The sequence below is a fragment of the Lentzea aerocolonigenes genome (genome assembly GCF_000974445.1).
GTDB classification, from domain to species: Bacteria; Actinomycetota; Actinomycetes; order Mycobacteriales; family Pseudonocardiaceae; genus Lentzea; species Lentzea aerocolonigenes.
Genome location: NZ_BBOJ01000013.1, coordinates 113754 through 169999, shown reverse-complemented (window position 1 = coordinate 169999; position 56246 = coordinate 113754). Strand labels below are relative to the sequence as shown.

The 56246-nt window shown below is 68.7% G+C and carries 57 protein-coding genes, 2 tRNA genes and 1 riboswitch (2 of these 60 cut by a window edge); of the genes, 42 read left to right on the top strand and 17 right to left on the bottom strand.

Annotated features, from left to right (window positions below; all coding sequences use genetic code 11):
• On the top strand, positions 1–338 hold the 3' portion of the coding sequence (locus tag AOM45_RS24985; protein WP_156093847.1) for a hypothetical protein. 250 nt of this gene lie to the left of the window's left edge; the window shows 338 of its 588 coding nt (coding positions 251–588); its start codon lies off the left edge, out of view; the stop codon is at positions 336–338.
• A 3-nt stretch (positions 339–341) separates the two neighbouring features.
• Here the strand turns inward: AOM45_RS24985 and AOM45_RS24980 are convergent, their stop codons facing one another.
• Entirely contained in the window at positions 342–851 is a 510-nt protein-coding gene (locus tag AOM45_RS24980; protein ID WP_030467911.1) for a hypothetical protein, read from the bottom strand.
• Positions 852–877: 26 nt separating this feature from the next.
• Positions 878–1013: riboswitch (cobalamin riboswitch) on the top strand.
• Between the two features lie 35 nt (positions 1014–1048).
• Between AOM45_RS24980 and AOM45_RS24975 the strand changes: the two genes are divergently transcribed.
• From AOM45_RS24975 to AOM45_RS24950, 6 genes are all read left to right on the top strand, one after another.
• A complete protein-coding gene (locus AOM45_RS24975) occupies positions 1049–2071 on the top strand; it encodes a FecCD family ABC transporter permease (protein ID WP_030467912.1) in 1023 nt (340 codons plus the stop codon).
• Entirely contained in the window at positions 2071–2811 is a 741-nt protein-coding gene (locus AOM45_RS24970; RefSeq protein ID WP_030467913.1) for an ABC transporter ATP-binding protein, read from the top strand. Before AOM45_RS24975 ends, AOM45_RS24970 begins: the two co-directional genes overlap by 1 nt.
• Positions 2808–3788, top strand: coding sequence for an ABC transporter substrate-binding protein (locus AOM45_RS24965; protein WP_030467914.1), 981 nt, complete (start codon positions 2808–2810; stop codon positions 3786–3788). Before AOM45_RS24970 ends, AOM45_RS24965 begins: the two co-directional genes overlap by 4 nt.
• Positions 3789–4090: 302 nt before the next feature.
• Positions 4091–5683 (top strand): citramalate synthase, encoded by a 1593-nt coding sequence (gene cimA, locus AOM45_RS24960; protein WP_030467915.1) that lies wholly within the window; start codon positions 4091–4093, stop codon positions 5681–5683.
• A gap of 9 nt (positions 5684–5692) precedes the next feature.
• Positions 5693–6451, top strand: a complete 759-nt coding sequence (locus AOM45_RS24955; protein ID WP_030467916.1) for a fumarylacetoacetate hydrolase family protein — start codon at positions 5693–5695, stop codon at positions 6449–6451.
• Positions 6452–6518: 67 nt separating this feature from the next.
• Positions 6519–7178, top strand: a complete 660-nt coding sequence (locus tag AOM45_RS24950) for a response regulator transcription factor (protein ID WP_051783465.1) — start codon at positions 6519–6521, stop codon at positions 7176–7178.
• Positions 7179–7183: 5 nt separating this feature from the next.
• Here the strand turns inward: AOM45_RS24950 and AOM45_RS24945 are convergent, their stop codons facing one another.
• On the bottom strand, positions 7184–8440 hold the full coding sequence (locus AOM45_RS24945; RefSeq protein WP_030467918.1) for an FAD-dependent oxidoreductase: 1257 nt from the start codon (positions 8438–8440) through the stop codon (positions 7184–7186).
• 382 nt (positions 8441–8822) lie between these two features.
• Here AOM45_RS24945 and AOM45_RS24940 point away from each other — a divergent pair, with 382 nt between their 5' ends.
• The 3 genes from AOM45_RS24940 (at position 8823) to AOM45_RS24930 (ending at position 9997) form a co-directional block, all read left to right on the top strand.
• A complete protein-coding gene (locus AOM45_RS24940) occupies positions 8823–9560 on the top strand; it encodes an HAD family hydrolase (RefSeq protein WP_236703820.1) in 738 nt (245 codons plus the stop codon).
• Positions 9561–9723: 163 nt separating this feature from the next.
• Positions 9724–9795, top strand: a tRNA-Gln gene (locus AOM45_RS24935).
• A 129-nt stretch (positions 9796–9924) separates the two neighbouring features.
• Positions 9925–9997 (top strand) — tRNA-Glu (locus AOM45_RS24930).
• A gap of 680 nt (positions 9998–10677) precedes the next feature.
• Here AOM45_RS24930 and AOM45_RS24925 read toward each other — a convergent pair.
• Positions 10678–11379 carry an IclR family transcriptional regulator gene (locus tag AOM45_RS24925; RefSeq protein ID WP_051783466.1) on the bottom strand — a complete coding sequence of 234 codons (702 nt, stop codon included), beginning with the start codon at positions 11377–11379 and terminating at the stop codon, positions 10678–10680.
• A 73-nt stretch (positions 11380–11452) separates the two neighbouring features.
• On the opposite strand from AOM45_RS24925, the gene leuC reads away from it, so the two are divergent.
• The 3 genes from leuC to AOM45_RS24910 all read left to right on the top strand — a co-directional run bounded on the left by leuC (position 11453) and on the right by AOM45_RS24910 (position 14303).
• On the top strand, positions 11453–12859 hold the full coding sequence (leuC, locus tag AOM45_RS24920; RefSeq protein WP_030467921.1) for a 3-isopropylmalate dehydratase large subunit: 1407 nt from the start codon (positions 11453–11455) through the stop codon (positions 12857–12859).
• A gap of 2 nt (positions 12860–12861) precedes the next feature.
• Entirely contained in the window at positions 12862–13464 is a 603-nt protein-coding gene (gene leuD, locus AOM45_RS24915) for a 3-isopropylmalate dehydratase small subunit (protein ID WP_030467922.1), read from the top strand.
• 185 nt (positions 13465–13649) lie between these two features.
• Positions 13650–14303: an HU family DNA-binding protein gene (locus AOM45_RS24910; protein ID WP_030467923.1), complete on the top strand. Its 654-nt coding sequence runs from the start codon at positions 13650–13652 to the stop codon at positions 14301–14303.
• 633 nt (positions 14304–14936) lie between these two features.
• On the opposite strand, the gene AOM45_RS24905 is transcribed toward AOM45_RS24910, so the two are convergent.
• Genes AOM45_RS24905 through AOM45_RS24895 form a run of 3 tightly spaced genes read right to left on the bottom strand, consistent with a single transcriptional unit; the run spans position 14937 to position 18384 of the window.
• Positions 14937–15854 (bottom strand): NUDIX hydrolase, encoded by a 918-nt coding sequence (locus tag AOM45_RS24905; protein WP_030467924.1) that lies wholly within the window; start codon positions 15852–15854, stop codon positions 14937–14939.
• The gene (locus AOM45_RS24900) at positions 15854–18145 is read right to left on the bottom strand and encodes an RNA degradosome polyphosphate kinase (protein ID WP_030467925.1); all 2292 of its coding nucleotides are present in this window, start codon (positions 18143–18145) and stop codon (positions 15854–15856) included. The genes AOM45_RS24905 and AOM45_RS24900 overlap by 1 nt, the downstream gene beginning before the upstream one ends.
• Before the next feature lie 59 nt (positions 18146–18204).
• The gene (locus tag AOM45_RS24895) at positions 18205–18384 is read right to left on the bottom strand and encodes a hypothetical protein (protein ID WP_211262998.1); all 180 of its coding nucleotides are present in this window, start codon (positions 18382–18384) and stop codon (positions 18205–18207) included.
• 169 nt (positions 18385–18553) lie between these two features.
• Here AOM45_RS24895 and AOM45_RS24890 point away from each other — a divergent pair, with 169 nt between their 5' ends.
• Complete coding sequence (locus AOM45_RS24890; RefSeq protein WP_051783468.1) at positions 18554–19990, top strand: LVIVD repeat-containing protein; 1437 nt, start codon at positions 18554–18556, stop codon at positions 19988–19990.
• Here the strand turns inward: AOM45_RS24890 and AOM45_RS24885 are convergent.
• From AOM45_RS24885 to cofC, 3 genes are all read right to left on the bottom strand, one after another.
• Positions 19912–21090 carry an acyltransferase family protein gene (locus AOM45_RS24885; RefSeq protein WP_063757037.1) on the bottom strand — a complete coding sequence of 393 codons (1179 nt, stop codon included), beginning with the start codon at positions 21088–21090 and terminating at the stop codon, positions 19912–19914. The genes AOM45_RS24890 and AOM45_RS24885 overlap by 79 nt on opposite strands.
• A gap of 138 nt (positions 21091–21228) precedes the next feature.
• Positions 21229–22194: a hypothetical protein gene (locus tag AOM45_RS24880; RefSeq protein WP_030467929.1), complete on the bottom strand. Its 966-nt coding sequence runs from the start codon at positions 22192–22194 to the stop codon at positions 21229–21231.
• A gap of 53 nt (positions 22195–22247) precedes the next feature.
• Positions 22248–22871 carry a 2-phospho-L-lactate guanylyltransferase gene (gene cofC, locus AOM45_RS24875; protein WP_030467930.1) on the bottom strand — a complete coding sequence of 208 codons (624 nt, stop codon included), beginning with the start codon at positions 22869–22871 and terminating at the stop codon, positions 22248–22250.
• 28 nt (positions 22872–22899) lie between these two features.
• Here cofC and AOM45_RS24870 point away from each other — a divergent pair, with 28 nt between their 5' ends.
• The 4 genes from AOM45_RS24870 to AOM45_RS24855 all read left to right on the top strand — a co-directional run bounded on the left by AOM45_RS24870 (position 22900) and on the right by AOM45_RS24855 (position 26308).
• Positions 22900–23655, top strand: a complete 756-nt coding sequence (locus tag AOM45_RS24870) for a lysophospholipid acyltransferase family protein (protein ID WP_051783470.1) — start codon at positions 22900–22902, stop codon at positions 23653–23655.
• Positions 23656–23659: 4 nt separating this feature from the next.
• Positions 23660–24670 carry an NAD(P)H-dependent glycerol-3-phosphate dehydrogenase gene (locus AOM45_RS24865; protein WP_030467932.1) on the top strand — a complete coding sequence of 337 codons (1011 nt, stop codon included), beginning with the start codon at positions 23660–23662 and terminating at the stop codon, positions 24668–24670.
• Entirely contained in the window at positions 24667–25731 is a 1065-nt protein-coding gene (locus tag AOM45_RS24860; protein WP_030467933.1) for a cystathionine gamma-lyase, read from the top strand. Before AOM45_RS24865 ends, AOM45_RS24860 begins: the two co-directional genes overlap by 4 nt.
• Before the next feature lie 118 nt (positions 25732–25849).
• Positions 25850–26308: a cysteine dioxygenase gene (locus AOM45_RS24855; protein WP_030467934.1), complete on the top strand. Its 459-nt coding sequence runs from the start codon at positions 25850–25852 to the stop codon at positions 26306–26308.
• Here AOM45_RS24855 and AOM45_RS24850 read toward each other — a convergent pair.
• On the bottom strand, positions 26289–26933 hold the full coding sequence (locus tag AOM45_RS24850) for a pyridoxamine 5'-phosphate oxidase family protein (protein WP_030467935.1): 645 nt from the start codon (positions 26931–26933) through the stop codon (positions 26289–26291). The two genes, AOM45_RS24855 and AOM45_RS24850, sit on opposite strands and share 20 nt — an antisense overlap.
• Positions 26934–27000: 67 nt before the next feature.
• On the opposite strand from AOM45_RS24850, the gene pdxR reads away from it, so the two are divergent.
• Together pdxR and AOM45_RS24840 are read left to right on the top strand one after the other, a co-directional pair.
• A complete protein-coding gene (pdxR, locus tag AOM45_RS24845) occupies positions 27001–28371 on the top strand; it encodes a MocR-like pyridoxine biosynthesis transcription factor PdxR (protein ID WP_030467936.1) in 1371 nt (456 codons plus the stop codon).
• A 56-nt stretch (positions 28372–28427) separates the two neighbouring features.
• Positions 28428–29477 carry a D-alanine--D-alanine ligase family protein gene (locus AOM45_RS24840; RefSeq protein WP_030467937.1) on the top strand — a complete coding sequence of 350 codons (1050 nt, stop codon included), beginning with the start codon at positions 28428–28430 and terminating at the stop codon, positions 29475–29477.
• Between the two features lie 77 nt (positions 29478–29554).
• Here AOM45_RS24840 and AOM45_RS24835 read toward each other — a convergent pair whose 3' ends face one another.
• Both AOM45_RS24835 and AOM45_RS24830 read right to left on the bottom strand, forming a co-directional pair.
• Positions 29555–30118, bottom strand: a complete 564-nt coding sequence (locus tag AOM45_RS24835) for a DUF3515 domain-containing protein (protein WP_051783472.1) — start codon at positions 30116–30118, stop codon at positions 29555–29557.
• A gap of 126 nt (positions 30119–30244) precedes the next feature.
• Complete coding sequence (locus AOM45_RS24830) at positions 30245–30478, bottom strand: Lrp/AsnC ligand binding domain-containing protein (protein ID WP_030467939.1); 234 nt, start codon at positions 30476–30478, stop codon at positions 30245–30247.
• Between the two features lie 97 nt (positions 30479–30575).
• Between AOM45_RS24830 and AOM45_RS24825 the strand changes: the two genes are divergently transcribed.
• The 5 genes from AOM45_RS24825 to AOM45_RS24805 are packed head-to-tail and all read left to right on the top strand — an operon-like array spanning position 30576 to position 34479.
• Positions 30576–31544, top strand: a complete 969-nt coding sequence (locus tag AOM45_RS24825; protein WP_030467940.1) for a thiamine-phosphate kinase — start codon at positions 30576–30578, stop codon at positions 31542–31544.
• Between the two features lie 11 nt (positions 31545–31555).
• The gene (locus tag AOM45_RS24820) at positions 31556–32011 is read left to right on the top strand and encodes a GNAT family N-acetyltransferase (RefSeq protein WP_030467941.1); all 456 of its coding nucleotides are present in this window, start codon (positions 31556–31558) and stop codon (positions 32009–32011) included.
• A gap of 10 nt (positions 32012–32021) precedes the next feature.
• A complete protein-coding gene (locus AOM45_RS24815) occupies positions 32022–32543 on the top strand; it encodes a gamma carbonic anhydrase family protein (RefSeq protein ID WP_030467942.1) in 522 nt (173 codons plus the stop codon).
• A gap of 16 nt (positions 32544–32559) precedes the next feature.
• Entirely contained in the window at positions 32560–33234 is a 675-nt protein-coding gene (locus tag AOM45_RS24810; protein WP_030467943.1) for a uracil-DNA glycosylase, read from the top strand.
• Between the two features lie 45 nt (positions 33235–33279).
• Positions 33280–34479 (top strand): MFS transporter, encoded by a 1200-nt coding sequence (locus AOM45_RS24805; protein WP_030467944.1) that lies wholly within the window; start codon positions 33280–33282, stop codon positions 34477–34479.
• A 13-nt stretch (positions 34480–34492) separates the two neighbouring features.
• Here AOM45_RS24805 and rpmB read toward each other — a convergent pair whose 3' ends face one another.
• The gene (rpmB, locus tag AOM45_RS24800; protein ID WP_030467945.1) at positions 34493–34684 is read right to left on the bottom strand and encodes a 50S ribosomal protein L28; all 192 of its coding nucleotides are present in this window, start codon (positions 34682–34684) and stop codon (positions 34493–34495) included.
• A gap of 148 nt (positions 34685–34832) precedes the next feature.
• Here rpmB and AOM45_RS24795 point away from each other — a divergent pair, with 148 nt between their 5' ends.
• The 3 genes from AOM45_RS24795 (at position 34833) to AOM45_RS24785 (ending at position 40141) form a co-directional block, all read left to right on the top strand.
• On the top strand, positions 34833–36443 hold the full coding sequence (locus AOM45_RS24795) for a DAK2 domain-containing protein (protein WP_030467946.1): 1611 nt from the start codon (positions 34833–34835) through the stop codon (positions 36441–36443).
• A gap of 14 nt (positions 36444–36457) precedes the next feature.
• On the top strand, positions 36458–38614 hold the full coding sequence (gene recG, locus AOM45_RS24790; protein ID WP_030467947.1) for an ATP-dependent DNA helicase RecG: 2157 nt from the start codon (positions 36458–36460) through the stop codon (positions 38612–38614).
• Between the two features lie 393 nt (positions 38615–39007).
• Positions 39008–40141, top strand: a complete 1134-nt coding sequence (locus AOM45_RS24785) for a sialidase family protein (protein ID WP_030467948.1) — start codon at positions 39008–39010, stop codon at positions 40139–40141.
• 2 nt (positions 40142–40143) lie between these two features.
• Here AOM45_RS24785 and AOM45_RS24780 read toward each other — a convergent pair whose 3' ends face one another.
• Positions 40144–41370, bottom strand: coding sequence for a coiled-coil domain-containing protein (locus tag AOM45_RS24780; RefSeq protein WP_081902154.1), 1227 nt, complete (start codon positions 41368–41370; stop codon positions 40144–40146).
• A 317-nt stretch (positions 41371–41687) separates the two neighbouring features.
• Between AOM45_RS24780 and AOM45_RS24775 the strand changes: the two genes are divergently transcribed.
• The 3 genes from AOM45_RS24775 to AOM45_RS24765 all read left to right on the top strand — a co-directional run bounded on the left by AOM45_RS24775 (position 41688) and on the right by AOM45_RS24765 (position 47453).
• Positions 41688–45065 (top strand): pyruvate carboxylase, encoded by a 3378-nt coding sequence (locus AOM45_RS24775; RefSeq protein WP_030467950.1) that lies wholly within the window; start codon positions 41688–41690, stop codon positions 45063–45065.
• Positions 45066–45186: 121 nt separating this feature from the next.
• Complete coding sequence (locus AOM45_RS24770) at positions 45187–46260, top strand: MBL fold metallo-hydrolase (protein WP_030467951.1); 1074 nt, start codon at positions 45187–45189, stop codon at positions 46258–46260.
• 509 nt (positions 46261–46769) lie between these two features.
• Positions 46770–47453: an SDR family NAD(P)-dependent oxidoreductase gene (locus tag AOM45_RS24765; protein WP_030467952.1), complete on the top strand. Its 684-nt coding sequence runs from the start codon at positions 46770–46772 to the stop codon at positions 47451–47453.
• On the opposite strand, the gene AOM45_RS49800 is transcribed toward AOM45_RS24765, so the two are convergent.
• Positions 47425–47850: a hypothetical protein gene (locus AOM45_RS49800; RefSeq protein WP_081902172.1), complete on the bottom strand. Its 426-nt coding sequence runs from the start codon at positions 47848–47850 to the stop codon at positions 47425–47427. The genes AOM45_RS24765 and AOM45_RS49800 overlap by 29 nt on opposite strands.
• Before the next feature lie 31 nt (positions 47851–47881).
• Here AOM45_RS49800 and rsmD point away from each other — a divergent pair, with 31 nt between their 5' ends.
• On the top strand, positions 47882–48436 hold the full coding sequence (gene rsmD, locus AOM45_RS24760) for a 16S rRNA (guanine(966)-N(2))-methyltransferase RsmD (RefSeq protein ID WP_030467953.1): 555 nt from the start codon (positions 47882–47884) through the stop codon (positions 48434–48436).
• 53 nt (positions 48437–48489) lie between these two features.
• On the top strand, positions 48490–48972 hold the full coding sequence (gene coaD / locus AOM45_RS24755) for a pantetheine-phosphate adenylyltransferase (RefSeq protein ID WP_030467954.1): 483 nt from the start codon (positions 48490–48492) through the stop codon (positions 48970–48972).
• On the opposite strand, the gene AOM45_RS24750 is transcribed toward coaD, so the two are convergent.
• Positions 48969–49409, bottom strand: a complete 441-nt coding sequence (locus AOM45_RS24750) for a GNAT family N-acetyltransferase (RefSeq protein WP_030467955.1) — start codon at positions 49407–49409, stop codon at positions 48969–48971. The two genes, coaD and AOM45_RS24750, sit on opposite strands and share 4 nt — an antisense overlap.
• Before the next feature lie 100 nt (positions 49410–49509).
• On the opposite strand from AOM45_RS24750, the gene AOM45_RS24745 reads away from it, so the two are divergent.
• From AOM45_RS24745 to mutM, 6 genes are all read left to right on the top strand, one after another.
• Positions 49510–50226: a DivIVA domain-containing protein gene (locus tag AOM45_RS24745; protein WP_030467956.1), complete on the top strand. Its 717-nt coding sequence runs from the start codon at positions 49510–49512 to the stop codon at positions 50224–50226.
• A gap of 137 nt (positions 50227–50363) precedes the next feature.
• Positions 50364–50945: a YceD family protein gene (locus AOM45_RS24740; protein WP_030467957.1), complete on the top strand. Its 582-nt coding sequence runs from the start codon at positions 50364–50366 to the stop codon at positions 50943–50945.
• Between the two features lie 2 nt (positions 50946–50947).
• The gene (gene rpmF / locus AOM45_RS49795; RefSeq protein ID WP_030467958.1) at positions 50948–51130 is read left to right on the top strand and encodes a 50S ribosomal protein L32; all 183 of its coding nucleotides are present in this window, start codon (positions 50948–50950) and stop codon (positions 51128–51130) included.
• 16 nt (positions 51131–51146) lie between these two features.
• The gene (gene rnc, locus AOM45_RS24735) at positions 51147–51950 is read left to right on the top strand and encodes a ribonuclease III (protein WP_030467959.1); all 804 of its coding nucleotides are present in this window, start codon (positions 51147–51149) and stop codon (positions 51948–51950) included.
• 8 nt (positions 51951–51958) lie between these two features.
• Positions 51959–52159 carry a hypothetical protein gene (locus AOM45_RS24730; RefSeq protein ID WP_030467960.1) on the top strand — a complete coding sequence of 67 codons (201 nt, stop codon included), beginning with the start codon at positions 51959–51961 and terminating at the stop codon, positions 52157–52159.
• A 1-nt stretch (position 52160) separates the two neighbouring features.
• On the top strand, positions 52161–53018 hold the full coding sequence (mutM, locus tag AOM45_RS24725; RefSeq protein WP_030467961.1) for a bifunctional DNA-formamidopyrimidine glycosylase/DNA-(apurinic or apyrimidinic site) lyase: 858 nt from the start codon (positions 52161–52163) through the stop codon (positions 53016–53018).
• Positions 53019–53099: 81 nt separating this feature from the next.
• Here the strand turns inward: mutM and AOM45_RS24720 are convergent, their stop codons facing one another.
• Complete coding sequence (locus AOM45_RS24720) at positions 53100–54053, bottom strand: hypothetical protein (protein ID WP_156093848.1); 954 nt, start codon at positions 54051–54053, stop codon at positions 53100–53102.
• 188 nt (positions 54054–54241) lie between these two features.
• On the opposite strand from AOM45_RS24720, the gene AOM45_RS24715 reads away from it, so the two are divergent.
• The 3 genes in view from AOM45_RS24715 to AOM45_RS24705 are tightly spaced (each overlapping or abutting the next) and all read left to right on the top strand, a layout consistent with a single transcriptional unit that may run on beyond the window.
• Positions 54242–54892, top strand: a complete 651-nt coding sequence (locus tag AOM45_RS24715; protein ID WP_156093849.1) for a hypothetical protein — start codon at positions 54242–54244, stop codon at positions 54890–54892.
• Positions 54889–55986 carry a hypothetical protein gene (locus AOM45_RS24710; RefSeq protein WP_030467964.1) on the top strand — a complete coding sequence of 366 codons (1098 nt, stop codon included), beginning with the start codon at positions 54889–54891 and terminating at the stop codon, positions 55984–55986. The genes AOM45_RS24715 and AOM45_RS24710 overlap by 4 nt, the downstream gene beginning before the upstream one ends.
• Positions 55983–56246, top strand: partial view of an OmpA family protein gene (locus tag AOM45_RS24705; RefSeq protein WP_051783475.1) — the 5' portion only. 909 nt of this gene lie beyond the right edge of the window; only the first 264 of its 1173 coding nucleotides appear in the window; the start codon lies at positions 55983–55985; its stop codon lies beyond the right edge, outside the window. Before AOM45_RS24710 ends, AOM45_RS24705 begins: the two co-directional genes overlap by 4 nt.

Sequence of the window (56246 nt, the reverse complement as noted above, 5' to 3'; positions counted from 1 at the left end):
TCGGCCGCAAGATGTCCACCGGTGAGTCCGTGTTCGACGCCCTGCTCAAGATCCGTGCCGAGCTGGAGGACGGGGAGCAGCACGATCCGCCGTGGAAGGTCCTGGTCAAGGGCTCGCGGCGGGACGTGTGGCACGTCGGCCACAAGGTGTCCGTCTTCCCCGGCGACCGGGCGGAGGTCCTCGTCCCCGGCGAGAAGGCGACCGAGTCCGTCGACGTGCTCGCGATGCTCGATCAGGACGACACACCGAAGTTCGGCCGCGTCGAGCACCAGATGGCGAACTGCATGGAGTACTTCCGTCGCCTCGAGCCGGAGTTCGGTGCGGGAGGTGTCCTCTGACGGTCAGGCCAGCCAGAGGACGAAGGAGACCAGCAGCAGCCAGTGCTGGCCGGCGACCGCCGCGGCACGCCACCCCGGTGCGGCCAGGCGCGCGATCCAGAGGCTGAACGGCACGAACAGCAGTCCCACCACGAAGTAGACGATCGGCAGCAGCCAGAGACCGTCGTAGCTGCGGGCCGCCGTGATGAAGAACGTACCCATCAGACCGACCAGGAACATGCCGAGGTAGAACGCCGCGTTGCGGTGCCAGAAGAACACCGGCAGCGGCGCCACCGCGATCGCCCAGCCGGTCAGCGCCTGCGGCAGCACCTGGCACGACACCGGCGTGCAGTAGGCCTGGCGCAGTGCGCCGGCGATCTGCTCCTGCAGGATGAAGCCGGCCAGGATGCCGAGGAGGAGCACGGCGAACGCGATGAGGGCGATGGTGTTGTCGTCCGCCTGAGACACCTTCGCCGTGCCGTACTCGTTCCGCAGTCGCTCACGCCGCTGCCGTCTTCGGTCGCCCAGGTCCACGTCTGTCAGACGCGTCTCCGCCCGATTTCGTGGAGTGGCTCGTGGGTTAGGGTGAGTTCGTCGTGCACGGGGGAAGTCCGGTCGAAGTCCGGCGCTGACCCGCAACGGTAGGTCCCCTCACCGGGGGCGAGCCCGAATACCCGCACACGGCTGAAGAGAACCTCCGACTCCTGCCGTGGACTGCGGGAAGGGACCAAGTGATCGGGAAGATCAGCGCGCTCGTCGGCGTGCTCGCCGTCAGCGTCGTCGCGGGCGTCTCGCTCGGACCTGTCTCCGTGCCGTTCGGCCTCACCCTGGAACTGCTGCACGCGGCCGTCACCGGCGGCACGATCCCGGCGGACCTCGCCGGGCAGTACCACATCGTCTGGGACATCCGGCTGCCCCGCGTGCTGCTCGCCGCGGTGGTCGGCGCCGGGCTGAGCGCGGTCGGCGTCGCGATCCAGGCGATGGTCCGCAACGCCCTCGCGGACCCGTACGTCCTCGGCATCTCGTCCGGTGCGAGTGTCGGTGCGACGGCGGTGGCGACGCTCGGTGTCCTCCAGGGGCTCGGTGTCTACGCGCTCTCGACCGGAGCGTTCCTGACCGGACTCGGTGCCACGGCGCTGGTCTACCTCACCGCGCGCACGGGCGGCGGGCTCACACCGTTGCGGCTCGTGCTGACTGGAACCGCGCTCGCGTACGGGTTCTCCGCCGTGGCGATGCTGCTGGTGTTCCAGGCACCGCACGGCGAAGCGGCCCGCAGCGCCATGTTCTGGTTGCTCGGCAGTCTCGGCGGAGCGAACTGGCAGTCGTTGCCCGTCGCCACGGTCGTGACCGCGGCCGGGATCGTCTACCTGATGTCCAAGGCGCGGCAGCTCAACGCGCTGGCGATGGGCGACGAGACCGCGACCACGCTCGGCGTGGCGGTCAACCGGTTCCGCACGCACCTGTTCGTCGTCACCGCGGGCATCACCGGCGTGCTGGTGGCCGTCAGCGGGGCCGTCGGGTTCGTCGGGCTGATGCTGCCGCACCTGACGCGCATGGTCGTCGGCGCCGACCACCGCAGGGTCCTGCCGCTCGCGCCTCTCGCCGGAGCGAGCTTCCTGGTGTGGGTGGACGTCGCCGCCAGGATGCTCGCGGCGCCGGAGGAGCTGCCGCTCGGCGTCATCACGGCCGCGATCGGTGTGCCGTGCTTCATCTTCCTCATGCGCCGCAGGGCCTACGTGTTCGGAGGACGCTGATGCGCGTCGAGGTCGACCAGGTCGCGATCCGCGGCATCGTCGAGGACATCACGCTGCACGCCGACAACGAGGTCGTCGGCATCGTCGGCCCGAACGGCAGCGGCAAGTCGACCACGTTGCGCTGCGTCTACCGCGCGCTCAAGCCGGACGCGGGCGCCGTGCTGATCGACGGCGAGAACGTCCACAAGCGACACGACCTCGCCCGCGACCTCGCCGCGCTCACGCAGGAGTCGCAGGTCGAGTTCGACTTCACGGTCAGCGAGGTCGTGGAGATGGGCAGGCTGCCGCACGACCGCGATCCCGCCCGCGACCGTCGGGTGGTGGCGGACGCACTGGCCACAGTGGACGTCGAGCACCTCGCGGAGCGCAGCTTCCTCAGCCTGTCCGGCGGCGAGCGCCAGCGCGTGCTCATCGCCAGGGCGATCGCCCAGGAGCCGAAGGTCCTCGTGCTGGACGAGCCGACGAACCACCTCGACATCCGCCACCAGCTCGACGTGCTGTCCCTCGCCCGCGGCCTGGGCGTCACGGTGCTGACCGTCCTGCACGACCTGAACCTGGCCGCGTCATTCTGCGACCGGCTGCACGTCCTCGACGAGGGGCGTCTCGTGGCGGGCGGCACCCCGGAGGAAGTCCTGGTGCCCGAGCTGATCGCCAAGGTCTTCCACGTCACCGCACACGTCGTCACGCACCCCACCACAGGAGTTCCACAGCTCCTGTTCGACCAGGAGGTCACCCCTTGAGAACCGCACTCGTCACAGCCGCCCTGCTGCTCGTCTCCGGCTGTGGCGCCACGGTCGCGCAGGACGCCTCGAAGACCGACCCGGTCACCGTCACGAACTGCGGCCAGCAGGTCACGTTCGACCACGTTCCGTCCAAAGTGGTCACGAACGACACCGGCATCACCGAGCTGATGTTCGCGCTGGGCCTCTCCGACCGCATGGCCGGGTACGTCGTGAACGGCGACAACACCGCCGACCTCCGGACCTCGCCGTGGAAGACCGACTTCGGCAGCACCCGCAAGCTCGCCGACAAGATCTCCAAGGAGGTCGTGCAGGGCGCCAACGCCGACCTCGTGTTCGCCGGCTGGAACTACGGTTTCAGCGAGAGCACCGGTTTCACGCCGGACGCGTTGAAGCAGCTCGGAATCGGCACGTACCAGCTCACCGAGGCGTGCCGCAACGGCGTCGGCAAGCAGCGCGGCATCATGCCCGCCCTGGACGCGTTGTACACGGATCTCCGCAATCTCGGGAAGATCTTCCGCGTCGAGGCGAAGGCGGAGGAGCTCATCAAGGGCTACCAGCAGCAGATCGACAACGCGGCCAAGCTCATGGAGGGCAAGCCGCGCCCGAAGGTGTTCCTCTACGACAGCGGTCAGGACCAGCCCTTCACGTCCGGGAAGAACGCGGCCCCGCAGGACGTGATCGGCAAGGCCGGTGGCGACAACGTCTTCGGCGACCTCAACGACAGCTGGACCACGGTCAACTGGGAGGCCGTCGTGCAGCGCGACCCCGACGTGGTGCTGATCGTCGACTACGCGGACGGCGACTTCAACACACCTGAGCAGAAGCAGAAGTTCCTGGAGGGCTTCGCGCCGCTCGCGAACTCCCCGGCGATCAGGAACAAGCGCTTCTACGCCCTGCCGTACGCCGCGCTGGTCGAGTCGCCGCGCAACCCGGCGTCGATCGAGGCCTTCGCGAAGTACCTGGCTTCCGCGTGACCTCGGCACCCTGTCCACGGTCCTGGCCATCGGCGAGTCCGCACACCACGGCGGCGACGCCCGGCGTCCGACCAGTACTGCCAGGCGTGCGGCAGTACTCAGCGTAACCACATAGTGGGAGATTTCCTCCCGGCGCTTGGTACGTCGTGCTGAGCTGTGGCAGCATCCGCTACATGGCTCAGCACCTCGCCATCATTATCGACGAGCGCGTCGGGTAGTTGCCGCCCCTGGCACCCGACGCGCAGACCTCTCGCATCCCGCGGGGGGTCTTTTTGTTTGTCCGGATGAGGAGATGACCCGCGATGGCCGGCCCTACCGACGAGTTCCACGTCTACGACACGACGTTGCGCGACGGCGCACAACGTGAGGGCATTTCGTACTCTGTCACGGACAAGCTCGCGGTCGCGCGGCTGCTGGACGGGCTCGGCGTCGGGTTCATCGAGGGCGGCTGGCCCGGCGCGTTGCCCAAGGACACGGAGTTCTTCGCCCGTGCCGCGTCCGGTGACCTGGAGCTCAAGCACGCCAAGCTGGTCGCGTTCGGAGCGACCCGCAAGGCGGGGGTGAAGGTCGAGGAAGACCAGCAGGTCAAGGCACTCCTCGACTCCCAGGCGCCGGTCGTCACGCTCGTCGCGAAGTCGGACCTGCGCCACATCGAACGCGCGTTGCGCACGGACACCGACGAGAACCTCAGGATGGTGCGCGACACCGTCCGGTTCCTCAAAGATCACGGCAGGCGCGTCTTCCTCGACGCCGAGCACTTCTTCGACGGGTACGCGTTCTCCCCGGACACCAGCCTGCGCGTGCTGGAGTCCGCTGTGGAGGGTGGCGCGGACGTCGTCGTGCTGTGCGACACGAACGGCGGTCAGCTGCCGTTGGGTCTCGCTGAGACGGTCGCGGAAGTCGTCAAGAAGACCGGCTTCCGAGTAGGCATCCACTGCCAGGACGACACGTCCTGCGCGGTGGCGAACACCATCGCGGCCGTTCAGGCGGGCGCGACGCACGTTCAGTGCACCGCCAACGGATACGGCGAGCGAGCAGGCAACGCCGACCTGTTCGCCGTCGTGGGAAACCTCGTGACCAAGCTCGGCCTGGACGTGCTCCCGACCGAGGCACTGGCCGAGCTCACCCGTGTCTCCCATGCGTTGGCCGAGATCGCGAACATCGCACCCGACACCCACCAGGCCTACGTCGGGTCGTCAGCATTCGCTCACAAGGCGGGTCTGCACGCGAGCGCGATCAAGGTGGATCCGGAGCTGTACAACCACATCGATCCGGACATCGTCGGCAACGACATGCGGGTGCTGGTCACCGAGATGGCCGGCCGGGCGAGCATCGAACTCAAGGGACGTGAGTTCGGGCTCGACCTGGCCGGCCGGTCAACCGAGGTCGGCAGCGCGCTCAAGCGCGTCAAGGAACTCGAGGCGAAGGGCTGGTCGTTCGAGGCCGCCGACGCCTCCATGGAACTGCTGCTGCGCTCGGAGCTGTCCCAACTGGACACTCCTCCGTTCACACTGGAGTCCTACCGGGTCGTGCTCGACCACCGCTCCGACGGCGAGATCGTGTCCGAGGCCACGGTGAAGGTGCACGTGGCGGGGGAGCGGGTCATCGCGACCGCCGAGGGCAACGGTCCCGTGCACGCGCTGGACGCGGCCCTGCGCAAGGCGTTGCTGCCGCACCTGTCGTGGTTGGACGCGGTGGAACTGGCCGACTACAAGGTGCGCATCCTCACCGAGCACCCCGGCACGGACGCCGTGACGCGCGTGCTCGTCGAGTCGACGGACGGTGAGCGCGAGTGGACGACCGTGGGTGTGCACGGGAACATCGTCGAGGCGTCGTGGCTGGCGCTGTGTGATGCGCTCGTGCACAAGTCGATGCGGAGTTCCAAGCCCGTCTAAAGTTGGGACGTGCGTATCGCCCGGATTGCTCACCCTCAAGGCGTGGCTTTCGTCGCCGTTCACGGCGACGAGGCCGCGGAAATCGCCGAACACCCCTTCGGCACGCCCACGTTCACCGGCCGCAAGTGGCCGCTGGCCGACGTCAGGCTGCTGGCGCCGATCCTGCCGACCAAGATCATCGGCATTGGCCGCAACTACGCCGACCACGCCGCCGAGCTCGGCAACGAGGTGCCGGCCGAGCCGTTGGTGTTCCTCAAGCCCAACACGTCGGTCATCGGCCCGAACGTCGAGATCAAGATTCCGGCCGCGTCCGAGCGCGTGGACTTCGAGGGCGAGCTGGCCGTCATCATCGGCCAGCCGTGCCGCGAGGTCTCGAAGGCCAAGGCGATGGGCGTCGTGATGGGGTACACCATCGCCAACGATGTCACCGCGCGCGACCTGCAGAAGAAGGACGTGCAGTTCACGCGTGCCAAGGGTTTTGACACGTTCTGCCCGATGGGTCCCTTTATCGAGACGGAGTTCGACCCGTCGGACGTCCGCGTCGTCACCGAGGTCGACGGGGAGGTCAAGCAGGACGGGCGTACTTCGTTGATGGTGCACGACATTCCGTCGCTCATCGAGTACGTGTCCGGCATCATGACGCTGCTCCCCGGTGACGTCATCCTGACCGGCACCCCGGCAGGCGTCGGCCCGATGACGGCCGGACAGACCGTTTCGGTGACTGTGGACGGCCTTGGCACGCTCACCAATCCGGTCGCAAATAGGTAGCCGTACGGAGCAATCCGGCGTTCGGCAGGTTACGCACTCGGGTACCCGCGAGTAACTTCCCGGTGTCATGACGGACCTGGCGTCCACCCGTGTGCTGCTGGTCGACGGTTCGCAGCTCCTCACCGAGGGACTGCGGATCTCGCTGCACCGCACGCACTGCTTCCGCGTTGTGGGCATCGCCCACACCGTGGCCGATGCCGCGCGCAGTCTGCGCAGCACACCGGTGGACCTGGTCGTCACGGACTTCGACGTGCCGGGCGCCGGTCCGCTGCGCACCGTGCGCGACACGGCGCAGTACCGGCCGAGCGCCCGCGTCGTCGTCCTGTCCAATGCGGACAGTCCGAGCTGGGCCCGCGCGGCGCTCGACGCCGGCGCGGTGGCCTACCTGCTCAAGACCTCACCCGTGGCCGAGCTGCTGCCGCTGATCGCGGCCGCCGTGCGCGGTGCTCCCGCCACGATCGACGCACGGGTGGGGTCGCTGGCGCGTCTCCCGGCGCGGATGCCTCCACCCGCCTCACTCGCCCAGCTGTCGGCGCGCGAGTTCGACGTGCTGGCCGAGATGGCGAAGGGCATGGACAACGCGCGCATCGCCCAGCGGCTCTTCATCAGCAACGACACCGTGAAGACCCACGTGAAGGCGATCCTGCGCAAGCTGGGCGCACGGGATCGCGCCCACGCCGTGGCGATGGTGCTCGGCGAGTCGTCCGAGGCCTTCGTCACGACCTAGTGGCGTCACGACCTGGCGATGGTCTGCGGCGCGCGGCGGGCGAACTCCGGCGCGTGCTCCGGGCGCGGCCCGATCGCGATCACGTACGCCGGCACCACCTGCAGGACCGGGAACCGCTGGGCGAGCCTGAGCGGCAGCGGCATGCCGGGGTTCGAGACCGTCTCCGTGCTGTTGAGCTTGCGGCCGAGGAACAACCGGTGGATGACCCGCTGCAGGGTCTGGATCACCACGGTCGGGAACAACCGCCGCCTGCGCACCTTCGCGAGCGCCGCGGGCGAGACCGTGCCCTGCCGCAACGGCTTCGCGAGCAGCCTGGCGGCGGCCACGGCGTCCTGCACGGCCAGGTTGATGCCGACGCCGCCGACGGGCGACATCGCGTGCGCCGCGTCACCGATGCACAGCAGACCGTCGACGTGCCAGCGCCGCAACCGGTCCAGCTTCACGTCCAGCAGCTTCGCCTCGTCGAGGGACTTGATGTGGTCCACCCGGTCGGCGAGCCACGGGACGAGCGTGACCACGCGCTCCCGGAACTTCTCGACGCCCTCGGCGCGGAGCTTCTGGTCCGTGCCCTTGCGGATCAGGAAGGCGCACTGGAAGTACTCGCCGCGCGGGATGAGGACCATGGCACTGCCCGCGCTGAACCGGCCACCGCCGCCCTTGACCGGGTCGTCCTCGTTGCGCGGCAAGCGGAACCACCACACGTCCATCGGCGCGCCGAAGCTGTACACGGGCAGGTTCACCGCGTCGCGCAGGATCGAGCTGCGGCCGTCCGCGGCGACGACGAGGTCCGCCGCGATCTCGCCCTCGTGCCCGTCGACCCGGTCCCGGTACTTCACGCCGGTGACCCTGTTGCCGCTCTTGGTGATCGCGGTGACCTCGGTGTTCATCCGCAGCGTGAACGTCGGTTCGAGCTTGCCCGCGTCCGCCAGCAGGTCGAGGAAGTCCCACTGCGGCACCATCGCGATGCGCTTGTTCGGGCCGGGCAGCTTCCTCAGGTCGGCGATCGTGGCCGTGGCGTTGCCGTCGAGCAGCGCCTCCATCCTGTCGATGTCCTGGTGCGGCACCTGTGCGAACGCGGGCCCCAGTCCCAGCTCGTCCATCAGCGTGAGCGTCGACGCGTGCACCGTGTCGCCGCGGAAGTCGCGCAGGAAGTCGGCGTGCTTCTCGAGCACCGTGACCTCGACGCCACCGCGCGCCAGCAGCAGCCCCAGCACCATCCCCGCAGGTCCGCCCCCGACGACGAGGCAGGTTGTCCTCTCCATCTCGATCCCCTCTTTTCAACCGCTGTTGAATAAACTCAGCATGCTCTTGATCGCCGCACGCGTCAAGCCGGGTTCGGTGTGACGCGGCTCGCCGAGCAGGCTTCAGTCCTCTGTGGACGGTCTGGGAAACCAGGCCCCGAAACGGTTGCGGCAGATGCGGAACGTCCTTGTGCGAGCTAAGGTGTCGCGCTCCTGGAACAGCCCGTTCGGGCAGCGACCGTTGCGTCGCCGAACAACACTCGACCGGGCGATTGCAATCAGCGTCCGGGTGAGCGTCACTAGTTCGTTCGGGGCCTCAAGGTCCGCTTGATCGTGCAAGGACCTATAGGAATCACCTCGTTAGCCGAATCGGACGAGGCCCCCTCGCACCTAACCTTCCGGGGTGACAACTGCGTCCCCGACTTTCACGCGTAAGAGAACCGGCGAGATCCGCGCTGTGTGCCTGGACGTCGACGACACACTTGTCGACTACAGCACGTCTTCGCGCGCCGCGTTGGCATCGATGGTCGGTAACGCCGACGCCTGGTCGTTGTGGCAGCGAATCACCGACGACCACGTCTCCCGCCAGCTCGCCGGCGAGCTCCAGTACGAGTCGATGCGCAACATCCGCACGCAGGCCTTCTTCGCCGCACTGGGCGAGGACCTGACCCTGGAGGAGGCCACCCGCCGCGAGCTCGGCCGCCAGGAGGTCCTCACCGCGGGCTGGTGCCTGTTCCCCGACGTGATCCCGATGCTCGACTGGCTGCGCGCGACAGGCCTGCCCATCGCCGCGATCAGCAACGCCTCGGGTCTTCACCAGCGCGTGAAGATCGCCCAGCTGGGCCTCTCCGAGTACTTCGACGCGGTCCTGATCGCAGGTGAGGTGGGCTGCGCCAAGCCGGACCGCGTGATCTTCCACACGGCCTGCCTCGCCCTGGGCGTCCCGCCCGGCGACACCGTCCACGTGGGAGACAGGCTCCACGCCGACGCCATCGGCGCGCGTGACGCCGGGATGCACGGCGTGTGGATCAACCGCACTGGACCGACCGGAGGAACACTGCCCGCCGGCCTGTCGTCCATCACGTCGCTCGCGGAACTGCCCGAGCTCCTCGTGTGCGAACTCTCCGCCGCAACCGCGTGAGATAGACCCTGAGACCGGCCTCTACCTGCGTGTTTGCGTGTGGGTGGGGGCCGATTTCACTTCTGGTGGGGGCGTGGTCTAGTATTTCTCCCGGCAGCAACGAGGGCCTCGGAACTCCCCAAGAGACAGACACAGGGACAACGAAGTCGATCGTGAAAGCCAATGGGGTATGGTGTAATTGGCAGCACGACTGATTCTGGTTCAGTTAGTCTAGGTTCGAGTCCTGGTACCCCAGCTGCGAAGGAAGAACTGCCCTCGGGTAAGCTTCCGGAGCTGCTGAAAATAGCAAGAACGAAGAACTGAATAGCCGGATTTGGACCGGACAGAACGATCTGATAAGGTTCAAACCAGCAAGAAGTTCTAGGGCCCCGTCGTCTAGCGGCCTAGGACGCCGCCCTCTCAAGGCGGTAGCGAGGGTTCGAATCCCTTCGGGGCTACAGAGGTGGGAGAGGCCTGTCAGCGGAGTGCGCTGACAGGCCTCTTTCGCATTGTCTTCTGGGGGCCGAGCCCCCAGACCCCCAGCCGGCGGGGCTTCGCCCCCCGGACCCCCGTAGGTTGCCTGCGTTGTGTGAGTGAGGCTTCGCTTCGCTCGCCATCTTGGGGGTGAGGCTTCGCTTCGCTCGCTAGTGGGTGGGCTCGCTTCGCATCGCCAATGTGCTCGGTGGGGCTTCGCTTCGCATCGCCAATGCGCTCGCCGGGAACTGGTGGTGGTTTTGAGGCGCTGTTTCTTGGATTGGGACTTGTCGGCGAGGAAACCTGTGACGCCGTAGTCGGAGTCACATCGGAGTGCGAACTCCTGTGTGTTCCGAATCGCTGAACCGGTCGAACTGACGGCGCGGGCATGCTCACTGGCACATCGCCCGAATCCCGCACTGGGCGGCACAGTCCGCGACAGACGTCACAGGGACTTCTTCCCCGTGCGGCGCGGGTGGAGGTCGGTTGGGCTGTTGGTCTGGTGCTCCTTGGCGATCTTCTTCGTGGTGTGGCGATCTTGGGGCGGCGTTCGCGTGTTGAGACGGGGTTCCGCGTGTCGCGTTGGAAGGTGCGGCGTGTCGCGGGGTGCAACGGCAACGGCCGCCCTCCCGTGGGAAGGCGGCCGTGGGTTCGCGTTGGTGCGTTAGAGGCGGCTTTGGAGGGCCTCGGCCGCTGCCAGGAGGTCGGCTGCCCAGCGCGCGCCCGGGCGGCGGCCCATTCGGTCAATGGGGCCGCTCACCGAGACCGCTGCCACTACTGCGCCCGAGGAGTCTCGGACCGGAGCTGAGACCGAAGCCACGCCTGGTTCTCGTTCGGCGACGCTTTGTGCCCAGCCGCGGCGGCGGACCTCCAGGAGGGTGCGTTCGCCGTACACGGCGTCAGCCAGGACGGCGCGCTGGGTGCCGGGGTCCGACCACGCGGCGAGGACCTTGGCACCCGAACCCGCCGTCATCGGAAGGCGCGCGCCGATGGGCACGGTGTCGCGCAAGCCCGACGGCGGTTCGGCCGCCGAGACGCACACGCGCTGCATGCCGTCGCGGCGGTAGAGCTGCACGCTCTCGCCGGTGATGTCGCGCAGGCGTGGCAGGACGGAGGAAGCCGCGTCCAGCAACGGGTCCGTCGCGCCTCCGGCGAGCTCGGCGAGAGCCGCGCCAGGACGCCAGCGGCCGTCAGAGCCTCGGCGCAGCAACCGGTGCACCTCGAGGCCCACGGCCAGGCGGTGCGCGGTTGCCCGCGGCAGGCCGGTGCGATTGCACAACTCGGCCAGGCCGCACGGATCTTTTGCTACGGCGTTCAACACGGCCACTGCCTTGTCCAGCACGCCGATCCCGCTATGCTGTCCCACAAGCCGATACTAACTTCCCAGACAGTGAGAAGTCCAGATCTGTCGGCACGTCCATACTGTGGGAGATGTCGCGATGAGCCGCACGCTCGCGGAGAAGGTGTGGGAGGCACACGTTGTGCGCCACGGCAGTGGTGCGGAGCCGGACCTCCTCTACATCGACCTCCATCTGCTCCACGAAGTCACCAGCCCCCAGGCGTTCGACGGACTGCGCCTGGCGAACCGGAAGCTGCGCAGGCCCGACCTGACGATCGCGACCGAGGACCACAACGTCCCCACGGTCGACATCGACAAGCCGATCGCCGACCCGGTGTCGCGCACGCAGGTCGAGACGCTTCGCCGCAACTGCGCGGAGTTCGGTGTGCGCCTGCACCCGATGGGAGACCTCGAGCAGGGCATCGTCCACGTGGTGGGCCCGCAGCTCGGCCTCACGCAGCCCGGCATGACCGTGGTGTGCGGTGACAGTCACACGTCCACGCACGGTGCGTTCGGTGCGCTGGCGTTCGGCATCGGCACGTCCGAGGTGGAACACGTGATGGCGACGCAGACGTTGCCGTTGCGTCCGTTCAAGACGATGGCCATCAACGTCGACGGTGCGCTCAAGCCCGGCGTCACGGCGAAGGACATCATCCTCGCGGTCATCGCGAAGATCGGAACCGGTGGCGGGCAGGGCTACGTGCTCGAGTACCGCGGCGCGGCGATCGAGAACCTGTCGATGGAAGCGCGCATGACGGTCTGCAACATGTCGATCGAGGCGGGTGCGCGCGCCGGCATGATCGCACCGGACCAGACGACTTTCGACTACATCGAGGGGCGTCCGCACGCACCGTCCGGCGCGGACTGGGACGCGGCTGTCGAGTACTGGAAGACGCTGCGCACCGACGACGACGCGACGTTCGACGCCGAAGTGCACATCGACGCCGACGAGCTCACCCCGTTCGTCACGTGGGGCACGAACCCCGGGCAGGGCCTGCCTCTGGGCGCGAACATCCCCGACCCCGAGCAGATCGCGGACGAGAACGAGCGCGTGGCCGCCGAGAAGGCGCTGACGTACATGGGCCTCGAGCCCGGCACGCCGCTGCGCGACATCCGCGTGGACACCGTCTTCCTCGGCTCGTGCACGAACGGACGCATCGAGGACCTGCGCGCCGCCGCGGACGTGCTCAAGGGCAAGCACGTCGCTTCAGGAGTACGGATGCTGGTCGTCCCCGGTTCGATGCGGGTGCGCAAGCAGGCCGAGGAAGAGGGCCTGGACAAGGTCTTCCTCGACGCGGGCGCCGAGTGGCGGCAGGCCGGCTGCTCGATGTGCCTTGGCATGAACCCGGATCAGCTCGCCCCCGGTGAGCGCAGCGCGTCGACCTCGAACCGCAACTTCGAGGGCAGGCAGGGCAAGGGCGGCAGGACGCACCTCGTGTCGCCGCTCGTCGCCGCCGCCACGGCCGTGCGCGGCACCCTCTCCGCCCCCGCAGACCTGGAGAACTGACCATGGATGCCTTCACCACCCACACGGGCGTCGGCGTGCCGCTGCGCAGGTCCAACGTGGACACCGACCAGATCATCCCGGCCGTCTACCTCAAGCGCGTGACCCGCAGCGGGTTCGAGGACGGCCTCTTCGCCGCCTGGCGCGGTGACGAGCACTTCATCCTCAACCAGGAGCCCTTCAAGGCAGGCAGCGTCCTCGTGGCGGGTCCCGACTTCGGCACCGGTTCCTCTCGCGAGCACGCCGTCTGGGCGTTGATGGACTACGGCTTCCGCGTGGTCGTGTCGTCACGTTTCGCAGACATCTTCCGGGGCAACGCCGGCAAGCAGGGCCTCGTGGCGGCGCAGTGCAGCCAGTCCGATGTCGAGCTGCTGTGGAAGTTGTTGGAGTCCGAACCCGGCACGCCGGTCACCGTGGACCTCACCGACAAGACCGTTCGCGCCAAGGACTTGGTAGCCCCGTTCGAGATCGACGACTACACCCGCTGGCGCCTTCTGGAGGGCCTCGACGACATCGCTTTGACACTCCGCCACGAGGCCGAGATCAGCGATTTCGAGGCCAATCGCCAGACTTGGTTGCCCACAACGGATCCGCTTCAGGCGGTCTGAGAGGGGGCCGGATTCTCCCCTTGAGAGGGGCGAATCCGGCGCCTCCTGTCCCTCGAAGGGGCGCAATTAGCCACGCCACAACGAAAAAGTTGGCGTGGCGATTGGTATTTCTTGCGATTTGGGCCTACCGTTGCGTTCTAGTCGGCCCGACGCTAGGGCCGTGAGCGTCCTGGGAGGGACTGAAGGTGAACAAGGCCCAGCTCATCGAGGCGCTCGCCGAGCGCCTGGGAGACAAGAAGACCGCGGGTGCTGCTGTTGACGGCATCGTCGATGTGATCGTGCGTAGCGTCAACAAGGGCGAGAAGGTCAACATCACGGGCTTCGGCGTCTTCGAGAAGCGTGCCCGTGCGGCTCGCACCGCGCGCAACCCGCGCACGGGCGAGACCGTGAAGGTCAAGAAGACCAACGTGCCCGCGTTCCGCCCCGGCTCGACGTTCAAGGACGTCATCAGCGGTGCGAAGAAGCTGCCGAAGGCCGTTGCCGCCAAGGCTGCTGCCAAGCCGGCCGCTGCTGCCGCCGCGAAGCCCGCGGCTGCGAAGGCGCCCGCCACCAAGGCGGCGACCACCACCCGCGCGACCACCACGCGCACCCGCACGGCCGCGGCCGCCACCAAGGCGCCCGCGACCCGTCGCACCACCACGGCCGCCGCGAAGCCCGCTGCTGCCAAGGCGCCCGCGAAGGCGACCGCCACGAAGACCGCCGCCGCCAAGACGACGGCTGCGAAGGCCCCCGCGGCCCGCAAGACCGCTGCCGCCAAGACGACGGCTGCGGCCAAGCCCGCTGCGAAGACCACGGCTGCCAAGCCGGCTGCTCGCAAGACGGCTGCCAAGAAGAAGTGAGACGGGCCTCCTGAGGGAGGCTGCGCCACTTCAGCAACTACGCGGAAGGCCTCGGTGTGCGCACACCGGGGCCTTCGTGTTTGTCTGCCGCTGCTTCGCAGACGGCGGCGAGTTCGCCCTCAGTCGGTCGTCCGGCCACCGCTTCGGGCCGAATCGCCTTCGGCGGTTGACCCGAAGAGGCGACCGGACGACCGACGCGAACTCGCGGATCCAAGGCGCGCCTGGAGCCGTTGGCCTGCGAGGAAAGGCTGCCCGGACGTGCTCGGCACCCCCGGAAAGGCCCGTCCTCGATTGTCAGGCAACTCCGCTGTCGACCAGGCGCCTTCCTCGACTTCGTGGACGGGCGGCCCTGGAGCCGTTGGGCCTGAGGGGAAGGCGGCGACGCCCCCGGGACCCCCGGAAAGACCGGTCCGCAAATTCTCAGCCACCACCGCTGTCGAACCGTCCGCCCACCCAATACGTATAACGTCCGAGAAGGCCGGGAAACGCCCTGCCCGCCAATAGAAATAACGCCCACACGCCTGCGAACGCCTCCCGGACAAGCGAAACCGCCGCCTCCCGGCCCGACTTGGTTGCCAGAGGCGAACTTTCGTCGAGCGGGGAGACGGCGGCTGAAAACGTCTGCAACGACCCTCAGGGGCGGGGCAGCGCCGAGGGCAGATAGTGCGCCGACACCAGCGTTGGCCAGCGGGAAGGCGAGTCCGAAGTGGACCACGTGCCGAACGGCCGCGTGAAGGCGAGCACCCACACGCTGCCCTTCTTGCAGGGGATTTCGTCGAGCCGCAGCCCGCCCAGCTCTGCCAGCGACTGCACGACCGACGGGATGACGCCGCCCTGGGACGACACGACGGCCCTGCCCTCGTCGGCCGCGACCTCCAGCAGTCGCACGAGACCCGCGTCCGGGTCCGGCCAGAAGCCCTCCTCGGACAGCCGGGGCTCCTCCGCGATGTCGACCGCCAGGTCCTCGGCCACGCCTCGCACGGTGTCCACACAACGCACCCTGGGAGCCGTGTGGACGCGCGTGGGTGACCACAGGGGCAGCAACGAGCGCAGCGCCGCGGCCTGGCGCCAGCCGGCGTCTGAGAGGGGACGAAGGTCATCGTCGTCGTCCCACTCGGACCGCTTTCCCGCCTTCGCGTGCCGCACCAGCAACACCAGCAACAGGTCGGCGGGCAGCCGGCTGAACTCCTTCAGCACCGCGCGGTCCGGTTCGTAGGTGAGCAACGCCGAGGCTTCTTCGACCGGCAGCCAGCGGAGTTCGTCCACCTCGTCATTGGGTTCGAAAGAACCGGAGACGGCCTCGGCGGCGTAGTAGTCGACCGTCTTGGGCACGCCTCGCACCGAGTACGAGACCTGCCGCAAATGGCGGCCGAGCACGCAGGAGAATCCGGTTTCCTCCTCCACCTCGCGCACCGCGCAGGCGGGAATCGTCTCTCCCGCGTCGAGTTTGCCCTTCGGCAAGGACCAGTCGTCATAACGCTGGCGGTGCGCGACCGCGACTTCGACGTCACCGTCGGCATCGCGCCAGAGCACCGCCCCAGCAGCTTTGATCACCCAAGAGCTCCGTGCTCGTGCAGCAGTTCCATTTGGTGGTCGCGCACCGACGAACCGTCCGACGGTGACGCGTCCCATTCCCCGTCCGAGCGCAGCACCCAGCAGCGCGTCTGCGGGTCGAGCGCCGAGGTGAAGACCTCGTCCAGCTGCTTCTTCAGGCGTGGCGTGTTCACGCGCACGGCGACCTCGACGCGGCGGTCGAGGTTGCGGTGCATCATGTCCGCGCTGCCGATCCAGTACTCGTCGCAGGCGACGAAGTGGAAGATCCGCGAGTGCTCCAGGAACCGGCCGAGGATCGAGCGCACCCGGATGTTCTCCGACAGGCCCTTGATGCCCGGCTTCAGGCCGCAGATGCCGCGCACGACCACGTCCACGGGCACGCCGGCCTGTGATGCGCGGTACAGCGCGTCGATGACCTGCTCGTCCACGAGCGAGTTCACCTTGATGCGCACACCGGAGGTCTCACCCGCCTGCGCGCGCTCGATCTCGAGGTTGATGCGCTCCACGATGCCCTTGCGGACGCCGTAGGGGGCGACGAGCAGCGAGCGGTACTCGTCCTGGCGCGCGTAGCCGGTGAGGACGTTGAAGAGGTCCGTGAGGTCCGCGCCGATCGTCGGTTCGGCGGTCAGGATGCCGACGTCCTCGTACAGCCGCGCGGTCTTCGGGTTGTAGTTGCCGGTGCCGATGTGGCAGTAGCGCCGGATCGTCGAGCCCTCCTGGCGCACCACGAGCGAGGTCTTGCAGTGCGTCTTCAGGCCCACCAGGCCGTAGACCACGTGCACGCCCGCCTTCTCCAGCGTGCGGGCCCACTTGATGTTCGCCTGCTCGTCGAAGCGCGCCTTGATCTCGACCAGCGCCACGACCTGCTTGCCCGCCTCCGCCGCGTCGATCAGCGCGTCCACGATGGGCGAGTCGCCCGAGGTGCGGTACAGCGTCTGCTTGATGGCGAGCACGTGCGGGTCCGCGGCGGCCTGCTCGATGAAGCGCTGCACCGACGTGGAGAACGAGTCGTACGGGTGGTGCACCAGGACGTCGCCCTCGCGCAGCGTCGCGAACACGCTCTTCGGCGTCTCGCGCTCCCCGAACGCCGGGTGCGTCGCCGGCACGAACGCCGGGTCCTTCAAGGTCTTGCGGTCGATGCCGTAGAGCTGCCACAGGCACGACAGGTCGAGCAGGCCCGGCACGGTCACGACGTCGTGCGGGTCCACGTCCATCTCGCGCAACAACAGTTCGAGCATGTGCTCGGTCATGTCGTCGGCGACCTCCAGGCGCACCGGAGGGCCGAACCGGCGGCGGGCGAGCTCACGTTCCAGCGCCTGCAACAGGTCCTCGTCGCGGTCCTCCTCGACCTCCAGGTCCGCGTTGCGCGTCACCCGGAACGCGTGGCACTCGATGACCTCCATGCCGGCGAACAGCTCGCCCAGGTGCGCGGCGATGAGTTCCTCCAGCGGCAGGAAGGTCGCCGACGAGGACGACCGGTCCGCCTCGACGCGGACGAGCCGCGGCACGTTGTCCGGCACCTTCACGCGGGCGAACCGCTCGCCGCCGCCCTCGGGGTCCCGCACGGTCACGGCGAGGTTCAACGACAGCCCGGAGATGTAGGGGAACGGGTGCGCCGGGTCGACGGCCAGCGGCGTCAGCACCGGGAAGACCTGCTCGCTGAAGTAGTTCGAGAGCCTCAGCCGGTCGTAGTCGGTGAGGTCGCCCCACGTCACGATGCTGATCCGGTGCTCTTCCAGGCCAGGCCGGATGTGGTCGAGGAACGCGCGGGCGTGCTGCTCGACGAGTTCCTGCGAGCGCTTGGAGATCGCCACGAGCTGCTCGAGCGGTGTGAGCCCGTCCGCACTGCGCACCGTGAGGCCGGTCTCCGCGCGCCGCTTCAGGCCCGCGACCCTGACCATGTAGAACTCGTCCAGGTTCGACGCGAAGATCGCGAGGAACTTCGCGCGCTCCAGCAGCGGCTGCGAGGAGTCCTCGGCCAGCGCGAGCACGCGCGAGTTGAAGTCCAACCAGGACAGTTCCCGGTTGAAGTACCGGTCGTCCGGGAGGTCCGTGGGCAGGGCGCTCGACGTCACCGCGGGCGGCGCCGAGGGGACGCTGCGCACCGGCGTCGCCACCGGCTGGGTCGGCTGGGTCTTCGTCCGCGGAGGGTTGGAGGCCCGCCTGGTCGCCGCGCGAGGCTGCTTGCGCGGGTTCGCCGCGGGCGGAGGCGTCGCCTTGCTGCGCGTCGAGCGGCGTCGGGAGGGGGTCGCCTTGCCGTCGTTGTCGTCCGTGCTCACGCCCCGCATTGTTCCGCACTATCGCCGCGCGCGCCCCTAGCCAGAACGACCGACTGGTGAACTCCTCGTCACAGAACAGGCAGGCGAAGGGCGACGACGACCCCGTCGGGACTACGTTCGAGGGTCACCCGCTGACCCGGACGCAGCATTCGCCAGCCACCCGCGGTGACCGCCTCGGCGCTCACGTCGACGAGAACGCCGTCGTCCCGGAGCACAGTGGCGGAACCGTCACTGTTGAACGTTGACACGGTCGCCTGCACGGAGCAGAAGCCTAGACGTTCGGACCTACACGTCTCATTCGAGCCGCGCCAGGGTCGATCCATGAAGGTTATAGCCACAATCACTGCGGCGACCCTGTTGGCCTTCACCACGGCAGGACTGGCTTCGGCTGCGGCGGCCGAACCCAGGACTCCGGAGGTGGACAAACCACGGTTGCAGGCGGCGGCCAAGAACGTGCGCCTGAAGGCCTCACTCCCCGGTACCGAACGGGCCATCTCGATCGCGTTCGCCCAGTACGGGCCTCGCGACGTCGCGTTCGTCAGCATGGAGACCGGGCTGAAGACGTTCGACGTCACCGATCTGGACAAGCCCGAGCTCCTCGACCACCTCACCAAGGAGGAGATGGCGCTGCCGGGCGACGACCCGACGAAGCGCTTCTGGGAGAACGAGGACATCAACGTCGACCCCAAGCGCAAGCTCGCGTTCCTGGCGCGGGAGGTCAACTCGTTCGGCCGGACGCTGCCCGGCGACCGCCCGACCGGCAACTACATCGTGTCCGCTGTGGACCCGGCCGACCTCAAGATCCTGAGCTTCCACCGGCAGAACACCGGTCACACGAGCACCTGCATCAACGACTGCCAGTTCCTCTGGACGGCAGGACTCGACCGGTCGGACGCCAAGACCGGGCGGATCTTCGTCACCGACATCCGCGATCCCAAGACACCGAAGGAGCTGCCGGTCTCGGTGGACGTCCGCGGCAAGGCGGGCGAAGGCAAGATCACGCACGACGTCCAGGTCGACGCCCAGGGCATCGCGTGGGTGGCGGGCGACGACGGCACCCGCGGCTACTACACGCAGGGCTGGCACCGCGACCCGTTGAGCGGCAAGTACCGCGAGGCGAAGGCGTGGGACCCGGTCGCCTACGCGGGCGGCACCGTGCCCAAGGCGGACATGCCGACCTCGTTCACGCACAACTCGTTCCGCCCGGTCGGCCGCACGCTCGCCGACGGTCCCGCGCCCACGCGTGAGAACCCGGCGGGTTCGCTGCTCCTGCACACCGAGGAGGCGTTCGGGTCACCCACGTGCAAGACCGAGGGCCGGTTCGTCATCTCCTCACTGCAGGGCACTCACAACGGTGAGGGCTGGGGCGAGAAGCCCAAGGAGATGAGGACGGTCGGCATCTGGAGTCCCGACGACCAGGAGGGCACGATCCCCGGCAACGTCACGTGCTCCGCGCACTACTTCGACGTGCAGAAGCGGATCGTGGCCTACTCCTGGTACAACCAGGGCACCAGGCTCCTGGACATCTCCAACCCCGCCAGGCCGATCCAGATCGGCTACTGGCGTCCGGACACCGCGACGTCGTGGGCGCCGTACTGGCACCGCAACACGGTGTTCGTCGCCGACATCTCGCGCGGCGTCGAGATCCTGGAGCTGGAGAAGGGCGCGTACGACGCGCAGGCGAGCGGGACCCCGGTGACGCTCACCACGCAGCACGCCACCGAACTGGCCAGGGAGAGCGACCGGGAACCCGTGCCGCTCGCCCCGAACCCGTTCTACGGCTGGGCCTGCCCGATGGTCGCCAACCGCGACGACTCGGACTGCGGCGTCGGAGCCTGCGGCGCACCCTGCTGAGTTTCCCTCTGGGCAACGGCCGTCCTGACGGCGGCCGCGGCGCGCTGGCGAGTGATCACCCGACGGCCGAGGTTGATCATCGGGATCTCGACGGTCACGTAGAGGACGCTCGCCAGCACCAGTCCCAGCGCCGTGACCACCACGGACTGTCCGATGCCGGACATCGCGGGCCAGAAGAACGCGATGACCGTCGCGGCGATCGTCTGCACCAGGTAAAGCGAGTACGAGCGTTCACCGACGAACTGCATCGGCTTCGTGGACAGGAAAGTCGTGGCCGGCCCCGGCGCGATCAGCGAGGTGAGCAGCACCGCGGTCGCGAGCGCGTAGACCGGAATGACCAGCACGTGACCGGGAATTCCGTTGAGTCCGTCGAGGAGTGCGGCGATCGGCTTCACGCTCAGGTGCACGGCGACGAATCCGAACGCGACGACGACCTGCGCCGCCGGATTCGTGAGCGGGCGAAGCAGAGCGAATCCGCGCGGGCTGTGCAGCGCGATCGCCAGCAGCACACCGGTCAGGATCGAGAAGTAGTGCAGCGGCCAGCCGGGGTTGCTGTGCGACGCGGTGAAGTTCACGACCACGAGTGCGAGCAGCATGCCGAGGGCGGCGGCACCGGCGCGGCGCTTCAGCACGACGGTGCCCAGCGCGATCGCCACCAGCGGCCAGACCAGGTAGAACTTCTGCTCGATGCCCAGTGACCAGGACTGTCCGTACGGGCTGGACCCGGCGAACTCGTTGGTGAAGGTCAGGAAGTACTTCAGCGCCGGACCGATGCCGTTGCTGACGAACGTGCCCGCGACCGCCGAGCCGACGGCCGTGACGAGCAGGACCACGAAGTAGACGGGCAGAATCCGGAACGCCCGCCGCAGGTAGAACTCCTTCAGCGAAATCCGTCCGGTGCCGCGCTCCTCGCGCAGCATCAGGGTGGTGATGAGGAATCCGCTGAGGACGAAGAACATCTGAACCCCCGCCCACCCCTGCAGCCAGTCCGGGCCCCCGTAGTGGAAGAACACCACCAGCACCGCGGCAATGGCCCTCAGGCCGTCAAGAGCGGGAAAGCGGCGCAACGCCAGGTAGTCGGCGTGCGTCAACGACTTCATGCAGGAACACCTCGGGGCAAGCGTCGGGGTACGGCGTCGGGGGATACGCCGTTCGCATCAAGGGATACGGATGTATAAGGTGCTGGGGTTTCCCGCCGAGTTGCTCGAAACAACATTTTCGTGGCGTTCGTCACTGTTTCAACAGCGCGACAGCGGTGACAGCGCGGACAGGGGAGCGACCGCCGCAACGCGCCATCCCTGCTGCGTGAGCGCGCCGCCGTGCACCTCCAGCCAGTAGCCGCCTTCAGTCGTGTGCACGGTCGCGCCGCTGCGGATGTCCGTGACGTAGGACGACTCCGACTGCCACGACACGAAGTCGCCGCTGACCCGCGGGAAGACGATCCCCTCGGTCCTTGGCTTGATCTCCGCGAGCTCACGCGGTTCGGTCCAGCCCTCGCGCCAGCCGTGCAACGCGTCGCCCTGCGTCCACACCACCGTGCGGCCGTCGGACGTGGCGGTCCTGGGTTTCGCCTCGGTCAGCTGCTCGGGCAGCGCCCCTTCAGCGCGGAACCTCCCGTCCTGCAACCACACCACGGTGTCGCCGAGGAACACCGGCTCCTTGCCCTGGCCGATGACCCTGTCCTTCTTCTTGGCGAGGTCGTAGACGTGCACACCGGAACCGTCGGACCAGGCGGCCTTGCCGTTGTGCACCACGGCACCGCTCTCGCCGATCCGCACAGGCGCGCCGTCGTTGCGCGCGTCCCACGCGTAGGTCGCCGCGGTGTCGTCGGACGGGCTCTGCTTCGTCGAGAACGTCACCCAGCGCCCGTCGAACTCGACGTCGAAGAGCTGCGCGTCGTTCTGCACGGCCATGACCTGCTGGCGTTTCCTGCTGTCGCGCAACACGAGCTCGGTGGTCCTGTTGCGCGTGGTCTTGACCAGCGTGACGTCGGCGTTCTCGTTCGCGGCGACGACGGTGACCTTCTCGTGCGAGCCGGTCTCCGTGGTGTTGCGGGACAGCTGGTCCTTCCAGTCCTGGGGCAGGTCCACCCGGCACGAGTTGAGCGTGCTCGGTGCGGTGTAGTCGGACGGCCGGTCGATCGGAACGGCGGCGACACAGCCCGCGACGGCCGTGATCCCCGCCAGCGCGATGAGCGCTCGCATGCATCTCCCAAGTCGTGATCACGCCAGTGACCCGGAAGACGCGTGAGGAGCGCTCAGGTTGTCCAGGCGGGCAAGGCGTTCGCGGTGTGCGCGCCCAGACCGAGGGTGAGCGCGAGCCGCAGATCCTCTTCCGTGTCCACGTCACAGCGCAGCGACGGCCACGGCCCGATCAGCGCGACCGCACCGGAAATCCGGTGGTGGCCGGCGGACCCGACGCCGAACCTCGGGTCGAGCTCACCTCCGGGTGCGGCGAGGAGCAACGTCGTGCCGGTGCCCTGGCGGTCGGGAACGAACGCGCGCCGGTTGCTCGCCGCCTCGAGCGCCGCCTGGAGTTCCGCTGACCTGAGCGCGGGCAGGTCGGCCTGGAGCGCGCCGATGCGATCGGACCGCAGCGTGCGCGCGCCGTGCTTCAACGCCGCGTTGAGTCCGGGTTCGGCGGGTTCCGGCAACGACTCGACGCCCAGCGCCGCCATCTCGGCGGCGACGGCGGGGTCCGATGTGATCGTCACCACGCGACGGACACCGGGCGTGGCCGCGGCGGCGCTCACCGTGTCCATGGCGAGCGCGAGCGCCAGCGCCGCGTGTGACACCGGATCTCCACCGGTCGCGCTGGTCAGTCTGGTCTTGGCCCTGTCGAGCGTTTTGACCGGAACCACGAGGTCAACTTCATCCCGCACCTCGTCATAGTCCACGATCTGACGACTAATGTGCTCAGGGGCGCAGTTCCTGCAGGTCGGGAGTGAGGAGAGGGTCCACGTGGCCAAGGAGAAGGGCGGCTTCTGGGTCGGAGTCGCCGCGGCGATCGTCTACCCCATGTCGTTCGTGCTGGGCAGGCACCGGATCCTGCACGGCGACCGCATCCCGCGCCAGGGATCGGCGCTGCTGGTGATGAACCACATCTCGCACCTCGACCCGTGCTACGACGCCGTCTTCGTGCACAAGAACGACAGGGTGCCGCACTTCCTCGCCAAGCACAGCCTGTGGAACGTGCCGATCATGGGCGCGATCCTGAAGGGCGCGAAGCAGATCCCGGTCTACCGGGGCACCTCGGACGCGCAGCAGAGCCTGCGGGAGGCGCACAACGCGCTGGCCACCGGTCAGGTCGTGGTGATCTATCCCGAGGGCACCATCACCAAGGACCCGGACGGCTGGCCCGCGAACTCCCGCACCGGCGTGGCGCGGCTCGCGTTGCAGCACGACGGCCCGGTGATCCCGGTCGCCCGCTGGGGCACGCTCGACCTCTACAACCACTACCAGAAGAGGTTCCGCCCGTTCCCGCGCAAGACGATCACGCACGCCGTCGGCGAGCCGATCGACCTGTCCGCCTACCGCGGCAAGGAGGAGACGCTCCCGTTGCTGCGCGAGGTCACCGATCTGCTGATGAACCACGTGAAGGCCCAGCTCGCCGAGGTGCGCCAGGAGCAGGCGCCCGAAGGCTTCTACGGACCGAGGAAGGCCTGAACCCATGGCGATCGAACGTGTTGCGGTGCTCGGCGCCGGTTCGTGGGGCACGACCTTCGCGAAGGTCGTCGCGGACTCCGGTCCCGAGGTCGTGCTGTGGGCGCGCAGGCAGGAGGTCGCCTCGACGATCACCGAGACCCGCGTGAACGCCGACTACCTGCCCGGCATCTCGTTGCCCGCCAACCTCGCCGCCACCTCCGACCCGGCGAAGGCGCTGGACGGTGCGGACGCGGTGGTGCTGGCGGTGCCGTCGCAGACGCTGCGGGTGAACCTGTCGGCGTGGAAGGAGCTGCTGCCGCCGGACGCGACGCTCGTGTCGCTGTCCAAGGGGGTCGAGCTCGGCACGCTGAAGCGGATGAGCGAGGTGATCCGCGAGGTCGCCGAGGTCGACGAGTCGCAGGTGGCCGTGGTGTCCGGGCCGAACCTGGCCAAGGAGATCGCCGTCGGGCAGCCGACCGCGACCGTCATCGCGTGCACGGACCACGACCGCGCGGTCGACCTGCAGCACGCGTGCTCCAACTCGTACTTCCGCCCGTACACCAACACCGACGTCGTGGGCTGCGAGCTCGGCGGGGCGTGCAAGAACGTCATCGCGCTGGCGTGCGGCATGGCGGCGGGCATGGGCTTCGGCGACAACACGATGGCGTCGATCATCACGCGCGGCCTGGCCGAGACCGCACGTCTGGGCGCGGCTCTCGGGGCCGACCCGCTGACGTTCGCCGGCCTGGCGGGTCTGGGCGACCTGGTGGCGACCTGCGCGTCGCCGTTGTCGCGCAACCGGACCTTCGGCGAACGGCTCGGCAAGGGCGAGACCCTCGCGCAGGCGCAGGAGGCCGCGCACGGTCAGGTCGCCGAGGGCGTGAAGTCGTGCTCGTCGATCCGCGAGCTCGCGGCCGCGCACGGCGTGGACATGCCGATCACCGAAGGCGTGCACCAGGTGTGCCACGACGGGCTGAGCGTGCGCGAGCTCGGTGTCGCGCTGCTGGGCCGCGACCGGAAGCACGAGCGCCAGTGAGCGAGCTCGGTGACGGCACTCGGGTCGTGCACGCGGTGTCGGGCGAGCCGGGCGAACCGTTCGGCGCGCAGCCGGTGTTCGCCTCGGCGTACCACCTGGGCGGTCAGGACTACTACGGCCGTGCGGGCAACCCGACGTGGCGGTCGCTGGAAGCCGCGCTGGGCTCGCTGGAAGGCGGCGAGTGCGTCGTCTTCCCGTCCGGCATGGCCGCGATCTCCACGTTGCTGCGGACCGTTCTGTCCACTGGGGACACTCTGGTGCTGCCGTCGGACGGGTACTTCCTCACCCGCAAGTTCGTGTCCGAAATGGACCTGAACGTGGTCGAGGTGCCCACGGCGGGACCGTATCCGTCCTTCGAGGGCGTGCGGCTCGTGCTGCTGGAGACGCCGTCGAACCCCGGCCTGGACGTGTGCGACATCGCGACGCTGGCCGAGGCCGCTCACGCCGCGGGTGCGTTGCTTGCCGTGGACAACACGACGGCGACCCCGCTGGGGCAACGGCCGTTGGAGCTCGGCGCGGACATCGTCGTCGCATCGGACACCAAGGCGCTCGCGGGCCACAGCGACGTCCTCTTCGGACACGTGACGGTGGCTTCTGCCGAGCTGGCCGCGCGAGTCCGCGACGCCCGGACGTTGAACGGCGCGATTGCGGGACCGTTCGAGACGTGGCTCGTGATGCGCGGCCTGGGAACGCTCGACCTGCGGCTCGCGCGGCAGGCGGAGAACGCGGCGGCGATCTACGAGCTGCTCAAGGGCCGGGTCGCGAACCTGCGCTGGCCGGGTGCCTCGGACGACCCGGCGTACCTGGTGGCGGCGCAGCAGATGCGGCGGTTCAACGGCGTGCTGACGTTCGAGCTGCCGAGCGTGCAGGCGGTGGACGAGTTCCTGTCGCGGTCGAAGCTGGTGTCGGCGGCGACGTCGTTCGGCGGCCTGCACTCCACCGCGGACCGGCGCGCCCAGTTCGGCGATCCGGTGCCGGAAGGCCTGGTGCGGTTCTCGGCCGGCTGCGAGGACACCGAAGACCTGACCGCAGACGTGTCCCAAGCTCTGGGCCTGGTTTGACAGGGGGTCCCGGTTCCGGGACCCTCTGGCACATGTCCTTCAGCGCACTGTGTTGTACCTGGCGATAGTCCCGCGTCCTCTTTTCGCGCACTCGCCATGGTTAGGACTGTTCTTCCCGATGTTCGCCGTTCCCGAGAACACCGTCGTACTGCCTGAAAACTCCGCGCTGCTGCACCCCGTCCGGGTGGCGCTGTCGTGGGCGGCCGACCGCGACCGCTGGAAGCACCTGCTCCGGTACGACCCGGAGGAGCGCTTCTCGGCGTTGGTCGACAAGACCGACGACCAGGAGATCTGGCTGATGAGCTGGCTCCCCGGTCAGACGGCCTCGCTGCACGACCACGCCACGACCTCGGGTGCGTTCACCGTGGTCAGCGGCCTGCTGACCGAGGTAGTCACCACGAAGATCCAGGTCGTGCACTCCCTTCACGCCGGTCAGTCGCGCGTGTGGGGGCCGGGCTACGTGCACCAGGTGCGCAACGACGGCGTGGATCCGGCCGTGTCGATCCACGTCTACCGCCACGGCACACGCGCCATGAACCCGTACCGCTACGACCCGGTCAACGGGCCCGTTCGCTGACGTGCGGCGGGATGGCCTTGTCCGTCTCGTGCGGCACCGGCGCACCCCACGTCTGCACGAGCGGCATGTGTCCCGCCCACACGAGGTTCGCTTCGAGGTCCGACGGCTCCTCACCCGGACCGCCCTCGCGCACCTTCACGCTCGCCTCGGTGAGGTCGATCTCCAGCGCGACGGTCTGCGCGAGCTCCTTGCGGGACGGGCCGCGCGCGTAGTCCCAGCTGCCCGGCGTGACGTGCTCGACGATCACCTTCAGCGCGTGCTCGGGGTCCTCGGCGACCTTCGCGGTGCCGTGGACGATCGCCGACCGGTAGTTCATCGAGTGGTGGAACACCGACCGCGAGTACACGACCCCGTCCACGAGCGTGACCGCGACGCAAACAGGCTTGCCTTCGATCATGCTCCTGATGGACCGTGAGCCCGTCGACCCGTGCAGGAAGATGCGGTTGCCGTCCCGCCCGTACGCGGTGGGGATGAGGAACGGCGCTCCGTCGACCTCCACGGCGAGGTGGCAGACCAGGCCCGCGTCGAGGATGTCGTAGAGCACCTGGCGGTCCTGGACGGCTCGCTTCTTGCCGCGGACGACGGTGCTGCGCGGGGTGGGGGAGAGCTGCACGTCAGTGGTCATGCTTCTACTGTGTCGGTCCAAGTGGCATCATTGAAGCGCCAGTTCTGATCGATTTGAGAAGGCCACTTTGGTTGAGGCCGCGCTTCCCGTGGCGCTGGACCGCGAGTCCGCAGAACCGCTCGCCGTCCAGCTCGCCGACGCACTCCGTTCCGCCGCGTCGGAAGGACGCCTGCGCGCGGGCGACCGTTTGCCGTCAACGCGCGCGCTGGCCGAGTCGCTCGGTGTGTCCCGCACGGTCACCGCCGCCGCCTACGAACAGCTCCACGCGGAAGGCTGGATCGCGGGCCGTCACGGCTCCGGCACCTACGTCACCACGACCCCGCCCGGCCCGCTGCGCAAACGTTCGCGCAAACCCGTCGTCCCGGCGATCACCGACTTCGTCGACCTCGGGACCGGTGCGCCGTGGGCGGGCGGCCTCGACCGCGCTGCCTGGCGGCGGGCCTGGCGTGCCGCTGCCGACGCGCCCCCGTTGTCCCGCCCCGAACGCGCGGGCCTGCCCGAGTACCGCGAGGCCATCGCCGAGCACCTGCTGCGCCACCGCGGCCTCGCGGTCAACGCCGATCCCGTGCTGGCCACCGGCGGCACCACGGCGGTGCTGACGGAGATCGCGGTGGCCGTGCTGCGCCGCGGTGACGCCGTGGCCGTCGAGGAACCCGGCTACCAGCGGGCGGTGGGCGTGTTCCGCGCGGCCGGGCTCCGGGTCGTCCAGGCGGCCGTCGACGCGGAAGGCCTGCTGCCGGACGCCGTTCCGGCCGGTGTTCGCGCCGTCTACTGCTCGCCGGCGCACCAGTACCCGTTGGGCGGTCGCATGTCGGCGGGGCGGCGGGTCGCGCTGGTCGAACGGGCGCGCCGCGACGGCTGGCTCGTCATCGAGGACGACTACGACGGCGAGCTGCGCTACGACGTGGCCCCGCTGCCGTCGCTCGCCGCGCTGGCCCCGGACGTCGTGGTCCACCTCGGCACCACGAGCAAGATCCTCACCCCGACGCTGGGCGCCGGGTGGATGGTTGCCCCCGAGCACCTCGCCACGGCCGTGCTGGAGCACCGCGACCTGACCGGCACCAGCCCGGCGGCAGCGGGGCAACGGGTCGTCGTCGAGCTGGCGCGGACCGGTGACCTCGGCCGGCACCTGCGCAAGCTGCGGCGCGAGCTGTCCGAACGGCGCGCGCTCATCATCGACACGTTCGCGGACGCCGGCATCAAGGTGCTCGGTGACGACGCGGGCGCGCACGTCGTGGTGCTGCTGCCCAACGCCGAACTGGAGCGCGACCTCATGCGGCAGGCGCTGGAACGCGGGCTGCGGGTGGACGGCCTGGCCCGGCACTACGTGAACCGGGCCAAGCTCCACGGCCTGGTCATCGGCTACAGCGCGTGCTCGCGGGAACAGCTGGTGAGCGCTCTGCCGGTGCTGACCGAGCTGCTCAGCACGAGCGGCTGACCACGGTGGCCAACTGCTCAGCGGGCACAATCGCCCAAACGGGTAGGGTCCCCGGCATGACGCAGCGCAAGACGAGGGTGGCCGTGGTGTTCGGCGGCCGCAGCTCCGAGCACGAGGTCTCCTGCCAGTCAGCCAAGAGCGTCCTGCCCTACCTGGACGCCGACCGCTTCGAGGTGGTGCCGGTGGGCATCACACCGCAGGGTCAGTGGGCGCTCGGCACGGACCCGAACGCGCTCGAGGCAGGCGCCGGCAACCTCCCCACGCTGCGCAACGCGTCGGTGACCGCGATCGAGCCCGGCCAGGCGTTGAAGGACGTCGACGTCGTCTTCCCGCTGCTGCACGGCGCGTGGGGTGAGGACGGCACCATCCAGGGCCTGCTCGAACTGGGCGGCCTCCCGTACGTGGGACCCGGCGTGTTCGCCAGCGCCGCCGCCATGGACAAGGTCTTCGCGAAGAAGATCCTCCAGGGTGAGGGCCTGCCGGTCGGCAAGTTCGTCGCACTGGACCGTGCCGCCACCACGCTGACCCTCGACGAGCGCGAGCACCTCGGCCTGCCGGTGTTCGTGAAGCCGTCGCGCGCCGGCTCGTCCGTCGGCATCTCGAAGGTGAGCGACTGGGCCGACCTCGACGCCGCGATCTTCGAGGCGCGCCAGCACGACCCCAAGGTCATCATCGAGGCCGCCGTGCCGAACATGCGCGAGATCGAGCTCGCCGTGCTGGAGTTCCCGGACGGCCGCGTCGAGGCCTCGCTGCCCTGCGAGCTGCGTCCAGTCGGCGAGCGCGTCGAGTGGTACGACTTCGACGCCAAGTACGTCGACGACTCCTACGAGGCCGACATCCCGGCGAAGCTCGACGACGACACCGCCGCGCAACTGCGCGAGATGGCCGTCACCGCGTTCAAGGCGCTCGACTGCCAGGGTCTGTCCAGGGTGGACTTCTTTCTCACCGAGCAGAACGAGCTCGTCATCAACGAGCTCAACACCATGCCGGGCTTCACGCCGATCTCCATGTACCCCAAGGCGTGGGAGGCGACCGGAATCGACTTCGCGACGCTGCTGACCACGTTGATCGAGACGGCGATCGCCCGCGGGTCCGGCCTCCGCTAGCCCCCGTTTTTTGGCGCGAAAAGCACGTTCGGGCGATCTATCGGCCCGAACGTGCTTTTCGCGCCAATCAACTATGGCTAGGGAGAGGTCTTGACCGGCTGCTTCGGGAGCAGGTCGCGCACCGTCGTCGAGATGTCCTGCAACGGTCCGGTGCCCGCGTCGTCGGGCACCGTCAGCACCGCGTACACGGCGCGGTCCACGATCACCCACGTCGAGCTGCCGGAACCGGGCAGCTGCAGCCACTGGACGTCGGAGATCACCCGCAGCTGCGAGGTCGCGTTCAGCTCGTTCGGCCGCGGCAGGCCGCAGCGCAGGACCACCGGATCGTGTTTGGCGTCACCCCACGCGACCGTGGCGGGCGGCGCCGGCGAGGCGAGTTCCCTGCGCGGCAGCATGTCCTTCCCGGACGGCAGCCCGACGGGGAGCTTCTCGACCAGGGAGGCGCATTCCGGTGCTTCCGCCGACGGTGCGTCGATCGAGACCAGCGCGAGGGGACCCGTGCGACCGGGCACGTCCTCCGTCTGGTTTCCCGTGCCCAGCACCAGGCCGAGCCCTGCGACACCGATGGCGAGCAGCACGGCGAGCCCGACCGCCGCGAGCAGCGGCCGGGACAGCGCCGACGTGGATTCCTGCTGAGTCACCCGGCTATGGGAACACGGGGTGGTGGTGCAGCTCAAAACCGGGCCGAGCGAATTCGCGGTCAGACGGGTGCACCACGAGGTGCCCTGCTGAGCGTGGATTCACCGTCCCGGTTTCGGGTCGCGGCCCTACAGGTGCACCACCGGGCAGGTCAGCGTACGAGTGATGCCTTCGACGTTCTGGATGCGCGCGACCACGAGCTGGCCGAGCTGGTCGACGGTCTCGGCTTCGGCGCGGACGATGACGTCGTAAGGACCGGTGACGTCTTCGGCGGTTGCTACCCCGGCGATCCCGGAGATCTCGGAGGCGACTGCAGCGGCCTTGCCGACCTCGGTCTGGATGAGGATGTATGCATGCACCACGGCGTGCCCCTTCGTCGCGACAGGTTGGGTCGAGGTAGGAACGTGTCACGCAACGTACCCCAGTTGGGGTTCCGAATGCTCAGATTGGGAGGCAACTTTGCGTCCGGAGCCGCCGCACGACGCGGAGACGGTCGCCGATGTGGGTGAGTTCCATCTCATTCACCGGGTGACGACCGGTCGGGCGCAGCCGGAGACGACCATCCTCGGTCCCGGGGACGACGCGGCCGTCGTGGCGGTGCCGGACGGACGGGTCGTCGCCTCGATGGACGTGCTGGTCGAGGGAGTCCACTTCAGACTCGACTGGTCCAGTCCCGAGCAGGTGGGCCGAAAAGCGGCCGCGGTGAACCTCGCCGACGTCGTCGCGATGGGAGCGTTGCCGTCCGCTCTGCTCGTCGGTTTCGCGTGTCCCGCGGACACCCCCGCGTCGGTCGTCGAGGGGATCATGTCGGGCCTCTGGCAGGAGGCGGCCAAGGCCGGCGCGGGCATCGTCGGCGGCGACATGGTCAGTTCCGCCACACTGGTGATCTCCATCACCGCCATGGGTGACATGAACGGGCTCGAGCCGATCACGAGGTCCGGAGCGCTCGTCGGCGACGTCGTGGCGGTGACGGGACGGCTCGGCTGGGCGGCCGCCGGACTGGCCGTGCTCGGCCGCGGGTTCCGTTCGCCGGTCGGCATCGTGAACGCCCAGCGCGCCCCGGAGCCGCCGTACGAGGAGGGTCCGAAGGCCGCAGAGGCCGGTGCCACCTCGATGATCGACGTCTCGGACGGACTGCTCCAGGACCTCGGCCACATCGCCGACTCGAGCGGCGTCGCGATCGACATCCGCACCGAGCTGCTGCCGTTGCACCCGCGCCTGCTGGACGTGGCGTCGGCGCTGGGCGGCGACGCGCGGCACTGGGCGCTCACGGGCGGTGAGGACCACGCCCTCGCGGCGACGTTCCCCGGCCCGAAGGCGGTGCCGGAGGGCTGGACGACCATCGGCACGGTCCGCGCGGGTGAAGGAGTGACGGTCGACGGCAGGATCTACGAAAAACCTCCTGGCTGGGAGCACTGGCGCGCGTAGACTTCAACGCCGTGGAACTATGCACAAGAGCGTATGACCATCCAGACTCGGTCAAGCTGATCGCTGATCTGCAGCAGGTCTTCGTCGAGCGCTACGGCGACGAGGACGTCACACCGGTCGACCCGGCGCAGTTCGCCGCCCCGCTCGGCTACTTCGTGGTGGGCTACCTCGACGGCACGCCCGTCTCGTGCGGCGGCTGGCGCGTGCACTCCGAGTTGGAGGACGCCGCCGAGATCAAGCGGATGTACGTGGCCGACGCCCTGCGCGGCAAGGGCCTGTCCCGGCTGATCCTCTCCAACCTGGAGGACACCGCGCGTGCGGCCGGCCACCGGCGGATGGTGCTGGAGACCGGTCTGCGCCAGCCAGAGGCGATCGGGCTGTACCTCGCGACCGGTTACGAGCCCATCGACAACTTCGGCGTGTACCGGGACCACCCGGAGAGCCGCTGCTTCGGGAAGTCGTTGTAGGTTCGGGCGCATGGCCATCTATGCGTTGGGGGACTACGAGCCGCAGATCCACCCGGACGCGTACGTGCACCCGGACGCGACCGTGATCGGCGACGTGCGCATCGGTGCGCATTCGTCGGTGTGGCCCCAAGCCGTGCTGCGCGGCGACTACGGCCGCATCGTCGTCGACGAGCGGACGTCGATCCAGGACGGCACCGTGATCCACTGCACCGAGGTCCACCCGGTGCACATCGGCTCGTCGTGCGTCATCGGCCACAACGTGCACATCGAGGGCGCGACCGTGGCCGACGAGTGCCTGATCGCGTCGGGTTCGGTGGTGCTCAACGGTTCCATCGTGGAGAAGGGCGCGATCGTCGGCGCCGGAGCCGTGGTGTCGTTCGACGGCCACGTCCGCGAACGCACGATGGTGCTGGGAGTTCCTGCCCGCGAGCGTGCTGGATATGTTGTGCCAGAACAGGCTTGGGCTTTCATCGTCGAGAAATATGTGCAGAACATCGGTTTGTACCGGGAGAAGCTGCGCCGTCTCGACTGAGATAGGGTTCACAGCCGTGGCTCGTCCCCTCAACGAAGTTGTCGAAGCCGGTTGGGCTGAAGCTCTCGCCCCCGTTGCTGACCAGATCGCCGCCATGGGTGAGTTCCTGCGCGCGGAGGTCGCCGCCGGCCGCACCTACCTGCCTGCGGGCGAGAACGTGCTGCGCGCGTTCAAGCAGCCGTTCCACCAGGTGAAGGTGCTGATCGTCGGGCAGGACCCGTACCCGACGCCCGGTCACGCGGTGGGCCTGTCGTTCTCCGTGGCGCCCGACGTGCGACCCATCCCGAAGTCGCTCATCAACATCTACAAGGAGTACGCCGAGGACCTGGGACACCCGATCCCGTCCAACGGCGACCTGACCCCCTGGTCCGAGCGCGGCGTGCTGCTGCTCAACAGGGCGCTGACCGTGCAGCCCGGCAAGGCCAACTCCCACCAGGGCAAGGGCTGGGAGGCCGTGACGGAGCAGGCGATCAAGGCGCTCGCCGCCCGTGACGCACCCCTGGTCTCGATCCTGTGGGGCCGCAACGCGCGCAACCTGCGCCCGTTGCTCGAACCGTTGCCCGCCATCGAGTCCGCGCACCCGTCGCCGCTGTCGGCGCACTCCGGGTTCTTCGGCTCGAAGCCGTTCAGCCGGGCGAACGAACTGCTGGAGAAGCAGGGCGCGGAGCCGATCGACTGGAAGCTTCCGTAGTTTTCTCGATTGCCCCCGCACGTTTCCTGACTAGCGTCGGGGGACATGCGGGGGAATCGTGATCTGACGCTGACGGCCGCCGGTGCGGCCGTCAGCGAGTTCGGCAACGCGTTGTCGTTGCTGGTCCTGGTCTTCTGGGCCACCCCGATCAGCTCGTTGCTGGTCGCCGCCATCCTGATCGCCGAACTGCTGCCGCTCGTGCTCGGAGCACCTGTCGCCGGTGTGCTCGTCGACCGCCTGCCCAACCGCCGCCTGCTGATTGTCGCGCTGCTGTTCCAGGGCGTCGCGATCGCGGCCATCGCGCCGTTGATGGGGCAGCCCGTTTTCGTGGTGGCGCTGGTGCTGCTCTCGGGCTGCGGCCGTGCGGTCGCCCAGCCCTGCATCTCCGCTCTCGTGCCGCACATCGCCGGCGAAGAAGAAGCCACGCGCGGTTACGCGTGGCTCAGCACCGGGCGCAGTCTCGGCAGCATGGCGGGCGTCACCGGTGGTGCGCTGCTCGCCGGGCTCTTCGGCCACCCCGCGGCGTTGCTCATCGACGGGGGCACCTTCCTCGCCTACGCGGTGCTGCTGGCGTTCGTGCGCACGGAACGCCGGCCCTCCGGCGAACACTCGTCGCGTCCCAGTGCGCTCGCGGGCATCCGGCACGTGCGACGCGACCCGGTGCTGTTCGCGGCGATCATCGGGCTGGCCTTCTGCGTCGGCGCGGTCGTGGTGATCAACGTGGCCGATCCCGCGTTCGTCCGGTACGTGCTGCACGGCGACGAGTTCGTGCTCGGCGCGATGCAGGCGTGCTGGATGACCGGCATCCTGGTCGGCAACAGGCTCGCGGCGCGGTTGGAGACCGTTTCCGGGGTGGCGCACGCGATCGCCGTCGCCGCCATCACCACGGGCATCGGGGTGCTGATCCCGGCGACGTTCCCGTTCGTCGTCGCTGCCGGGACCGGCTGGGTCATCGGTGGCATCTCGAACGGCGTGCACAACGTGGCCCTGAACGCCATCGTGCGGTTGCGCACGCCCGAGGAGATACGCGGGCGGGCGTTCGCTGCGGTGGGGTCGATGGTGATCGGGGCGAACCTCGTGGGTACGGCTGCCGCAGGTGGGTTGTTGCTGGTCATCGGGCCGCAGGCGGTGTTCGCGCTGGGCGGCGCCGGGGCGTTGCTCAGCGGTGTCGCCTGTCTGGTGTTCGTGCACCGCGCCCTGAAAAACGAAGAGAGCCCGGCTTGCGCCGAGCTCTCTTCGAGTTAGTGCTGTGGCGTTATCAGCCGCGCACGACCTTGCCGGCCTTCAGGCACGAGGTGCACACGTTGATGCGCTGGCGCTGCGAGGCCGAAACCTTCGCGCGCACAGACTGGATGTTCGGGTTCCAGCGGCGGTTCGTCTTCCGCTGGGAGTGCGAAACCGAATGGCCGAAGCCCGGCCCCTTGCCACAGACGTCGCACACGGCAGCCACGTCAGCCACTCCTTCAGGTTCCTCAAGCGGTAAGTCTCGCGTCCCGGTGGGCGCGCAAGCGTGCACAAGCCTCAACCGGGCACGGCAACCCAGCAAGGGTAGCTGGTTGGTTCACCCGCGACCAAACCGGGTGGATACCCTCGCCGCCATGCAGGTCATGGATGCGGTCGCGGTGCGCAGGTGGGCGGACGCGTGCGTGCGGTCGCTGGACGCCAACCGGGAGTCGATCGACCAGATCAACGTCTTCCCCGTGCCGGATGGTGACACAGGTACCAACCTGCTGCACACGATGCAGTCGGCGCTCGACGCGCTGCTGCGCTCGCCCATCTCCACGGTCGGTGACGCGTTGTCCGCGCTGGCCCGAGGAGCCCTGGCCGGGGCCCGCGGCAACTCCGGGGTGATCCTGTCGCAGGTGCTCAGGGGCCTGGCGGAGTCCGTGCAGGAGGTCTCGGTCGTCACGGGGTCCGCACTGCGCAAGGCGCTGCAACGGTCCGATGAGCTCGCTACTGCTGCTGTGTCCAAGCCTGTGCCGGGCACGGTCCTGTCGGTGCTGCACGCCGCCGCCGAGGCCGCTCGCGACTGTCCGTCGGACGAGCTGGACGAGGTCGTGATGGCGGCGTCGCGCGCGAGTGCCGTCGCACTGGCCGATACGCCGCGTCAGCTCGCCGTGCTGGCCAAGGCGGGGGTCGTCGACGCGGGTGGACGTGGTCTCGTTGTGTTGTTGGACACACTGGCCGCGGTGATCACCGGTCAGGCTGTGGAAACGCCGGTGGACGCGCCGTTGCTGCCGCGCACGCCCGAGTCGTTGACGACCGAGCGCGAGGGTGGGTCGTCGGAGTTCGAGTACGAGGTCATGTACCTGCTCGACGACACCTCGGAGGAGGAGGTCGTCGAGCTGCGTGCGTCGCTGAACCTGCTCGGTGACTGCGTGTCGGTGGTGGGTGACGGCGCTTCGCTGTGGACCGTCCACGTGCACTGCAACGACATAGGCGCGGCCATCGAGGCGGGTGTGCGCGCTGGACGTCCACACCGCATCACGGTGGCGCGGTTCGCCGACCAGATCGCCGCTCAGGCGTCCCGCTTCGTGCGTGACAGGGCGATCGTGGTGGTGGTGAGCGGCGCTGTGGACGTCTTCCGTGCAGAGGGCGCGATCGTTTTCGACCTTGCTTCTTCTTCGGCGACGCCCACCGACCTGTTGTCGTCCATAGTGTCGACGCGCGCGCGTCACGTCGCCGTGCTGCCTGGTGATCCGGACATCCGTGAGGCGCTAGAGGAGGCCGTGGCGTACGCACAGGCCGCAGGGCAGGACGTGGTGGTGGTGCCGACGTTTTCGCCGGTGCAGGCACTCGCGGCGTTGGCCGTGCACGACGCGTCCCGGCGCGCTGGTGATGACGTCGTCGCGATGGCCGAGGCGGCCGCCGCCACGCGCCGCGGTGAGCTCTCGATCGCCGCCGACGAGGCCATCACGTGGGTCGGCCGGTGCCAGCCGGGCGACCTGCTGGGCATGCTGGACGGCGAGGTCGTGCTGATCGAACCCGGTCCCGCCACCCCGGAGTCGCTGATGGACCTCTCCTGCCGCCTGGTCGACCGCATGCTGGCCGGCGGCGGCGAACTGGTGACCGTGATTTTGGGTGCCGACAGCCCGGGTGGTTTGGTGGACGTGCTCGAAGACCACCTGCGGGTCACCCATCCGGAGGTGGAAGTGACGGCGTATCCGGGCGGTCAGCCGGACGCGGTCATTTTTGTCGGTGTCGAGTAGTTCAATGGGACGCGATGATCTCCTTCGACGACAAGCTGCAGCCGTTGCTCGGCAAGAAGACCGCCGACGCACTGGAGACCGGCCTCGGCCTCACGACGGTCGGTGACCTGCTGCGCCACTACCCGCGCCGCTACGACGAGCGCGGGAAGCTGACCGACATCCGGTCTCTGGAAATCGACGAGCACGTGACGGTGCAGGCCGAGGTGCGCAAGTGCACCAAGCGGCGCATGAAGGCCCGGCACGGCCACATGACCGAAGCGGTGATCACGGACGGCACGTCCGAGCTGCACCTCGTGTTCTTCGGCAAGGTGGCGTTCGTGGCCGAGCAGGAGCTGCTGCCGGGCACGCGCGCGCTGTTCGCGGGCAAGGTCGGCCGCTACCGGCAGAACCTCCAGCTGGTGCACCCGGCGTTCGAGATCCTCACCCCGGAGCAGGACGGATCATCGTTCCTGCAGGCGTTCCTGCCCGTCTACCCGGCGTCGCAGCACATCAACACGTGGAACATCGCGAACTGCGTCAAGCAGCTGCTGGAGATCTGGGACGGCGTGCCGGAGGACCCGCTGCCCGCCGACTTCCGCTCCGAGCAGGGTCTGATCGGCCTGGAGGAGGCGCTGCGGGCGATCCACCGTCCGGAGAGCTGGGCGCAGATCTCCGTGGCTCAGCAACGGCTGAAGTGGGACGAGGCCCTGGCCGTGCAGCTGACGCTCGCCCAGCGCCGCAAGGCTTCCAGGGCCCGTCCGGCGCCTTCGTGCGCGCGCCGTGCCGGAGGCATTCTGGACGCGTTCGACGCGCGGCTGCCGTTCGAGCTGACCAAGGGGCAGGTGGAGGTCGGCGAGCAGATCGCCTCCGACCTCGAGTCGGTCGTGCCCATGAACCGCCTGCTGCAAGGGGAAGTGGGGTCGGGCAAGACGATGGTCGCGTTGCGAGCCATGTTGCAGACCGTCGACGCCGGCCGTCAGTCGGCGATGCTCGCCCCCACGGAAGTCCTTGCGGCACAACACGCCCGCTCGCTGCAGGAGATGCTCGGCGACCTCGCCCAGGCAGGTCAGCTGGGCGGCGCGGAGAACGCGACGCGCGTGACGCTGCTGACCGGTTCGATGAACACGGCCCAGCGGCGCCAGGCGTTGCTCGACATCGTGACCGGCGAGGCGGGCATCGTCGTCGGCACGCACGCGATCATCCAGGAGAAGGTGGAGTTCCACTCGCTCGGCCTCGTCGTGGTCGACGAGCAGCACCGGTTCGGCGTCGAGCAACGCGCCGCTCTTTCCGCGCGGGGCGAACGCGAGAACCCGCACGTGCTGGTGATGACCGCGACCCCGATCCCGCGCACGGTGGCCATGACCGTCTACGGCGACCTGGAGGTCTCGGCCCTGCGCGAGCTGCCGGGCGGCCGCTCGCCCATCAAGACCTCGGTGGTCCCGGCGCGCGAGAAGCCGACGTGGCTGGACCGCGCGTTCGCCCGCGTCCGCGAGGAGGTGGCGGCAGGCCACCAGGCGTACTTCGTCTGCCCGCGCATCGGCGACGAGGAGCCAGCGAAGTCCGACGACGAGGACAAGCGCCCGGCCCTGTCCGTGATCGACGTGGCGACCATGCTGGCGCAGGGCCCGTTGCGCGGCCTGCGGGTGGAGATCCTGCACGGCCGCATGCCCCCGGACGAGAAGGACGCCGTGATGCGCGCCTTCGCGGCCAACGAGGTGCAAGTACTGGTCGCCACCACCGTCATCGAGGTGGGCGTCAACGTCCCGAACGCCACCGTCATGGCCATCATGGACGCGGACCGCTTCGGCGTCTCACAGCTCCACCAGCTCCGCGGCCGCGTGGGCCGAGGCAGCGCGCCGGGCCTGTGCCTGCTGGTCACGGAAATGCCGGAGATGACGGCCACGATGGAACGCCTCCGCGCCGTCGAGTCCACTCTGGACGGCTTCGAACTCGCCCAGCTGGACCTGGAACTGCGCCGCGAAGGCGACATCCTCGGCGCCGCCCAGTCAGGCCGCCGCTCGGCCCTGAAGATGCTCTCCCTGCTGCGCGACGAGGACATCATCGCGGACGCGCGGGTGGCGGCCCAGCGCGTGGTCGACGCGGACCCGGACCTGGTGAGGCATCCGGGGCTGGCCGGGATGGTGGCGACGCTGCTGACGGAGGAGCGGGCGGAGTTCCTGGAGAAGACCTAGCCGGACACGCTCGCCGGGAAGGCGGCGGTCTGAACCGACCGCGGTTGACCGCTGTCCGCTCTCGGCCGCCGGCAAACCTTGCCCGCTCGTCTGCCAACCCCACCTCGAACCCCTTGCCCAGCCGCGCGCTCCACGACCGGCACCTCGATCGACCGGTTCCCGCCGACCCCTCGAGCCCGCCACCGCCGCCCGCCAGCCGGACGCGCGAGCCGCCGCGCGTCAGCCGTGCCCGCCCCGCCACCTCGATCGACCAGTTCCGACCGACCGGCACCACCCCCGCCAGCCACCAGCCGCGCCGCCACCCCCGCGCCAAAACCTCTCCGCCCCCAATCACCTGAAGGTGTACGCGCGCCACCCGCCACCCCAGCCCACCCGAGCCGTACGTTCCCACCCGTGCGCCGCCTGATCACCACCACGCTCGTGGCCGTTCTCGCCCTCTCGATCCTGGCCCCGACCCCAGCCGGAGCGAGCCCCAAGGTGCTGACCGGCGAGGAATCCCGCTACCCCCACGCCATCCGCCTCGAACACGGTGCCCACCGCGGCGCGATCCTCGTGGTGCTCGACCGGTTCCAGGACGTCGACGTCCTGCGCGCCAACCGCAACGGCCAGCGGTTCCGCAAGATCAGCAGGTTCAGCGATCCCGAGGCCGCCCACGCGCTGTGCTGCGGTCACCTCTACGAGTTGCCGCGGCAGGTCGGGGACATGCCCGCGGGCACCGTGTTGTGGGCGGGGTCGGTCGGGCTCAAGTCGGAGGGCTTGAAGGCGCGGATCTGGCGCAGCCGCGACGCCGGCGAGACCTGGGAGTACCTGTCCGAGTGCGCGCGGGCGGGCAAGGGCGGCGGGCTGTGGGAGCCGGACCTGTCCGTGGACGCGGACGGCAGGCTGAACTGCTACTTCGCCGACGAGACGGATCCGGGGCACAGCCAGTACATCGGCAGGACGGTGTCCGCGGACGGCAGGAACTGGTCGGCGAAGCAGAAGATCGTCGCGGTCTGGCCCAGGGCGTATCGGCCGGGGATGTCGCAGGTCAAGCGGTTGCCGACGGGCGAGTACTACATGATGTACGAGATCTGCGCGCAGCCGAACCAGTACTTCTGCGAGGCGTTCCACCGGACGTCACCGGACGGCGTGCACTGGGGTGACCCGAAGTGGTTCGGCGAGCGGCCGACGACGAAGGACGGCAAGTACTTCGCGCACACGCCGTCGATCGCCCTCGCGCCCAACGGCACGTCGCGCGGGCGCGTGATCCTCATGGGACAGATGCTGATGTCCGCCGACGGCAAGGTCGACCCCGGCAACGGCAGGACGGTCTTCGTCTCGGAGAACGGCGGCGCGGACGGCTGGTACGAGGCGCCCGCGCCGGTTCCGGTGCCCGGCGCGCGCGACGACAACTGCCCGAACTACCACCCGGCCGGGGTGGCGTCGCTCGACGGGGCTTCGCTGATCGGGTTCGCCAGCGACTACGTGGCCGAGGGCGTCTGCCACACGAGCTGGGCGACCAGCAGCCTGCCGCCGTTCCCCGGCTGAGGTCAGTTCTGGCGCGGCTTCGGCAGCTGCTCGGTCGCCTGCTCGGCCGGGGCTTCGTCGGCGTCGGCCGAGCCGTCCTCCAGCGGCTTCAGCACCGACATCGCCGCCTCCACCGCCGCCTGGGCCGCGTGGAACTGCGTGGCGAGGTTGTCGTGCGCCGCCCGCAGCGAGGCTTCCTTCTCGGACGCCGCCGCCGCGCGCTGGTCGGCTTCGGCCACCGCGGCGGCCGACTTCTCCTCGGCCTCGCGCACGAGGGCTGAGGTCTTCGCCTCGGCGTCGCGCACCAGCGTGGTGGCCTTCTCGTCGGCCTCGCGCACCTTGGTCTCTGCCTTCTCCGACGCCTCGCGCAGCGTCGTCGCCGCCTTCTCCTCCGCCGCGCTGACCAGGGCGGTCGCCTGCGCGGACGCGTCAGAGGTGGTCTTCTCGGCCTTCGCCAGCGCCTCGGCCTCGAGGTCGGCGAGCACCTTCTCGGCCTCGGCCTGCTTGGCCTTCAGGGCGTCGTCGAGCTTCTGCAACGCCTCGACGCGCGCGACCTCGGACTCGGCGGCGATGCGCTCGGCCTCGGCCCGCGCGTCCGCCAGCACCTTCTGGTGCTCCGCGGTCAGCTTCGCCTTGAGGCCGTCGTACTCCTTGTCCAGCTCGTCGTGGTACGCCTTGTACTTCTGGTCGAGCTCCACTCGGCGGGCGTCCAGGTCGGCCGACTTCTGCTCGAACTCGGCGGCCACGCGCTCGCCCTCCGCGCGCACCTCGGCGACCAGGGTCTCGTGCTCCGAGACGAGCTTGGTGCGCAGCGCCTCGTGCTCGGCCTCCAGTTCCGCCCTGCGTTCGGCGAACTGCTTCTCGAGCTCGGTCGTGCGCTGCTGGTGGGCGACTTCCAGCTGCTTGCGGCGGGCCTCGGTCTCGGCGAGGAGACGGTTGTGGCTCTCCCGTTGCTCGGCGGCCTGCTTCTCGGCCTCGGCACGGGTCGCGGCCGCCTTGTCGAGGGCGTCCTTGCGGATGTCCGCGATCTCTTCCTCGGCCAGCGACATCATCACGCGGACACGCTCGGTGACGTTCGACGCGCTCACGGGGCTGTTGGCGAGGTTGTGGAGCTGCATCTTGGTCTTGTCGAGATCGGCGCGCATCGAGTTCAGGAGCTTCGTCAGCTCCGCCACCTGCGCGGCAGCCGCGTCTCGGGAGCGGTTCGAGTTCTTGAGATCGAACTCCAGGCGAGTGACGCGCTCATTCACCTGTCGCTGGTTGTAACCACGGAGGACAACGTCGAAATGCGGTGTGCGGGCAGTAGGCTGCCCGGCTCCATCAGCCCCGGCCATATGGCTCACCCTACCGAGATGGTCATCAAGATCGTCACTCGATCTGGTTAATCCCACTACCGGGTGGAGTCTGACCGGGTGGCTGGTGTTCAGCCAGCCCTCAAACCGCGACAATTCTCACGAGCCGGACCGATCACGATGACACCCATCACGTGAGACAGTCCTCCCAACAGGCAAGAGTCGCACGGTAACGTGCCCGAACTGACCGTCGAGTAACTCCGGGAGGGCAACGGATGTTCCGCAAGGTTCTTGTCGCCAACCGCGGCGAGATCGCGATTCGCGCGTTCCGAGCCGCCTACGAACTGGGCGCTGGAACGGTCGCCGTCTTCCCTCACGAGGACCGCAACTCGCTGCACCGGTTGAAGGCGGACGAGTCCTACGAGATCGGCGAGCCCGGACATCCCGTCCGCGCCTACCTCTCCGTCGACGAGATCATCAAGGCCGCCCGGAAGGCCGGCGCCGACGCGATCTACCCCGGTTACGGCTTCCTGTCCGAGAACCCGGAGCTCGCGATGGCCTGCCGCGAGGCCGGTCTCACGTTCATCGGCCCCGTCGCCGAGGTGCTGGAGCTCACCGGCAACAAGGCGCGCGCCATCGCCGCCGCCCGCGAGGCCGGCCTGCCGGTGCTGGAGTCGAGCGAGCCGTCGTCGAACGTGGACGAGCTGCTCGAAGCGTCGAAGTCGATGCGGTTCCCCGTGTTCGTCAAGGCCGTCGCCGGTGGTGGTGGCCGAGGCATGCGCAAGGTCGACGACCCGGCCGCGCTGCGCGAGGCCCTCGAAGCCGCGTCGCGCGAGGCGGAGTCGGCGTTCGGCGACCCGACGGTGTTCCTCGAGCAGGCCGTGGTCGAGCCGCGCCACATCGAGGTGCAGATCCTCGCCGACGGCCAGGGCAACGTGATCCACCTCTTCGAGCGCGACTGCTCCGTGCAGCGGCGCCACCAGAAGGTCATCGAGATCGCGCCCGCGCCGAACCTCGACCCCGAGCTGCGCGCGCGCATCTGCAACGACGCGGTGAAGTTCGCCCGCCACATCGGTTACCGCAACGCCGGCACCGTCGAGTTCCTGCTCGACCCGCAGGGTCACTACGTCTTCATCGAGATGAACCCGCGCATCCAGGTCGAGCACACGGTCACCGAGGAGGTGACCGACGTCGACCTCGTGCAGTCGCAGATGCGCATCGCCTCTGGCGAGACGCTGGAGGACCTGGGCCTGTCCCAGGACACCGTCCAGCTGCGCGGTGCGGCGCTGCAGTGCCGCATCACCACCGAGGACCCGGCCAACGGTTTCCGCCCGGACACCGGCACGATCAGCGCCTACCGCTCGCCCGGTGGTTCCGGCATCCGTCTCGACGGCGGCACGGCGGGCGCTGGCATGGCGATCAGCCCCCACTTCGACTCGATGCTCGTGAAGCTCACGTGCCGCGGCCGCACCTTCAGTCTCGCCGTCGCCCGTGCGCGCCGTGCGATCGCGGAGTTCCGCATCCGCGGTGTGTCCACGAACATCCCGTTCATCCAGGCCGTGCTGGACGACCCGGACTTCTACGAGGGCCGCGTCACCACGTCGTTCATCGAGAAGCGCCCGCACCTGCTGACCGCGCGCCACTCGGCCGACCGCGGCACGCGCCTGCTGACCTACCTCGCGGACGTCACGGTCAACCACCCCAACGGCACCCGCCCGACCGCGGTGGACCCGCGCGAGAAGCTGCCGGTCATCGACCTCAACGCCGAACCGCCCGCCGGCTCCAAGCAGAAGCTCGTCGAGCTCGGCCCCGAGGGCTTCGCGCGGTGGATGCGGGAGAGCAAGGCGGTCGGCGTCACGGACACGACGTTCCGCGACGCGCACCAGTCGCTGCTCGCCACCCGAGTACGCACCAAGGACCTGCTCGCCGTCGCGCCGCACGTCGCGCGCATGACGCCGGAGCTGCTGTCGCTGGAGTGCTGGGGCGGCGCGACCTACGACGTGGCGCTGCGGTTCCTCGCCGAGGACCCGTGGGAGCGGCTCGCGGCGTTGCGCGAGGCCGTGCCGAACATCAACCTGCAGATGCTGCTGCGCGGCCGCAACACGGTCGGCTACACGCCGTACCCGGAGGCGGTCACCAAGGCGTTCGTGCAGGAGGCGACGAACACCGGCATCGACATCTTCCGGATCTTCGACGCCCTGAACGACGTCGAGCAGATGCGCCCGGCGATCGAGGCCGTGCGCGAGACCGGGACGGCGGTCGCCGAGGTCGCGCTCTGCTACACGAGCGACCTGTCCAACCCGGACGAGCGTCTGTACACACTGGACTACTACCTCAAGCTCGCCGAGCAGATCGTCGGCGCCGGTGCGCACGTGCTGGCCGTCAAGGACATGGCGGGCCTGCTGCGGGCACCGGCCGCGGCGCGGTTGATCTCGGCGCTGCGCAAGGAGTTCGACCTCCCGGTCCACCTCCACACGCACGACACGGCGGGTGGCCAGCTGGCCACGTACCTCGCCGCGATCCAGGCGGGCGTGGACGCGATCGACGGCGCCACCGCGTCGATGGCGGGCACGACGTCGCAGCCGCCGCTGTCGTCGATCGTGGCGCTCACGGACCACACGGAGCACTCCACCGGCCTCAACCTCCAGAACGTGTGCGACCTGGAGCCGTATTGGGAAGCAGTGCGCAAGATCTACGCGCCGTTCGAGTCCGGCATCCCCGGCCCGACCGGCCGCGTGTACCACCACGAGATCCCCGGTGGTCAGCTCTCGAACCTGCGCACCCAGGCGGTCGCACTCGGTCTCGGCGAGAAGTTCGAGGAGATCGAGTCGATGTACGCGGCCGCCGACCGCATGCTCGGCCACCTGGTGAAGGTGACGCCGTCGTCCAAGGTCGTCGGTGACCTCGCGCTGCACCTCGTCGGGGCCGGCGTGGCACCGAAGGACTTCGAGGCCGACCCCGGCAAGTACGACATCCCGGCGTCGGTGATCGGCTTCCTGCACGGCGAGCTGGGCGACCCGCCCGGCGGCTGGCCGGAGCCGTTCCGCAGCAAGGCTTTGGAGGGCCGCCCGGCTCCCAAGCCGATCGAGGAGCTGTCGGCCGAGGACGAGGCGGGGCTGGTCGACGACCGCCGCGCGACCCTGAACCGCCTGCTGTTCCCGGCGCCCACGAAGGAGTTCCGGGCTCACCGCGAGGCTTACGGCGACACGTCGGTGTTGCGCTCCAAGGACTTCTTCTACGGCCTGCGTCCGGGCGAGGAGTACTCGGTCGACCTGGAACCGGGTGTCCGCCTGCTCATCGGCCTGGAGGCGATCTCCGAGGCCGACGCGCGCGGCATCCGCACGGTCATGGCGACCCTGAACGGCCAGCTGCGCCCGATCCAGGTCCGCGACCGTTCGGTGGCGGCCGACATCCCGGCCGCGGAGAAGGCCGATCGGGGTAACCCGAACCACGTCGCGGCACCGTTCGCGGGCGTGGTGACGGCGGCGGTGGCCGAGGGCGACAGCGTCGACGCCGGCCAGACCGTCGCGACGATCGAGGCCATGAAGATGGAGGCCGCGATCACCGCCCCGAAGGCGGGCCGCGTGCAGCGTCTGGCGTTGCGCGGCGCCCAGCAGGTCGAAGGTGGAGACCTGCTGATCGTCCTGGAGTAGCTGATGTTGTGCGAAGGGCCCGGTCTCGACGGCCGGGCCCTTCGTGCTGCGAGGGGCGAGGAACTCGACGACGATTCCGTGCGTTGCACCGAGCACGGGGTCAGGGAGAGGGATTCGCATCATGAAGAAGGCGTTGGCCGGGCTGCTCGGACTGGCGGGCGTGGCGTGGGCGCTGCGGGACGTGCCGAAGCAGCTGGGAGGAAAGCCGGACCCGGCGCGAATGGCGCGGTCGCCGCGCTACCGCAACGGCAAGTTCCACAACGACAAGGAAGTCAGCACGGTTCCGGACCGCGACTCCTTCTCGTTGCGCGACTTCATCTCCGGCGGCGAGGACCGCAAACCGTCCGTGGCGGTTCCGCTCGTCGGGCCCTCCGCTCCCGTCGGCTCGGGGCTGCACATCACCTGGTACGGCCATGCTTCCGCGCTGATCGAGATCGACGGGGCCGCGGTGCTGGTGGATCCGGTGTGGAGTGACCGGGTGTCGCCGTCCGCGCACGTCGGGCCTCGGCGGCTGCACCCCGTGCCGCACGAGTTGTCGGATTTGCCTGCTTTGAGCGCGGTCGTGGTGTCGCACGACCACTACGACCACCTGGACATGCAGACGGTTCAGGAGCTGACTCGGTTGTCGTCCGCGGTGTTTGTGGTGCCGTTGGGGTTGGGGGCTCACCTGTTGCGGTGGGACGTGCCTAGCTCGCGGATTGTCGAGTTGGACTGGGACGAGTCGTTCTCCGTGGACGGGTTCACGCTCACTTGTACTGCGGCGCAGCACTTTTCTGGGCGGTCGGTGCAGCGGAACGTCACCTTGTGGGCTTCGTGGGTGATTGCTCGTGGTTCTCGGTCTGTGTTCTACAGCGGGGACACCGGGTACTTCCCGGGGTACTCGGCTATCGGGGCTGTGCACGGGCCCTTTGATGCTGTGTTGATGCAGGTTGGGGCTTACAACGATGCCTGGCCTGACATCCACATGACGCCTGAGGAAGGGGTGCAGGCGTTTGAGGATCTTGGGGGTGGGTTGTTGATTCCCGTTCACTGGGCGACTTTCAACCTTGCGCTGCATCCTTGGACTGAGCCTGTGGATCGGGTTTGGCGGGAGGTCAAGGCTCGGGGGATGCGGGTGGCGGTGCCTCGGCCTGGGGAGCGGGTGGATGTGGACTCGCCTGGTGAGGTGGATGGGTGGTGGCAGGGGCTCGTTTGAGTTTTCTGGTCGCGCCGGTTGCGTAGGTCGTCTCCCTGTTGCGTTGGCGTCCGCCTGTTTCGTGTCCGTAGGTTGGTTGGGGTTGCCGTGTCGTGTTCCTGTTTCAAGATTTCTGGGGCGCCGCCCCAGACCCCGCCAATCTGATCAAGGACCAGTCCAGCGCCGTCTGCGGGTTGATGGCACGCCTGTTGCTTTCGGCGGCTGCGCGTTGCGTTGGTGGTGCGGTTCGGGCGGTGTGGTCCCGTCACGAGCCGTGCCAGGAGCGGGTCACACCTGAGGGGTGAGGTCAAGTCGCGAAAAGCGTGCGACTTGACCTCTCCCCTCGGGCGCGACAAGGGCTGTGTCACGACTCGTGACGGGACCACACCGCCGGAACCTTGCGTTTAGGGCAAGGACTGCTCGCCTTCGGCTTCGCGTCGCCTCGCCTTCGGCTTCGCGTCGCCTCGCCTTCGGCTTCGGGCTTGATCACCAGGCGTACGTTGGGGGCGTAGTCGATTTTTTGGGGAGCAATGCGTACAGCAGTGGTTACTGGTGGTGGCACTGGCATTGGGCGGGCCATCGCTCTTGAGTTCGTCAAGCAGGGGCTGGACGTCACGATCACCGGGCGCCGGGCCTCGGTGCTCGCTGAGGTTCCTGGGGTCCGGCACGTTGCCTTTGATGCCACCGATCCGGATGCGGTCGCTGGGGCGTTGGAGAGTCTTCCGTCCAAGGTGGACGTTCTTGTCAACAACGCCGGTGGCAACGTCGGTCACGAGGACACCAAGACTCGGTGGCTTGCCAACTACGAGGCGAACGTCGTCAGTGCTGTGTTGGTCACGGAGGCTTTGGCTCCGCGGCTCGCCGACAACGGGCGGGTGATCACCATCGGGTCGATCGCCGGGCGTCGGGGTGGTGGGAGTTACGGGGCCGCCAAGGCTGCGGTGGAGGCGTGGACTGCTGATCTTGCCGGGGAGCTCGGCGGGCGGGGGATCACCGCCAACGTCGTGTCGCCTGGGCTGATCGTGGACACCGAGTTCTTCGGGGATTCGATGACCGGGGAGCGGTTGGAAATGTTGATCGGGCAGACGAAGAACGGGCGGGCCGGGACGCCTGAGGACGTGGCCGCGCTCGTGGGGTTCCTCGGGTCGGAGGCTGCCGGGCATATCACGGGGCAGGTGCTGGCCGTCAACGGTGGGGCGCACCTGGGGCGGTAGCTCGCAGGCGGCGGAGGGCTCGCTGGATCTCGTTGCGGTGTTTGGCCGACTTCATCCACGCGGGGAGTTTGGCGAGGACGGTCATTCGCCGCGTTGAAGAAGAAGGCGGGTCCTCGCGCAGTTTCGCGGTCACGTAGGACTCCAGCAGGTCCAGGTGTGCGGTGTTCAGCGCCCACAGGGTGTGGCCGGCGCAAGGGGTTCGCAGCCACAGGTCTGGTACGAAGCGCTGGTCGTCCCAGCACCAGGTTCGGGTGTAGGGGCGCGTGTGGGCGCATGTCGGACAGACCAGGCGGCCTGAGGTGATCAGGGCCTGGGCCGGGCAGGACGGGCACACCGCCAGGACCGGGTGGTCGGCCAGTGCGCAGAGGCAGTCGCCGGAGTCTCGGTGGCGGGTCATGCGCACAGGATGCACCTGGGACGATGGAGCGGTGACGCGAATTGTTGCCGGGACTGCCGGAGGCCGGAGGCTCAAGGTGCCGCCGAAGGGGACTCGGCCCACGTCCGAGCGGGTGCGGGAGGCGCTGTTCAGTTCCCTCGAGTCGATGATGGATCTCGAGGGGGCGAAGGTGCTGGACCTGTACGCCGGGTCGGGGGCGCTCGGGTTCGAGGCGTTGAGCCGGGGGGCCGGGCACGCGACGTTCGTGGAGTCGGACAAGCGGGCCGCCGAGGTGCTCAAGGGCAATGCGCGGGAGCTCGGGTTCGGCAACACGACCATCGCCAACCGGACGGCTGAGGCCTTCGTCACGGGTGAAGGGGAGAAGTTCGACGTCGTGTTCGCCGATCCGCCGTACGTGGTGACTGACGACGAGCTCGCGAAAGTTCTGCACGGGCTGGTGCCTCGGCTCGCCGGGGACGCGGTGCTGATTGTCGAACGTGCTTCGCGAAGCGGCGAACCAGCTTGGCCGGACGAAGTGGAACCCTTGCGTGCCAAGCGATATGGGGACACCGCGGTGTATTGGGCGCAGGTGCGTGCTGATGGGTGACGAGAACCACGGACACGCCTGGAGGCGTCCGATCGGGTGCTAACGTCCGATCCATGACGCGTGCCGTGTACCCCGGCTCCTACGACCCGGTAACCAACGGCCACCTGGACATCATCGGGAGAGCCGCGCACCTCTTCGACGAGGTCGTCGTCGCCGTGCTCATCAACAAGAACAAGCGCACCCTGTTCTCCGTCGAGGAGCGCCAGGAGATGCTGCGCGAGGTCACCGCGCAGTGGGACAACGTGCGCGTCGACTCGTGGCACGGGCTGCTGGTCGACTACTGCCGCGAGAACCACATCAAGGCCATCGTGAAGGGCCTGCGCGCGGTCAGCGACTACGACTACGAGCTGCAGATGGCGCAGATGAACCACCAGCTCACGGGCGTCGACACGCTGTTCATGCAGGCCAGCCCGCAGTACTCGTTCCTCGCGTCCTCGCTGGTCAAGGAGGTTGCGACGTACGGCGGTGACGTCTCGACGCTGCTGCCGGCCTCCGTCGAGCAGCGGCTGCAGCAGCGCCTCGCGGAGACCCGTTAAAGAGGCAGCTTCATCCCCACGTGCGACGCGGTGAAGCCGAGCCGCTCGTAGAACCTGTGCGCGTCCACCCGTGACGCGTCCGTCGTGAGCTGCACCAGACCGCAGCCGCGTGCGCGGGCCTCGTCGATCGCCCACCTCATCAGGCGCTCGCCGAGGCCGTTGCCGCGCTGGTCGGAGCGCACGCGCACGGCCTCGACCGTGACGCGGGTCATGCCCAGGCGGGACAGGCCGGACGTGAACGTGAGCTGCAGGGTCCCCACGACCTCCCCGCCGGCCTCGGCCACGGCCAGGTACTGGTGCGGGTCGGCGTCGATCACCTCGAACGCCTTGAGGTAGGAGGGGTCGCCGGGCTTCTCGCGCCGGGCTCCGAGCGGGTCGTCGGCGAGCATCGCCACGATCGCGTCGACGTCGGCCGCGGTGGCCCGCCTGATGCTGATGGTCACGGCAAATCCTGACACGCCCTGCCGATCTCCCTCTTTCGGGGAGATCGACAGGGCACACTTGTGGACGGGAGCCACAGGGGTTAGGGAGTGAGACGTGTACCGGGTGTTCGAGGCACTCGACGAGCTCGTCACGATCGTCGAGGAAGCGCGCGGAGTTCCGATGACCTCGGGCTGCGTGGTGCCGCGCGGTGATGTGCTCGAACTGCTCGACGACGTGCGCGACGCGATCCCCGCGGAGCTCGACGACGCGCAGGACGTGCTGGACCACAAGGACGAGCTGGTCGGCAAGGCCAAGCACGACGCGGAAGCGGGCGTGTCGAAGGCCCGTGCGGACGCCGACCGCATGCTCGCGGAGGCGCAGGCCGAGGCAGAGGCGATGCTGTCCGACGCGCGTGCCCGCGCCGAGCGGATGATCGCAGAGGCGGAGGACCAGGCCGAACGGACCGTGGCCGCCGGCCGGCAGGAGTACGACGACCTGGTGGGCCGCTCGCACGCCGAGGCCGAGCGGATGATCCAGGCGGGCCGTGCCAACTACGAGCGCGCCACCGAGGACGGCCGCGCCGAGCAGGCCCGGCTCGTCAACGAGCAGGAGGTCGTCCGGGCGGCGCACGCCGAGGCGGCACGCGTGCTCGACGCCGCGCAGAGCGAGGCCATCCGGCTGCGTTCGGAGTGCGACGCGTACGTGGACGGCAAGCTCGCGGACTTCGAGGACCTCCTCGCGCACACGCTCAGGTCGGTCGGCAAGGGCCGTTCGCACCTGCGCGGACCGGCCGTCGCGGGAGCCTCCGCGCCGTTCGACTACGGTGCTTAACGAACCAGCGCGCCTGAACGTGTGATTCGCACTACTACGAGCAGGTGCGATCACCTGGGGATTTCACGCGTGAGGCCGTCGTCCCGTACCCTGGACCGGCTGGACGTGGTAGGTCCCCGCCGGCAACCAATCTGATCATGACTGAGCATCGTCACGCGTCCACGCGTCCCACAGCATCCGGTCCCTGGGTCATCGACACCAGGGACATCGGCCGTCGCGCCGGTTCCAGCCGACCCTTCGTCAGGTCGGTGCCCGCGGCAGGTGTGGGGTTGCTCGGTGTGATCGCGGTGCCGGAAGGCGGAGAGGTAGAGCTCGACCTCCTGATCGAATCGGTCGTGGAGGGCGTGCTCGTCTCGGGGACGGCGTCCGCCAAGGTCGAAGGCGAGTGCGCGAGGTGTCTCGAGCCCCTCGCCGACGAGGTCGAGGTCCGGATCACGGAGCTGTACGCGTGGCCGGACAGCACCACGGACGAGACCACTGATGAAGACGAGGTCAGCCGGATCGAGAACGATCTGATCGACCTCGAGCCTGTGGTGCGGGACGCCATCGTCCTCGCACTGCCGCAGGCGCCGCTCTGCGAGCCGGACTGCAAGGGGCTTTGCTCCGAGTGTGGTGGCAGGTGGGCGGAGCTCGGGCCCGACCACGGGCATGAGACGATCGACCCTCGTTGGGCCGCGTTGCAAGAGCGGTTCAGCGATGACAACAACGAGGAGAAGTAGTCGTGGCCGTCCCGAAGCGGAAGATGTCGCGCTCGAACACCCGTGCGCGCCGTTCCCAGTGGAAGACGTCTGCCGTGCACCTGGTGGCGTGCTCCAACAAGGCTTGCCGCCAGCCGAAGCCGCAGCACGTCGCCTGCCCGGCCTGTGGTCAGTACGCTGGCCGCCAGGTCGCTCAGCCGGCCTGATCTCCTCGGTTACGCAGTGGGGGGAAAGCCGCCGCGCGCTCCGCAAGCTGACCGCGCGACTTTGACCGAAGCGCTCGGCGTCCAGTTGGACGCCGAGCTGCTCGGGCTTGCACTCACCCACCGGTCGTACGCGTACGAGAACGGCGGTCTACCGCCGAACGAGCGTCTCGAGTTCCTGGGAGACGTCGTGCTGGGGCTGGTCGTCACCGACCACCTCTACCGCACCCATCCCGATCTTCCCGAAGGTCAGCTCGCGAAGCTCCGCGCCAGCGTGGTGAACATGCACGCACTGGCGGGCGTGGCGCGTGACCTGGGGCCGGGCGGGCTGGGCGCACACCTGCTGCTCGGGCGCGGCGAAGAGCTGACCGGCGGCAGGGACAAGGCGAGCATCCTCGCCGACGGCCTCGAGGCCGTCATCGGTGCGGTGTACCTGCAGTTCGGTATCGATACCGCACGGACGTTCGTTCACCGGCTGTTCGATCCACTCTTGGCCAAAGCTCCGCTTCTGGGTGCTGGACTGGACTGGAAGACAAGCCTGCAGGAGCTCACCGCTCAAGCCAGTCTCGGCGTCCCCGAGTACCGCGTGGACGACCAGGGGCCGGACCACCGCAAGGAGTTCACCGCCACGGTGCTCGTCGGGGGCCAGCCTCACGGCAAGGGTGATGGGCGCACCAAGAAGGAAGCCGAGCAGAAAGCCGCCGAAGCGGCTTATCATGTTCTGTCGGAGCGGGTCAAGGCCGAGCAGGAGTCGGCCCGATCCGCGAACGGACAGAACGGCGCCTCGGTGACGCCAGGGACCCTCCCATCCGAGGAAGACTGAGACACGCAATGTATGCGACCAGGAACCGCACGAACCGCCGCACCCGCACCGTCCGCGGGCCGGTGAACACCTCCCGCAGTGGAGGCATCCAGGGACTTGTGCTGGTCAGGGACACGAGCCGCGCGGGTGTGTGGGTGCTCAAGCCCACCAAGCCGCAGGCCGCTGTGATCGAAGCGCAGCCCGTCGACGAGGGCAAGTCCGAAGCCTGACGTGCCCGAACTCCCAGAGGTCGAGGTAGTACGCCTCGGCCTCGAAGCCCACGTCGCCGGCCGGGTCATCTCCTCGGTTGAGGTGTTGCACCCACGCGCAATCCGCCGGCACGACCTGGGTTCCACGGACTTCTGCGCGCGCCTGGCAGGCCAGCCAATGGCCGCCGCCAGGCGCCGTGGCAAGTACCTCTGGGTGGAACTGGCCGACAAAGCCGCCATGCTCGCGCACCTGGGCATGAGCGGCCAAATGCTCGTCCAACCCTCGTCGGCCCCCGACGAGAAGCACCTGCGCGTCCGCTTCCGGTTCGAAGACGACGGCCCAGAGCTCCGTTTCGTGGACCAACGAACCTTCGGCGGCCTGGCGCTGGCCGAACTGGTCGAGGTCGACGGCACCCTGGTGCCCGACACGGTCGCGCACATCGCCCGCGACCCCATGGACCCTCTCTTCTCCCGTGATGCTGCCGTGCGCGCGTTGCGCCTGCGTCACACGGAGATCAAGCGCGCCCTGCTCGACCAGACCCTCGTGTCCGGCATCGGCAACATCTACGCCGACGAGGCCCTCTGGCGCGCCCGCCTGCACGGCACCCGAATGACGGACAAGCTGACCAAGGCGAAGGCCGCTGAGCTGCTCGATCACGCCACCGACGTGATGCGTGAGGCGCTGGGGCAGGGTGGGACGTCGTTCGACGCGCTCTACGTCAACATCAACGGCCAGTCCGGCTACTTCGACCGGTCGTTGAACGCGTACGGGCAGGAGAACCGGCCCTGCAAGAGGTGCGGGGCGGCGATCGTGCGTGAGCCGTTCATGAACCGGTCCTCGTACTCCTGCCCCCGCTGCCAGCCTCGGGCCAGGATCTGATCGCACCAGTTCGGGCGTGATTGGGAAACAGGAAACACCTTCCCTCGGCGTCGTCACGTTGTGCACTCTGCGTGAGTGCCGTCAAAACTCCCACTGCACCCCGTAGGAAAGACCGCCGACGAGGTTGACGAACTCCGCCCGTGTCTCGTTGGCGAGATCGAGCGGCAACAGATGTGCGGATGGAGCGCCATCCGTCACGACGCTGTGCGGAACGCCGTCCTGACGCCACACGTGAATCGGCTGGCGGTCCGGCGCGAATCGCACGACCACTCGGAAGTGGCGGCAGTTGCGATACGGAACATAAATGTATCGCGGTGCCATCCGCTGACCCGGTGGAATCCGGTGGATGAGTCCGACTGTATGTCGTTCGCTCTTGCGGAAACGTTTCGGCAGCCGGATCACCGTCTGGAAGTTCGTCGTGGACTCCTGCACCCTGCTCGCGAGCATTCCGCCGAACCAGATCTCCGTGTCCAGGCCGATCCGCTCGTCGTGGCCGCTCTGGCGCGGGACGTCGATGGACGTCGAGATCTCGTCCAGCGTCGGAGCGGTGACCAGGATGCGCCTTCGCTCGTAGGCGACCGGAGTGTCCTGGTCGAGCCGCAGCACGACGTCGAACGAGTCGATGTACCACCCGTCGCCGCCGTGGCCGCTGCCCGACAGCAACGCGGATCCGGACGCGGCGTTCTCCGCCATGATCATGAACGCCTTGTCGATCCGCCTGCGCGCCGTGCGGGGGTCGCAGACGAGGGCCCTCGCCAGCTCGTCGATGCGGTCGGTGAGGTTGATGTCCTTGGCGTCGTGGGTGAGGTTCAGACCGTGCAGGGCGGCGATCTGAAGTTCCGTCGGCAACCGGATGACCAGTTCCTCCAGATAACCGGTGAGTTTCTGCCGCAATCCCTCCACGTCGCCGCCGGATGCGCCGAACAGCTCGCAGAACTCCGGGTCGAGCCGCGTGTCGAGGTCACGATTTCGCACCCCCAGCTTCTTTCGCAGCCGTTGCAGGTTCGCGACCACCAGGGCCACCAGATCATCCACGACCTGCATTCTGCTCTATCTGCGGTACCAGCACGGGTCAGAAACATGACAGTGGGTGGACGGAACTGACAAAGGATGGACTGGAATGTCCAGTCGCTTTCGGTAACTATTTCTCGGCGTGCGCCACCTGGATGGTCGAAGTGGACACCCGGCTGGACGCATTTCCCTTCACGTAATTGAGGAACACCTTGCGAGACTGGACGCGGCCGCCCGCGAAACCAATCAGATATCGCTGGTACGACCGGTTGCTCGACGCGCGGAACGGACGTCGCGACGGCAAGGCGGGACTTCGTGGTGAGACCGGCTGGCTGCGGGCGTTGCGCGAGCTCACCACCGAGCAGGTGAACGCGGAACAGGTGGCCGGCGAGCGAGACCTGGCCGAGCTGACGGACCGCAGGAACACCGCCGCGAGTCCGGTCGAGGCGCTGCGTGACCGTCTGGTCCGGCTCGAGCAGGAACTCGCCGAGGCGGACAAGGAGCCGGACCTCGCCGGGCCACTGCGCCTGGCCGACGGACGGCATCCGCCCGAGTTCGCGCAGAACCGCCGACGGAACGTGCACCTCGCACGACGCGAGCACGTGGAGCGGCGCTACTACGAGGCACAACGGACGTTGGGAGAGGCCGTCCAGCTCGTCTCGATGATCGACCGCGAGATCGAACGGCTGGAAGAGGTCGTACGGCTGAGGGCGGACATGGTTCGTGCGCACGGTTCACGGCGTATCGCCTGCTACTGGCAGCACTTCGCTCGTGAGCACCAGGACCACGCCAAGAAGGCCGGTGAGACACCCCCGCGCGATCCCGATCTGCCGTGGGACGACGAGGGAGGGCCGGCGTCGTGAGCAGGAAGGAAGAGCCCGACTCGTTGGAGTTCGTGCCCTCTTCTGTGGACGAGGACGCCGCACGAGCCGAGATCGAGCGGCACGCCGAGAGTCTGAGGTACTCGGTCGACGAGGCCGTGGGGCACCCGCTCGACAACCTGATCAACGCATGGGCGGACAAGTGGGTGGCCGACGTGGAGGCCGAGCACGCCCTCTACCTAGCCCGTGCCGAGGCTCCGCTCGGCACGGCGAACACTCGGCTGAACGAGCTGGACGTGGTGCGGGAGCAGGACACCCGGCGGCTCGCCGAGACCGACGAGGCTCGTAGCGCCGCGGTCAGCGCACTCGACGAAGAGAAGCCGCTGCTCGGCGGCCGCCCGAAGTCGATCTACCTGCACGTGATCGCCCTGCTGTGCGCCGCGGCCGCCGACGTCGCCGCGTTCATCCAGGTCGTGAACCTCCTCGGCAGGCAGCGGCAGACGGTGACGGTGTTGCTCGTCATCGGGTTCACCTCGCTCGTGCTCTACCTCGCACACGTCGCGGGCACGCTGGTGAAGGAGAAGAAGGGGAAGGCAGCAGCCGCCTACCTGATCGTCTGGGCGACGATGGGGCTGCTCGCGGCGTGGGTCCGGCTGATCTCGCCGCCGCCCGCGAGCGCTCAGGTCAGCCTGTCGCTCGATTCCGAGGCCACCGGGGCCACGCCGGAGAACCAGCAGTTCGCCTTCGCCGGTGCCGGTCTCTTCCTCGCGTTGTACCTCGGCAGCGGGCTCGCCGCCTGCATCGGTTCCTACCTGACGCACCACAGCGCACGCAGCGCGTTCATGGCTGCGGTGGCCGCCTACCGCCGTGCGGTCAGGAGGGTTCGCGCGATCGAACGCGACCACGGAGCGGCCCGTACGGCGTGGCAGGTGCAGATCAGCGCCCGCGACGCGGCGGCCAAGGTCCTCGCCGCGCAGAAAGCGCGCCGGCTGGCGTTCGCCGAGGAGCTCAAGCAGTACACGCGGGTGCTGCTGGCGGAAAAAGCCCGTGATCCCTCCGTCACCGACGCGATCCTCGCCGAGGACAAGCGCCCCTACGACTACTCCACCAACGGATCTTCCGGAAGGCACGCATGAACCGCCGCTTGCTCGCCGCACTCACCGCCGTGCTGCTCGTACCGCCGCTCGCCGCGTGCGAGTCCGAGAACGCGCTCCCCGCCCCGAACTTCGCTCCCTGCCCCGTGTCACACGAACAGCCGATGGCCTTCGTGGTCGGCGCACGGGCCAACGCACCGAAACCTGAGGTGCCCGAGTCGGTGAACAACCTGATGACCGGGGTGGCACGAGCGCACAGACCGATCACGCTGGTCCGGCTGGACGGCAAGCCGGAGTACGTC

Bases quoted from the DNA above. Each gene is read 5' to 3' on its own strand.
- AOM45_RS24970 (WP_030467913.1), top strand. From the start codon at position 2,071: ATGCGCGTCGAGGTCGACCAGGTCGCGATCCGCGGCATCGTCGAGGAC.
- cimA (WP_030467915.1), top strand. From the start codon at position 4,091: ATGGCCGGCCCTACCGACGAGTTCCACGTCTACGACACGACGTTGCGC.
- AOM45_RS24950 (WP_051783465.1), top strand. From the start codon at position 6,519: ATGACGGACCTGGCGTCCACCCGTGTGCTGCTGGTCGACGGTTCGCAG.
- AOM45_RS24945 (WP_030467918.1), bottom strand. From the start codon at position 8,440: ATGGAGAGGACAACCTGCCTCGTCGTCGGGGGCGGACCTGCGGGGATG.
- leuC (WP_030467921.1), top strand. From the start codon at position 11,453: ATGAGCCGCACGCTCGCGGAGAAGGTGTGGGAGGCACACGTTGTGCGC.
- leuD (WP_030467922.1), top strand. From the start codon at position 12,862: ATGGATGCCTTCACCACCCACACGGGCGTCGGCGTGCCGCTGCGCAGG.
- AOM45_RS24900 (WP_030467925.1), bottom strand. From the start codon at position 18,145: ATGCGGGGCGTGAGCACGGACGACAACGACGGCAAGGCGACCCCCTCC.
- AOM45_RS24885 (WP_063757037.1), bottom strand. From the start codon at position 21,090: ATGAAGTCGTTGACGCACGCCGACTACCTGGCGTTGCGCCGCTTTCCC.
- AOM45_RS24880 (WP_030467929.1), bottom strand. From the start codon at position 22,194: ATGCGAGCGCTCATCGCGCTGGCGGGGATCACGGCCGTCGCGGGCTGT.
- AOM45_RS24870 (WP_051783470.1), top strand. From the start codon at position 22,900: ATGTGCTCAGGGGCGCAGTTCCTGCAGGTCGGGAGTGAGGAGAGGGTC.
- AOM45_RS24865 (WP_030467932.1), top strand. From the start codon at position 23,660: ATGGCGATCGAACGTGTTGCGGTGCTCGGCGCCGGTTCGTGGGGCACG.
- AOM45_RS24855 (WP_030467934.1), top strand. From the start codon at position 25,850: ATGTTCGCCGTTCCCGAGAACACCGTCGTACTGCCTGAAAACTCCGCG.
- AOM45_RS24850 (WP_030467935.1), bottom strand. From the start codon at position 26,933: ATGACCACTGACGTGCAGCTCTCCCCCACCCCGCGCAGCACCGTCGTC.
- AOM45_RS24840 (WP_030467937.1), top strand. From the start codon at position 28,428: ATGACGCAGCGCAAGACGAGGGTGGCCGTGGTGTTCGGCGGCCGCAGC.
- AOM45_RS24815 (WP_030467942.1), top strand. From the start codon at position 32,022: ATGGCCATCTATGCGTTGGGGGACTACGAGCCGCAGATCCACCCGGAC.
- AOM45_RS24805 (WP_030467944.1), top strand. From the start codon at position 33,280: ATGCGGGGGAATCGTGATCTGACGCTGACGGCCGCCGGTGCGGCCGTC.
- AOM45_RS24795 (WP_030467946.1), top strand. From the start codon at position 34,833: ATGCAGGTCATGGATGCGGTCGCGGTGCGCAGGTGGGCGGACGCGTGC.
- recG (WP_030467947.1), top strand. From the start codon at position 36,458: ATGATCTCCTTCGACGACAAGCTGCAGCCGTTGCTCGGCAAGAAGACC.
- AOM45_RS24775 (WP_030467950.1), top strand. From the start codon at position 41,688: ATGTTCCGCAAGGTTCTTGTCGCCAACCGCGGCGAGATCGCGATTCGC.
- AOM45_RS24770 (WP_030467951.1), top strand. From the start codon at position 45,187: ATGAAGAAGGCGTTGGCCGGGCTGCTCGGACTGGCGGGCGTGGCGTGG.
- AOM45_RS24765 (WP_030467952.1), top strand. From the start codon at position 46,770: ATGCGTACAGCAGTGGTTACTGGTGGTGGCACTGGCATTGGGCGGGCC.
- AOM45_RS49800 (WP_081902172.1), bottom strand. From the start codon at position 47,850: ATGACCCGCCACCGAGACTCCGGCGACTGCCTCTGCGCACTGGCCGAC.
- coaD (WP_030467954.1), top strand. From the start codon at position 48,490: ATGACGCGTGCCGTGTACCCCGGCTCCTACGACCCGGTAACCAACGGC.
- AOM45_RS24740 (WP_030467957.1), top strand. From the start codon at position 50,364: ATGACTGAGCATCGTCACGCGTCCACGCGTCCCACAGCATCCGGTCCC.
- AOM45_RS24730 (WP_030467960.1), top strand. From the start codon at position 51,959: ATGTATGCGACCAGGAACCGCACGAACCGCCGCACCCGCACCGTCCGC.